The following is a 56441-nucleotide window of genomic DNA, read 5'->3' as shown; positions in this document are numbered from 1 at the left end:
GGCGCAGTCCCTCGTCGCGCAGCTCGAGCAGGGCCAGCGCGCGAATCGCCTCGGGGTCGCGGCGCCGCCACGCTCCGGCAGGGTCGGGGCTGATCCGGGCCAGGGCCGTCATCGGCTGGTGCGCCAGTGCCCGGAGGGCGAACAGGTCCAGGTCATCACTGGAGTCGATGTACCGCTGAGCTGTCGTGGCGCGGCGCACGAAGCGCACCCGCAGCCACAGCCACAGGGCGCCCACCGTGAGGATCGGCAGCACCGCGGTGATGACACCGAGCCAGTTGGCGACGTTCTCGACCGTCGCGGCCATCTCGGCCCCAGCGTTGCGCAGCGTGGTCCCCGAGCCGGCGGCCCGGTCGAGCCAGGTCTCGAGGTCGCCGCCCACCAGGGGCAGGCGTCCGGCCTGGTCGCCCGCCCCGGTCAGGGCCCCGTGCACCGACTCCCCGGCCGTCGTCAGGGAGTCCGCGGGGGCGCGCAGCTGCAGGATCGTGTCGTGGACCTGTCGACCGGCCCAGACCCAGCCGGCGACCCAGACGAGGACGAGTACGTCCGCGACCAGCTGTCCGGTGCGTCGCCCGGTGGTGTCTGCGTAGAGCTTCATCGGGTACCTCCTGCGAAGGTGCCGACAGCGGGTCCGCGCTCGGTCGCCCGAGCGAGCCCAGCGGCATACGGCATGGGGTGGGTCAGGCGCCCGGCTCGGAGAGCGCCGCGACCAGGACGACGTAGGCAACCACGACCACGATCAGCGTCGCGAACCACGCCACGAGAAACCCTGCGGCGTAAGGCCGCAGCCGCGGCCGGCTGAAGGCGACCGCCCCGCCGATGATGCTCGGGAGGCCGACGTAGAGGAGCGCCGGGAACCCCCCGTGCCCGAGCGCCGCCCCGACGAGGAATGACACGACGACCATCGCGCCCGCGACGAGGGCGCCGATGGTGGTGGGACGCCAGTGCTGGGCTGACGACGGGGCTGGCGGGTTCATGGCTGCACCTTGGCACATTCGGTCAGTACCCGGGAGGGACAGGTCCTGCACCGACCCGACTTCGGCGTGGCTACAGTGGGATCGCGCCGGCGTGACCCGCCGGCCGGCACGCGGCAAGGAGGCCGCGGCCACCCCGTGATCGGAAGGATCAGACCGCCCATGAAGGTTGGCATTCCACGCGAGGTGAAGAACCACGAGTACCGCGTGGCCATCACCCCCTCCGGCGTGCACGAGCTCGTCCGCAACGGCCACGACGTCTTCGTCGAGCGCGACGCCGGACGCGGCTCCTCGATCCTCAACGAGGACTACGAGGCTGCCGGTGCGACGATCCTCGAGACCGCCGACGACGTCTGGGGCACCGCGGACCTCATCCTCAAGGTGAAGGAGCCCGTCGCCGAGGAGTACCCCCGGATGCGGGAGGGCCAGGCCCTCTTCACCTACCTGCACCTCGCCGCGGACAAGGCGCTCACCGAAGAGCTCGTCGCCCGCAAGGTGACCGGGATCGCGTACGAGACGGTCGAGCTGCCGGACCGCAGCCTGCCCCTGCTCGCCCCCATGTCCGAGGTCGCCGGCCGGCTCGCCCCGCAGGTGGGCGCCCACGCGCTGATGCGGGCCCAGGGCGGGCGCGGCATCCTCATGGGCGGCGTCTCCGGCGTCTACGCGGCCAAGGTCGTCGTCATCGGCGCCGGCGTCTCCGGCATGAACGCCGCAGCCATCGCCCTCGGCATGCAGGCCGAGGTGCTCCTGCTCGACCGCGACATCACCAAGCTGCGGCACGCAGACTTCGTCTACCAGGGCCACTGCCAGACGGTCGCCTCCAACGCCTACGAGATCGAGCGGGCCATCGCCGACGCCGACATGGTCATCGGCGCCGTCCTCGTGCCCGGGGCCCGCGCGCCGCGCCTCGTCAGCAACGAGCAGGTGTCCCGGATGAAGCCGGGGTCGGTCCTCGTCGACATCGCCATCGACCAGGGCGGGTGCTTCGAGGACTCGCGGCCGACGACGCACGCCGACCCGACCTACATGGTCCACGACTCGGTGTTCTACTGCGTCGCCAACATGCCCGGCGCGGTGCCCCACACGAGCACGTACGCCCTGACCAACGTGACCCTGCCCTATGCGGTCGAGCTGGCCAACCGCGGCTGGCGCGACGCCCTCCGCGCCGACCACGCCCTTGGCCTGGGGCTCAACACCCACGGGGGAGCGGTCACCTACGCCCCGGTCGCCGAGGCCCACGGCATGACGTCGATCACCCTCGACGAGGCGTTGTCCTGACCTCGACCGGCGCGACAGCGACCCCGGCGGGGACCCTGCCGTCCCAGCCGCGGACCACCCAGCTCGACCGGGAGGTCCGCGGCTGGCTCGACCACGTCCGGATCGAGAAGGGTGCCTCCGAGAACACCCTCAAGTCCTATGAACGGGACCTGCGCAAGTACCGCGAGTACCTCCACAGCCGCGGTATCCAGGCTGCAGGAGCGGTGTCGGAGGCAGATGTCACCGACTTCCTCGCCTCGCTGCGGGAGCGGGGCCTGGCCGCTTCCTCGGCGGCGCGGACCCTCGTCGCCGTCCGGGGCTTCCACCGCTTCCTGGCGCTCGAGGGGGAGGTCGCCGCGGACCCGGCCGGCAACGTCCCCCCACCCACCCCGCCGAGTCGGCTGCCCAAGGCGATCCCGGTCGAGGCGGTCGAGCGTCTGCTTGCGGCTGCCTCGGTCGGCGACACGCCCGAGTCGCTCCGGGACCGCGCACTCCTCGAGGTGCTCTACGGCGTCGGCGCCCGCATCAGCGAGGCCGTCGGCCTCGACGTGGACGACATCGAGACCGGAGGGCCGGACGAGGTGGGGGTCGTGCGCCTCCTCGGCAAGGGCACCAAGGAGCGGATCGTGCCCGTGGGCCGCTTCGCCGTGGACGCAGTCGACGCCTACCTGGTGCGGGGGCGTCCGGCGCTGGCGCAGCGCGGTGTCGGCGGGCCGGCGCTGTTTCTCAACCAACGGGGGCGGCGGCTGTCCCGGCAGAGTGCCTGGTCGGTGGTCCAGCGCGCCGCCGACCGCGCCGGGCTCACCGAGCGCGTGTCGCCGCACACCCTGCGCCACTCCTTCGCCACCCACCTGCTCGACGGCGGGGCGGACGTGCGAGTCGTGCAGGAGCTGCTCGGCCACGCGAGCGTGACGGCCACCCAGATCTACACCCTTGTTTCGCCACGCCGACTGCGAGAGGTCTATGCCGGGGCTCACCCGCGTGCACGCTGATAAGGTCGCAAGTGATCAGCGAGATGCTGACCGAGCGCGCGGCCGAGGGCACAACCGAGCGGAGTGGAACACCCGGTGAACGACGAGTCACACGAGACCATGCAGGACGAGCGGGTCGACCGTGCGGGGTCGGCGGGTGGCGCAGTGGGCTCGCTCAACGGCGAGACCGGCTCCGCCAATCATCTGCCCGGCGTGTCCGCCCACGCAGGTGAGGACATCGGGCCGACGGGTCGGCCGCTGCCCGACTACCCCGAGCCGCCTGCCCTGACGAGCCACGGTCCGGCCCGCATCATCGCGATGTGCAACCAGAAGGGCGGCGTGGGCAAGACCACGACGACGATCAACCTCGGCGCAGCCCTCGCCGAGCTGGGGCGTCGGGTCCTCGCCGTCGACTTCGACCCGCAGGGGGCCCTGTCCGTCGGGCTCGGGATCAACGCCCAGGAGCTCGACGTCACGATCTACAACCTGCTCGTCGAGCACGGACACGACGTCCGAGACGTCATCCGCCCGACCCAGACGCCCAACCTCGATCTCGTGCCGGCCAACATCGACCTGTCCGCGGCCGAGGTCCAGCTCGTCGGCGAGGTGGCGCGCGAGCAGGTCCTGGCCCGGGTGCTGCGTCCGGTGCTCGACGACTACGACGTCGTCCTCATCGACTGCCAGCCGTCGCTCGGCCTGCTCACGGTCAACGCCCTGACGGCTTCCCACGGCGTCATCATCCCGCTCGAGTGCGAGTACTTCGCGATGCGTGGCGTCGCGCTGCTCATCGACACGATCGACAAGATCACCGACCGGCTCAACCCGCGGCTGCAGGTCGACGGGATTCTGGCGACGATGTACGACGCCCGCACCCTGCACAGCCGCGAGGTCGTCTCGTCCGTGGTCAACCACTTCGGCGAGCAGGTCTTCCACACCGTGATCAGCCGCACCGTGAAGTTCCCCGACGCCACGCTGGCGGCCGAGCCGATCACCTCGTACTCCTCTGACCACTCCGGGGCAGCCGCCTACCGGCAGCTCGCCCGGGAGCTCATCGCCCGGGGCGGCGCTGCCTGAGCCGGCAGGGACGATGTCCGATCCCGACCCGCTCGACCGCCACCCGGTCGAGGAACCAGCCGTTCCCGGAGGCGTCATCACGCGACGCTCCGTGGCACCCTTCGAGGTGCATCTCGACGTCTTCTCCGGACCTTTCGAGCTGCTCCTCGGCCTGATCAGCAAGCACAAGCTCGACATCACCGAGGTCTCGCTCGCCAGCGTGACCGACGAGTTCGTCGCGCACATCAAGGCGGCCCAGGCCGTGGACAACGACTGGGACCTCAGTCAGGCATCGGAGTTCCTGCTCATCGCGGCGACCCTGCTCGACCTCAAGGCCGCCCGCCTGCTGCCGCAGTCCGGTCCGCAGGACGACGAGGACCTGGCCCTCATCGAGGCCCGCGACCTGCTCTTCGCGCGCCTGCTTCAGTACCGCGCCTACAAGCAGATCGCCCAGACCGTCCGCGAACGGATGGCGACGGCGGGCCGCATCACGGCGCGGCAGGCCGGCCTCGAGCCGCACTTCGCCAGCCTGCTTCCCGAGCTCGTCATCACGATCACCCCGGACCAGCTGGCGATGATCGCCGCGCGGGCGATGATCCCGAAGCAGCCACCGACCGTGGGGCTCGACCACCTCCACGCGCCGCAGGTCAGCGTGCGCGAGCAGGCCGCGCTCATCGTGTCGCGGTTGCGGACGCGGGGTCAGGTCTCCTTCCGCAGCCTCGTGGCGGACGCGGACAGCACCCTCGTCATCGTGGCGCGGTTCCTCGCTCTCCTCGAGCTGTTCAAGGAGGCGGCCATCGCCTTCGAGCAGGCCGAGGCACTTGGCGAGCTCGACATCCGTTGGACCGGCAGCGAGGAAGGCGACGTGGCGATCGACGACGAGTTCGACGAGGACGCCGACAACCCCGAGGCCGGCGAGCCAGGCGGGGACGACCAGCACGTGCACGAGAGCGGACGCGATGGAGCAGACGATGAGTGAGCAGGACCCGGCTGCCCAGCCGGCAGAGGTGGACGACCCGTCGCCCAACGCGGACGAGCAGATCGCCTTCGACATCAACGACTTCCCGGGCGGGGCCCGGTCCGCCCTCGAGGCCGTCCTCATGGTCGTCGAGGAGCCCGTCACCGAGGTGGCCCTCGCGTCGGCGCTCGAGCTCCCGGTCGAGGACGTCCGCGAGCACCTCGTGGCCCTCGAGGAGGACTACGCCGCGGCCCAGCGCGGGTTCACGCTGCGCAACGTCGCCGGCGGCTGGCGGATGTACAGCCGGGCCGACTACGCCCCGGTCGTGGAGAAGTTCGTCCTCGACGGCCAGCAGGCCAAGCTCACCCAGGCCTCCCTGGAGACACTCGCCGTGATCGCCTACCGCCAACCGGTGTCGAGGTCGCGGGTCAGCGCCGTCCGCGGCGTCAACGTGGACGGCGTCGTGCGGACCCTGCTCTCCCGCGGCCTCATCGAGGAGGTCGAGGACGTGGGGGAGAGCGGCGCGATCCTGTATCGCACGACCCCCTACTTCCTCCAGCGGATGGGGCTGTCGTCGCTGGACGAGCTCCCGCCCCTGGCCCCTTACCTACCTGATGCCGATGTCATCGACGAGCTGATCGAGGAGGGTCACTCATGAGCGAGCACAGCAGGTCGCCACGCCAGCCCCGCAAACGAGGTGCGGCACCGAGCGGCGGCGCCAAGGGCCCGCGCGGGAGTGGCTCGAAGCCCGCCCGCGCCGGTGGTTCCGGTGGCTCCGGTGGCTCCCGCAAAGGGGCGGGCGGCAGCGGCAAGCGCACGGCCGGGCCCCGCTTCGCCGGGGCGACGAAGCCGAGCCAACCGACGCGGCTGCCGAGTCGCCCGACCACGCCGCAGGTGGACGTCCACGACCCCGACGGCGTGCGCCTCCAGAAGCTCATGGCGGCCGCCGGTGTCGGCTCCCGCCGCGTCTGCGAGAACCTCATCGAGCAGGGGCGGGTCGAGGTCGACGGGCAGGTGGTCACCGAGCTCGGGGTCCGGATCAACCCGCAGACCCAAGCGGTCCACGTCGACGGCGTGCGCGTCAATCTCGACGAGGACCGGGTCTACCTTGCGTTCAACAAGCCCAAGGGCGTCGTGACCACGATGAACGACGAGCTGGGGCGCATCAGCCTGGCCGACTACGTCGGCAACCGGGAGCAGCGGCTCTTCCACGTCGGTCGCCTCGACGCCGACACCGAGGGGCTCCTGCTCCTCACGAATGACGGCGACCTGGCCCACCGGCTCCAGCACCCGGCCTACGGTGTGCTCAAGACCTACCTGGCCACGGTGCGCGGGCCGATCGGCAAGGACGTGGGCAAGCAGCTGCGGCAGGGTGTCGAGCTCGAGGACGGGCCGGTGACGGTCGACTCCTTCAAGGTGGTGGACTCGCAGCCGGGCAAGGCCCTCATCGAGGTGGTGCTCCACGAGGGGCGCAAGCACGTCGTGCGACGGATGCTCGAAGCAGTGGGGCACCCGGTCCTCGAGCTGGTCCGCACCGAGGTGGGGCCGATCCGCCTCGGCGACCTCCGTTCCGGCCGGATGCGCAGACTCAACAAGGCCGAGGTGGGGGCGCTCTACCAAGCCGCGGGCCTGTGACGCCGTGAGCACGCACGTCCGCATCGTCGGCACCGGGCTCATCGGCACGAGCCTGGGCCTGGCGCTGAGTGCTGCCGGCTTCCGGGTCTCGCTCGACGACCCCTCGCCGACGGCCCGCCGTCTGGCGCGCGACCTCGGCGCGGGCCGGCTGGCGGGCGACCTGGAGCCCGACGACGTGCCGGACGTCGTGGTCGTGGCCGCGCCACCTGACGTGGCAGCGGCAGCGGTCGTCGACTCACTGCGCCGGTGGCCGGGGGCCGTGGTCACCGATGTCGCCTCGGTCAAGCAGGTCGTGCTCGACGCGGTGCTCGCCTCTGGGCTGGACGCCTCCCGCTACGTGGGGTCGCACCCCATGGCGGGCCGGGAGAGGTCAGGAGCAGCGGCGGCGCGCCGCGACCTCTTCGACGGTCGTGCCTGGGTCGTCGTGCCCCATGAACGGTCCAGCGACGAGGCGGTCGCCGCGGTCCGCCAGCTGGCCACGGTCGTGGGGTCGGCGGTCAGCGTGATGCCCGCGCGCGAGCACGACGAGGCGGTCGCCGCCGTGTCGCACGTGCCCCAGGTCGCAGCGAGCGTCGTCGCGGCGTGCCTGCGTGACCTCCCGGAGCCCGCGGTCGGCCTCGCCGGGCAGGGGCTGCGCGACGTCACGCGGATCGCTGCCAGCGACCCCAGGTTGTGGACGCAGATCCTCGCGGGCAACGCCGAAGCCGTCCGCGAGGTGCTCGTCCTCGTCCAGACCCAGCTCGGCGAGGTCGTCGCAGCCCTCGACTCGCTCACCAGCGGCGAGGGGGAAGGTGCCCTGGCCACGCTGAGCCGGATGCTCGAGGCGGGCAACCTCGGCCACGCCCGGATCCCGGGCAAGCACGGTGCCGCACCCACGGCCTACGCCATCGTCTCCGTCCTCGTCCCCGACCAGCCGGGATCCCTCGCCCGGCTCCTCACCGACATGGGGGACGCGGGCATCAACCTCGAGGACATGCACCTCGAGCACGGGCTGGGCCAGCCCTTCGGTGTCGCCTACATCTCCGTCGTGCCGGCCGCCGCCGAGCCACTCGCCGAGGCCCTCACCGCCCGCGGCTGGCAGCTGCACGACTGACCACGTCACGTCACCCGACCACAGCGCAACCCGGCCGTATGCCGCTGGGCCGGCTCAGCGGCATACGGCCGGGTTGCGCGCGTGGCGGGCTGCGGAGACCCCCGCGCGGGGCCACTAGGCTGCCGCCCATGCCGCAAACCCCGGTCAGCTCCGACGTGTCCCAGCCCACCGAACCGCCGCTGAGCGGCTTCGTCGTCGCCATCGACGGTCCCTCCGGGTCCGGGAAGTCGAGCGTGTCCAAGCAGGTGGCCCGGACGCTCCGCTATGCCTACCTCGACACGGGGGCGATGTACCGCGCGCTGACCTGGTGGTGCCTCGAGCAGCACGTCGACCTCGACGACGCAGCCGCCGTGACCGCGGCGGCCGGTGACTTCCCCCTCGAGATCGGCACCGACCCGGACGCGGCCCACGTCCTCGTCGGCGGCGTCGACGTCGGCGAGGCGATCCGGGAGACGCGCATCTCCACCACCGTCTCCAAGGTCGCCACGGTGATCCCCGTGCGCGAGCTCCTGCGGCGCCTCCAGCGTGAGCTGATCTCCGCGGCTGCCGCCGAACACGGGGGAGTCGTCGTCGAGGGCCGGGACATCACCACCGTCGTCGCGCCCGACGCATCCGTGCGCATCCTGCTCACCGCCTCCGAGCAGGCCCGGCTCGCGCGACGGTCCCGGGAACTGCACGGAGACGCCGAGGCCACCTCGGTCAGCGCCACCCGGTCGCAGATCGTCGACCGGGACCGGCTCGACTCGACCGTCTCCGAGTTCACCGTGGCGGCCGACGGCGTCACGACCGTCGACACCTCGGACCTCGACTTCGACGGATCGGTCGCCGCCGTCCTGCAGGTCGTCGCCGCCGCTCGGACATGACCCCCAGCGCCGCTCCCACCGCACCGCACCGTCGGCGGGCCGCGTCCGGCCGGCACGTCGGACGGGCGATCTTCCGCACCCTCTACCGCGGACGCGCCGTGCACCCCGAGCGGGTGCCGGCGGACGGGCCCGTCGTCCTCGTCGCGAACCACGCTGCCTTCCTCGACGGACCCTTCGTCTTCTCGCTCGCGCCGCGGCCAGTGACCTTCCTGGTCAAGCAGGAGGCCTTCTCCGGCGCCTTCGGGCTCGTGGTGCGCGGCGCAGGGCAGATCCCCATCGACCGCTCGACTGGCGACCGGGTCGCCCTCTCGACCGCGCTCGCCGTGCTCGAGCGTGGCGATGCCGTCGGCATCTTCCCCGAAGGCACACGGCGCGACGGTGACGTGGACGAGGTCAACCAGGGAGCGGCCTGGATCGCGCTCCGGTCGGGCGCGCCCGTGGTCCCGGTGGCCGTCCTCGGGACCCGGGTCCCCGGTGGGTCTCCCGACGCGTGGCCGGCGCCGCGGGCGGTCCTCACCGTCGACTTCGGCGAGCCCTTCTCCCTCCGACCGGACCCGACCGCGCCTGGTCGTGAGCGGCTGCGCCTCGCCAGCCTGACCCTGCAGGAAGCGCTCGCGTCGCACGTTCGCCGCGCGCGGGTGGACAATGGTCCTTCGGCCTGAGCGCGTCGAGCCCTCCCTGGCCGCGCTCTGAGCCTGTGCCACCGCCTTCCGCACCACTGATTCGAGGACACCGTGACTGACGAGACCGCCCGCCCCGCTGACGAGGGCGCCCCGATCTCGGAGGACGACGACCGGTCGGTCGAGCGCGCCCTGCGCGCCGGCTTGGCCGACTTCGAGCTGAGCATCGAGGACCAGGCCCTCCTCGACACCCAGGACGAACTGCTCGCCGGCGCTGCCGAGCGGGGGCCACTGCCCGTCGTCGCAGTCGTCGGGCGGCCCAACGTCGGCAAGTCCAGCCTCGTCAACCGCATCCTGCGCCGCCGCGAGGCCGTCGTCGAGGACGTGCCCGGCGTGACGCGGGACCGCGTGTCCTACGAAGGCGAGTGGGGCGGTCGCCGCTTCACCATCGTCGACACCGGCGGCTGGGAGGCCTCCGCCACGGGCATCCATCTCCGGGTTGCCGAGCAGGCCGAGATCGCCATCGACCTCGCCGACGTGGTCATGTTCGTCGTCGACGCCACCGTGGGAGCCACCGATGACGACGAGTCCGTGGTCCGGCTGCTGCGCCGCTCGGGCAAGCCCGTCGTCCTCATCGCCAACAAGGTGGACGACCAGCGCGGAGAGGCGGACGCTGCGGCACTCTGGAACCTCGGCCTGGGCCAGCCCTGGCCGGTGTCGGCCCTGCACGGCCGGGGGAGCGGCGACGCGCTCGACGCAGTCCTGGAGGTCCTGCCCGAGGTCTCGGCGCACGGCGCCTATGCCCAGGGTGGCCCCCGCCGCGTGGCCCTCATCGGCCGGCCCAACGTCGGCAAGTCCAGCCTGCTCAACAAGCTCGCCGGCTCCGAACGGGTCGTCGTGGACGAGCTTGCCGGGACCACCCGTGACCCCGTCGACGAGCTGATCGAGCTGGCGGGCACGACGTGGCGCTTCGTCGACACGGCCGGAATCCGGCGCAGGGTCCACCAGACGCGCGGCGCCGACTTCTACGCCTCCTTGCGCACCCAGACGGCGCTGGAGAAGGCCGAGGTCGCCGTCGTGCTGATCGACGCCGAGCAGTCCATCGCCGAGCAGGACATCCGCGTCGTGCAGCAGGTCATCGACGCCGGGCGAGCCCTGGTGATCGCCTACAACAAGTGGGACACCCTGGACGAGGAGCGGCGCTACTACCTCGAGCGCGAGATCGAGAAGGAGCTCGTGCAGGTGCCGTGGGCGCCACGGGTCAACATCTCCGCCCGGACGGGCCGTCACCTCGACCGCCTCGTTCCCGCCCTCGAGCAGGCGCTGGAGTCGTGGGACACGCGGGTCCCGACCTCGCGCCTGAACGCCTTCCTCGGCGAAGTGGTGGCGGCTCACCCGCACCCGGTGCGTGGAGGCAAGCAACCCAGGATCCTCTTCGCCACGCAGGCCTCCACGCGGCCCCCGCGGTTCGTGATCTTCGCGTCGGGCTTCATCGAGGCGGGCTACCGCCGGTTCCTCGAGCGCCGGTTGCGTGAGCAGTTCGGCTTCGAGGGCACGCCCATCGAGGTGTCGGTCCGCGTCCGGGAGAAGCGTCGCCGCTGACGGGCGAGCGTCGGGCACACCGCCCTTCGCCTGCAAGGGGCCGCTCTGCGGGGCACCCCGATTCGGACAGGTGGAGGGTCGTGCGCTAAGGTTTCGTTCGCCCCACGGGGCCACGGGCTGTGGCGCAGCTTGGTAGCGCACTTGACTGGGGGTCAAGGGGTCGCAGGTTCAAATCCTGTCAGCCCGACCGTGAAATGTCTCCGGACGCTGAAAAGGGCCGGACCCACTGAATGTGGGTCCGGCCCTTTTCTGTGCCAGGCTCCCGCGGACGCGTCGGCAGCCTAACGGCGATGGCCCAGCCCACCAGGGGTGAGCAATGGAGCCATCGTCAGGCCGAGGTGGAGGAGCAGTCGGTCCGAGCCGGAGTCCAGGTCCAGCCCGGTCACCTGTTCGATGCGCTGCAGCCGGTAGTAGACGGTCTGCCGGTGCACGCCGAGGTCAGCCGCAGACTGTTGGACGTTGCCGGCACGCCGGAGGTAGACGTTGGCCGTCTCGACGAGCTCGGGATCGCCGTGCTCGAGGAGCCTGGTCACCGCAGGATCCAGCACCGCGGAGGTGAGCGCGCTCTCGGGCCCGCACGAGAGCAGCCGATAGACGCCGAGCTCGGACCAGGCGACGACGCGGGGCAGCGACGACACCGACTGCGCGACGCGCGCAGCCAGCCGAGCCTCCTGCCAGCTGGCGCGCGCCTCCGCCAGATCGGCTCGTGCCGTGCCGATGCCGACGACGAGGTGCTGTGCGAGCGTCGGGTCGAGACGCTCGGCATAGAGAGCCCGAGCGCGTCTGGCGACGTCTCGCGCCACATCGAGGTCGTGCCCTGGCACCGGAATGAGCAGGGTCGTGTGGTCCTGATCCGTCGCGGCGAGCACGGACCGGGGCAGGCTCCACAGGTTGATCGGCGCCGTCGGCGCCGAGGAGTCGGTGGCCAGCGACAGCTCGGCGACGCAGACGGGGACACCGCGGCGGATGATGCCCTGCTGGGCGATCTCGGCCGCTGCCTCCTCGACTGCGTCCTGGTCGGCCGAGATCAGGTCGCGCAGGGTGAACTCCAGGGTGTCGCGGGCGCGGGACTGCTGGGCCATGAGGGCGCCGGCCCGCTCGACGAGAGCGGCGGCTGCCGGGACGCGCGACTCGTCGATCTGCCGATGCTCGTCGATGAGCCAGACGTAGCCGTAGGTGACCCCCTTCCACCGGGCCGGCAGGCACAGCCGTGGGAGGATCCGGCCGTCGGGAGAAGCGGGGGTCCGCACCGGCTGGTCCGCTGTCGCGATGCCGAACTGCTCGAACCACTGGCGAACCGTGTCAGGGGAGCGGCGCAGCAGGATCGAGTCCTGGCGGATGGCGTCGATGTCCTCGCTGTGGGAGCAGAAGGCGACCAGATTGAAGTGCCGGTCCTCCAGCGTCACCGGCCGGCCCAGCAGCCGTGACACCTCGTCGACGATGTCCTGCAGCTCAGGTCTCATCACACCCACCTCGATCGCGGTCGAGGCAGCATCGCATGGGTCTGAGCAGTCGTCCAAGCGGAGCCTCTGGACGGCAGACATTCGTCAGGTGACAGAGCCCCTGCCGATGAGGCCGAGAGCAGGGCTGGGCATGAGAGGACCGGGGGGCTGACCCCGATGCGCACGCCGACCGATGGGCCTCCCCTTGACCGCCGTATGCCGCTGGGCCCGCCCCGCTGCCCCCTTCCGATGGGCGCGTGGCGGGCTCAGTCGGTCACGCAACGACAGTCAGCGGCTGGACCTCGAACGTAGCTCGGCTCGTGAGCTCGGTGGGCGTTGGCTGCGCGAAGCGCGCTGTTGGAGCTCGCTGGCACTGGGTCCGGGACGCCGGGTGTCGACGCGCCCGTCGACCGGTCTGTTGATGCCCGTGGTGGGAGCCGGCCCCATTGTTCCGTGGCTCGGTCCGGCACCCGGAGAGTCCCCGTCTGGCGACAGGAACTCCGTCGGCAGGATCTCCGGCTCGCGGGCGCCCCCGACGGTCAGCGCGGCGATGGCAGTGGTCGCGGGGACGGCGAGGACGAGCCCGATGGCGCTGGCCAGGGTCCGGACGATCTCCTCCGACATGGACTCGGACTGCAGCAGGTCGAGGACCGGGCGCTCGTAGAGGAACAGCAGCAGGAGCACGGGGAGCGCGGCGCCTGCATAGGCGAACACGATGGTGTAGATGGTCGAGGCGATGTGGTCCCGCCCGATGCGCATCCCGGAGCTGAAGAGGGCACGTCGCGACAGGTGGGGCGCGGCAGCCCGGAGCTCCCAGACTGCCGACGACTGCGTGATCGTCACATCGTTGAGCACTCCGAGCCCTGCCACGATGATGGCCGCGGTCAACAGGTCACGCGGGCGCATGGTGTCGTTGAACGCGGCCAGCGCCGCGCCCTCGTCGTCCGCGACACCGCTCAGTCTCGCCAGATGCACGGCGAGCACGCCCAGGACAGCAGTGATGGCCAGGCCGAAGAAGGTGCCCGCCAAGGCCGTGCTGGTCCGGGTCGAGAGACCATGAGCCAGGTAGAGAACGACGAACATGATCGCGGTCGAGGCGATGAGGGCTACCCGCATCCCGGGCTGTCCCTCGAGCAGCGCGGGCAGCATGAACTTGATGACGACCAGGCCGCCGAACAAGAGTCCGAGGAGGGCGAGCACCCCACGCAGCCGTGCCACGACCACGACGACGAAGATGAAGAGCGCGAGGAGGAGCGCCAACGGGGAGCCTCGCTGGACCTGCAGGAACGAGTACGCGGCGGGCTCTGCCCCTTGAGCCGGGATCTTGAGGAGCTGGACCTTGTCGCCCCCCTGCAGACCCGAGGTGGAGACAGGTCCGGGGACGGAGATCGTGACGGTCAACTTGTCGTTCCAGTCGCCCGTCTCGGGCTCGAGTACCACGCGGATCGCTCCGCACGTCGCCGAGTCCGGAGCAACGTCCCCCCGCTGGTTCTCCATCGGGGCGGCCCCGACCTGGCTCTCCGCCCCGGCGCACGGAGGCAGGACCTCGGAGACGGTGGCGATGGGGAACGTGACCCCAGGGGCCGCGAACTCCGAGGACCCCACACGGTCGCTCGACGCGCTGTCCGAGGGCCAGTACCGGGCGAGCCCGAAGATCGTGGCTGCTGCGGTGAGGACGAGGAAGGCCATCAGCGCGACCTTCGCGACCGACCCGACCTCGACCGGGGGGACACTTCCATGACCATGACCATGACCATGACCATGAGAGTGGGAATGGCCGCGATGTTGGCCTTGGGAGTGGAGGTGTCCGCCGGGCATGGCTGAGAGTGTGCCACGGCTGGCCGCGAGGTTAGGCGTTCGCAGAGGGCGGCGTGGCCCACGCGGTGCGAGGACGACTCGGGCCAACGCACCGGGTTGGCCTCGTCTCGGTCACGACTCTGCCCGGGCGCAGCCGCCACCGACAGGGACGGTTAGGCTCTGACACGTGGATGGGGAGACCGTGTCGGAGCAGCGTCCGGCCACCGTGTCAGGTCGCCTGCTCACCCTCCCCAACATCCTGTCCATCCTCCGGCTGATCGGCGTGCCGGTCTTCATGTGGGCGATCCTGGCCAAGGAGGACTCCTGGGCGTTGCTGGTCCTGATGCTCAGCGGCATCACCGACTACGCCGACGGCAAGATCGCTCGCAAGTTCCACATGGAGTCCAGGTTCGGCCAGCTGCTCGACCCGATCGCTGACCGGCTCTACATCCTGACCACGCTCATCGGTCTCGCCTGGCGCGACATCATCCCGGTGTGGCTCGTGGCCGTCCTCATCCTCCGTGAGCTGGCGATGAGCGTGATGCTGCTCCACCTGAGGCGCCGTGGCCAAGTCGGGCTGCCGGTGCACTTCGTGGGCAAGGCGGCGACGTTCAACCTCCTCTACGCCTTCCCGCTCCTGCTCCTGGCGAACCGCACTGACTGGATCGGCGATCTCGCGAGACCCGTCGGGTGGGGCTTCGCGTGGTGGGGGATCGTCCTCTACTGGCTGGCTGCAGTCCTGTACGCACTGCAGGCCCGTTTCGTCCTCGCCCGTTCTCCGGTGGAGTCGACATGATCCCGGAGCCGAAGCCGCGCAGGCCGGATGCCTCCATGACGCTCATCACCTCCATGTTGGAGCGCCCTCTGGACCCCGGTTACCAGCAGGCTGCCGACCGCCGAGCGGCCGCTGGCCTCCCGCCGGCGACCTCGACGCGCACCGCGGTGGTCATCGCGATGATGGTCGTCACGGGCTTCCTGTTCGCCACGGGCGCCCAGGCGCTCAGGGCCGCTCCCACGGCCGCCGCGTCCGTCAAGAGCGAGCTCGTCGGGCGGATCGAGACCCTCCAGGCGCAGGGCCAGGGGCAGGAGGCAACGATCGCTGAGCTCCGCAAGCAGGTCAGCGAGCTGGAAGCGCTGGCGCTCCAGCAGGCGGGCGCCGCTGATCTGACCGACACCATCACGCAGCTCGAGATGTTTGCCGGCTATACCGCCATGCGTGGCTCGGGGCTCACCCTCACCGTGGGTGACGCACCATCCGCCGACGCCGACTCAGACACAGGAAGTCGACCCAGCAGCGGATTCGACTCGGGACGGGTCACCTCGAGCGACCTCCAGATCATCGTCAACGGGCTCTGGGGGGTGGGCGCCGAGGCGATCGCCATCAACGGACACCGGCTCACGTCCACTGCGGCGATTCGCTTCGCCGGGCAGGCGATCATCGTCGACTTCCGGCCGCTGACGCCGCCCTACGTCATCACGGCGCTGGGTGACGCGGCCCGGATGCAGCAGCTGTTCGAGCCGTCGTTCGCCGGCGTCTACCTGGCGCAGCTCGGCGAGCAGTTCGGCATCACCAGTGAGCTCACTGCCGGCGACGGGCTCACCGTCCCCGCGGACTCCCTGACCCGCCTGACCTCTGCCAAGCCACTCGACGGGGGAGTCACCACCAGAAGCGCCACCACCGGGCCCGTGACCAGCGGGACCGATGGCAGTAGCCTCGGCCCGGACCCGGGCGAGCAGCAAGGGACCGAGGAAACCACCCGATGACCGCACCGTACGACTGTCATAGGAGCGATTCGTGATTCCAGCCCTGGGGCTACTGGTTGGGCTGACGATCGGGCTGTTGCTGGACCCGGCGGTGCCCGTGTGGATGCAGCCGTACCTGCCCATTGCCGTCATCGCGGCCCTCGATGCGGTGTTCGGGGCCGTGCGAGCCGTCCTCGACGGCATCTTCAACGACAAGGTCTTTGTCGTGTCGTTCCTCTCGAACGTCATCGTTGCTGCGTTCATCGTCTTCCTCGGGGACCAGCTGGGTGTCGGTTCCCAGCTCTCCACCGGCGTCGTGGTGGTCCTCGGCGTCCGGATCTTCTCCAACGTCGCCTCGATCCGCCGGCACCTCTTCAAGGCCTGACGATGGCGCGACGCAAGAAGGGCAACCCGCCGGCCGCCGGCACGGCCGCGGCTGCCACGACGGTGCCCGCGGTCGAGGAGGTGGCGACGCCGACGACCGAGGCCGGCGAACTCCAAGCCCTCAGAGATCCCGAAAGCGCGGGGCAGTCCGAGGTGGCTGACGTACTCGACCCGGATCCCTCGACGCCTGAGCCCAGTGCATCCGAGCCGACCAGCACCGAGCCGACCAGCACCGAGCCGACCAGCACCGAGCCGACCAGCACCGAGCCGACCAGCACCGAGCCGACCAGCACCGAGCCGACCAGCACCGAGCCGACCAGCGAGACGGATTCCGAGGACGATGCGGCCGGGGGGACCGCGGCAGGCGACGCACCGGTCGAGGACCACCACGCGCCGGAGACCGAGGACGGCGGCGGCGCCCCTGAGCCGGACGCGGACCCTGACGCCCCCGGGTCGGTGTCGGTGCCGCAGGACGAACCTGTCGAGCCCACCACGGCGAGTGCCGGCCCCCAGCGGGTGCCGCCCGGACACGTCGAGGGCAGGGCAGCGTGGCGTCGGCTCCTGCTGATGAGCAAGCCACGAACCACCAAGGCCAACGTTCTTGGAGCCATCCTCGCCATCGCCCTCGGCGTCGCCATCGCGACGCAGGTGCAGCTGACCAACAACAGGGGCCTGGCCGAGCTCAGCCAGTCCGATCTCATCCGCCTCCTCGACGACATCTCGTCCCGGTCCAGCCGGCTCGACCAGCAGATCCACGAGCTCGAGACGACCCGCGACCGGCTGCTGAGCGGCACCGGCAACGCCGGGGAGGCCCTCGAGCAGGCTCAGCGGCGCGCCGACACCCTCGGCATCCTGGCGGGGACGATCGGGGCGCAGGGCCCCGGCATCACCGTGTCCATCACCGACCCTGACCGGGGGGTCAGCGGTCCGGTGATCCTCGACCTGATCCAGGAGCTGCGGGACGCCGGAGCCGAGTCGATCGAGGTCGGGGGCGTGCGCGTCGTCGCCTCCTCCTACGTCGGAGACTCGGGTGGCGACCTGTCGGTCGACGGTCAGCCCCTGCGCCGACCGATCCTCGTCAAGGCGATCGGCGATCCCAACACCCTGGCCTCGGCCATGACGATCCCCGGAGGGATCGTCGAGACGATCCGGCTCAAGGGCGCCAACGCGTCAGTGAGCGAGGTCAAGTCGGTCACCATCACCTCGATCCACACGCCGGTCGAGCCGGTCCACGCAGAGCCGGTCCAGTGACTGCCGGCCGGCCGTCGCGATCCCACGCCTCCTATCCCCGCGAGGCCTGCGCCGCCGGTAGATTCGTCCCGTCCGTTCGCGGTAACGGCCAGGTCCGCACCCAGGCCCTGTTGTCGTGTACCGCTCCGCAGATCTCGCCCAACCGATCCAACCCGTTCTGACAGGAGCGACCATGAGTGACCTCGACTACCCCTCCGACCTGCGTTACACGACTGACCACGAGTGGGTCCGTGAGGGCGACGACGACGGCGTCGTCCGGGTGGGCATCACGTCCTTCGCCCAGGATGCTCTGGGCGACGTCGTCTACGTCTCCCTGCCGGCTGTCGGCGACACCGTTGCGGCGGGCGATGCCTGCGGCGAGGTCGAGTCCACGAAGTCCGTGAGCGACATCTACGCACCGCTGGGCGGTGAGGTGACAGCCGTCAACGAGGCGCTCGACGGCACCCCCGAGCTGGTCAACTCCGACCCCTACGGCGAGGGCTGGATGTTCGAGCTGCGCCTGTCCAACAGCTCCGACCTCGACGGGCTGCTCGACTCCGGCGGCTACGTCGCCAGCCTCGGCTGATCCGCTGCGGGCCCTGTCGACGGTCGTGGGGTGCACCCGCGCTCGCCGACAGGGCCTCGGAGTGAACTAGAGTGGAGAACCCCGAGAGACACCGCTACGAGGAGGACCGCATGTCGAGCGATCAGCCCGGCCAGGACGACTTCACGGTCGACCCCCACACCATGCGGTTCCAGGGTGTGCCGACGCCGGGACACGACCACGTCGAGGCACCGGAGATCCGCGGTCTCAGCGCGGAGGACCAAGCGACAATCGAGGCGCTGCGCCCCGGCACGGCCCTGCTGATCGTGTTGCGTGGACCCAACACCGGAGCACGCTTCCTGTTGGACGACCTGGAGGTCTCGGCAGGACGGCACCCCGACTCCGACATCTTCCTGGACGACGTGACTGTCTCTCGCAAGCACGCCAACTTCATTGCGAGCGAGGACGGCTACCTCGTTCGGGATGCCGGCTCGCTCAACGGCACCTACGTCAACCGGGAGCGCATCGACGAGGCCCGGCTGCACACCGGCGACGAGGTCCAGATCGGCAAGTTCCGGCTTGTCTACTACGCGGCCTGACTCGATCGGTCGGACCAGACCCTCGATGAGCTCGGGTCACCGCGAGGAGCCCGGCACCCAGAGCACCCTCACGATCGGGCAGGTGCTCGAGCGGCTCCGGGACGACTTTCCTGACGTCACCTCCTCGAAGGTGCGTTTCCTCGAGGCCCAGGGCCTCGTGACACCGGAGCGCACGCCCGCCGGTTACCGCCTTTTCAGTGCAGCGGACGTCGAACGACTGCGCTACATCCTCACGGCGCAGCGCGATCGCTTCTGGCCCCTCAAGGTCATTCGCGAGGCGCTCGACGCTTTGGACCGCGGGCTGTCCGACCCGGGCGGTGAGACGGGCCGTCCGGAGCCACCCGCCCTCAGCCCCGACCCGGCGGTGCCGGCACCCGAGGCCCTGCGGCCGAGGTCGCAGGTCCGGCTCACCGGACCGGAGCTCCGTCAGGCGAGCGGGATCGACAAGCCGTTGTTCGCGGCTCTGGAGAGCTTCGGGCTGCTCCGGGCCGACCGGGCGGGCCACTTCTCGGCCGAGTCGGTCGCCGTCGCCGTGGCCGCCAGGAGACTCGCCGAGCACGGCCTCGAGCCTCGGCACCTGCGGCCTTTCCGCACCGCGGCCGACCGGGAGATCGGGCTCGTCGACCAGGTCTTGGCCACCCGCCGAGGCAACGGTTCCCGGGAGGAGCGGACCGCCGAGATCCTCTCGGCCTGTGTGGCCCTGCACGTCGCCCTCGTGCGCTCCGGCCTCGATCACTGACACCGCGAGTGCGGGAGGCTTTCGCATCCTTCGCGTGAACGGCGAGACCCGGCCCGGCGCCCGGACGCCGCGCCCGACGAGAGGTACGGTGGAGTGGTGAGAGAGGTCGACGTCCTGGGTGTCCGGGTGGAGATGCCGACGAACCAGCCGATCGTGCTGTTGCGAGAGCGGGACGGCGGCCGCTACCTGCCGATCTGGATCGGTGCGCCGGAGGCAGCGGCGATTACGTACGCCCAGCAGGGGGTGGTCCCACCGAGGCCCCTGACGCACGACCTCATGCGGGACATCCTGGCCGTGCTCGGCCATGAGCTGACCGAGGTGCGGATCGTCGCCCTCAAGGACTCCGTCTTCCACGCAGCCCTGATCATCGACGGGACGACCGAGGTCAGCTCGCGCGCCTCCGACGCCATCGCCCTGGCCCTGCGCACGGGGTCGAAGGTGCTGGTCGAGCCGAGCATCCTCGACGAAGCGGCCATCGTCGTCTCCTCCGAGGAGGACGACGAGGTGGAGCGCTTCAAGGAGTTCCTCGACCACGTCTCGGCCGAGGACTTCGAGCACCCCGGAGAGCCGGGACCCACCCAGGAGCCCTGATCCACGCGCCGGCCGCGCGACACGACGCTCGGCCGGGACGGTGGTGATTGACGGTGGGGGACCCTGGTTCTACCGTCGAAGTGAACAACGTGACTGTAGTTACCTGGATGTCGTCTGCGCGACGCCCGGTTCCGAAAGAGAGGGACTCGCATGGCTGCCATCGAGGATGCCGCCCCGGCGGGCGGGCGCGCTCCGGTTGCCTCGCAGGGGATGCTCTTCACCGACGACCTCCCGGACCTCACCGAGGACGTCGGCTACCGCGGGCCCACGGCCTGCCGCGCCGCCGGGATCACCTACCGCCAGCTCGACTACTGGGCCCGGACGGGCCTCGTTGAGCCGTCCGTCCGGGGCGCCACCGGATCGGGCACCCAGCGCCTCTACGGCTTCCGCGACATCCTCGTCCTGAAGGTGGTCAAGCGACTGCTGGACACGGGTGTGTCGCTGCACCAGATCCGGGTCGCGATCGAGCACCTGCGCGAGCGTGGCGTGGAGGATCTCGCCCAGATCACGTTGATGAGCGACGGCGCCTCCGTCTACGAGTGCACGTCCGCCGATGAGGTCATCGACCTCGTCCAGGGTGGTCAAGGCGTGTTCGGCATCGCGGTCGGCCGGGTCTGGCGTGAGGTGGAGGGCGAGCTGGCCCAGCTGCCGAGCGAGCGTGCCGAAGTCGGCCCCGCCGTGGATCACCCGGACGACGAGCTCACTGCTCGCCGGCAAGCTCGCCGCATGGCGTGACCGTCCCCGATCCGGGCACCGACTGGTAGGTTTGAGCCCAGCCGTCCAAACCACATGGGAGAGTCCTCGTCGGCGTCAGGTGTCCGTCGCCTGAGTTCAACGAGGCGCCGAAGGGGCAACATCCCCGGAACCTCTCAGGCACCCGGACCATGTGGCGAGGCACTCTGAAGGACGCGGGCACCGCTGCCGGCTCCGACAGACGGGGAGCGTGTGTTGTCCGCTCGTCCCGTCAGGAGCCCCGATGTCAACCCAGTCACCAGCCATGCTGGAAACCACCTTCGCCGACTTCGTGGGCCGGCACGTCGGTCCGCGCACCGGCGACATCGACGAGATGCTGCGCGTCGTCGGCCAGCCCAGTCTCGACGTCATGTGCGATCGCGCCATCCCCGGCGCGATCCGGTCGACCGAGGCGCTGCGCCTCGACGCAGCCGACAGCGAGTCGGCCGTCATCGACGAGCTGCGCGGGTTCGCCTCGCGCAACAAGGTCCTCACCTCCCTGATCGGTCTCGGCTACTACGGGACCGTCACCCCTCCCGTGGTGCGCCGCAACGTGCTCGAGAACCCGGCCTGGTACACCGCCTACACGCCCTACCAGCCGGAGATCTCGCAGGGGCGCCTCGAGGCACTGCTCAACTTCCAGACGGTCGTCAGCGACCTGACCGGCCTCGACATCGCCGGCTCCTCCCTGCTCGACGAGGCGACCGCGGCCGCCGAGGCGATGTCCCTGATGCATCGCGCGACCCGGGCCACCGACGGTGTCGTGGTCGTCGACGAGCGGGTCTTCCCTCAGACCATCGCCGTGATGCAGACCCGTGCGTCCGCCATCGGGCTGCCCCTTGTCGTCGCGGACCTGCGCGACGTCCGCTCGGCCGACGACCTGGCCGCCGCCGCTGATGGCGGCACCGTCGTGGGCGTCGTCGTCCAGTACCCCGACGCCGGCGGCGCCGTGCTCGACTGGCGCGGCCTGGCCGAGGCCGCCCACTCGGCCGGAGCCCTCGTCACCGCGTGCGCCGACCTGCTCGCCCTCACCCTGCTCGTCCCGCCGGGGGAGTGGGGCGCCGACATCGCGGTCGGGAGCGCCCAGCGCCTGGGTGTCCCGATGGGCTTCGGTGGTCCCCACGCCGGCTACATGTCCGTCCACCAGGGCCTCGAGCGGCAGATGCCCGGTCGCCTGGTTGGCGTGTCCGTCGACTCCCACGGCAAGTCGGCCTACCGTCTGGCCCTGCAGACCCGCGAGCAGCACATCCGCCGCGAGAAGGCCACCTCCAACATCTGCACCGCCCAGGTGCTCCTCGCCGTGATGGCCTCGATGTACGCCGTGTGGCACGGCCCCGAGGGCCTGACCCGGATCGCCCGACGGATCCACGGGCACACGGCCCAGCTGCGCGCAGCCCTGCTGGCCGGCGGGGTGGACGTCGTCACCGAGGCTCACTTCGACACCCTCACCGTTGCAGCCCCGGGGCGAGCCGACGCCATCGTGGGCGACTTCCTGGACCGCGGCATCAACGTGCGGCGGGTCGACGGCGACCACGTCTCCCTCAGCCTCGACGAGACGACGACGAAGGCCACTCTGGACGCGATCCTCGCGGGCTTCGGCCTCGAGGCCCGGCCGGAGCAGGCGGAGGGTGACTCGGGGAGCGAGCTCAGCGGCATACCCGCTGCTCTGGTCCGCACGTCGGAGTTCCTGACCCACCCCGTGTTCCACGCGCACCGTTCGGAGACGGCGATGCTGCGCTACCTGCGCCGCCTCTCCGACCGCGACTTCGCTCTCGACCGCGGGATGATCCCGCTCGGATCGTGCACGATGAAGCTCAACGCCACGACCGAGATGGAGTCGATCACCTGGCCCGAGTTCGCCAACCTGCACCCGTTCGCGCCGGCCGACCAGTCGGAGGGGATCCGGGACCTGATCGGGCAGCTGGCCGACTGGCTGTGCGAGGTCACAGGCTACGACGCGGTGTCGCTCCAGCCGAACGCCGGCTCGCAGGGCGAGTTCGCCGGGCTCCTCGCGATCCACGCCTACCACGAGGCCCGCGGGGAGGGGCACCGCCGGATCTGCCTCATCCCGGCCAGCGCCCACGGCACCAATGCGGCCTCCGCGGTCATGGCGGGGCTCAAGGTCGTCGTCGTCAAGACCGCGCCGGACGGCACGGTCGACATGGACGACCTGCGGGCCAAGATCGAGCAGCACCGGGAGAACCTCGGTGCGATCATGGTCACCTACCCGTCGACCCACGGCGTCTACGAGGACACGATCACGGAGCTGTGCGAGCTCGTCCACGACGCGGGCGGCCAGGTCTATGTTGACGGCGCCAACCTCAACGCGCTCGTCGGTCTGGCCCAGCCGGGCAAGTTCGGGGCCGACGTCTCGCACCTCAACCTCCACAAGACGTTCTGCATCCCGCACGGCGGCGGTGGCCCCGGCGTCGGTCCGGTGGCGGTCCGTTCCCACCTGGCTCCGCACCTGCCCAACCACCCGCTCGCCCCCGAGGCCGGGCCCGAGACCGGCGTCGGACCGGTCAGCGCAGCGCCCTATGGCTCGGCGAGCATCCTGCCGATCTCCTGGGCCTACGTCCGGCTGATGGGCGGCGACGGGCTGCGCCACGCCACCCAGATGGCGGTGCTCAACGCCAACTACGTCGCAGCCCGGCTGCGCGAGCACTACCCGGTGCTCTACTCCGGCCAGGACGGGCTCGTCGCCCACGAGTGCATCCTCGACGTCCGCAAGATCACGGCGGACACCGGGGTCACGGTCGACGACATCGCCAAGCGACTGATCGACTACGGCTTCCACGCACCGACGATGAGCTTCCCCGTCGCGGGCACGCTCATGGTCGAGCCCACCGAGTCCGAGAACAAGTACGAGCTCGACCGCTTCTGCGATGCCATGATCGCGATCCGCGACGAGATCGAGGCCATCCACAAGGGCGACGTCTCGCTCGCCGGCAGCATGCTGCGCAGCGCCCCCCACACGGCCCACGCCATCGCCGGCGGCGAATGGGACAAGGAGTACGAGCGGGCGGCCGCGGCCTTCCCGGTCGGTGTCGACGCCGCCGACAAGTACTGGCCGCCCGTCGGCCGCATCGACGGCGCCTATGGCGACCGTCACCTCGTGTGCTCGTGCCCGCCCCCGGAGGCGTTCGAGAGCTGACACGCCCGTCGGAATCCCTCGCGCCGAGGCACCATCTGTGGTTGTCTCGGCTCGTGGGAGCCGACGTCGAACAGGCCAGGTACACCCGGGAGCAGCGGCAGCAGTACCGCGAGAAGGTGCGCCGCGACCTTGACGTGTTCGAGCGGATGCTGGGGCACAGCCAGTTCGAGTTCGACCGTCCGATGACGGGGCTCGAGATCGAGCTCAACCTGGTCAACGGCGACCTCGGCCCGAAGCTCGACAACCAGACGGTGCTCGAGCAGATCGCGGACCCGAACTACCAGACCGAGCTGGCCCGCTACAACATCGAGCTCAACGTCCACCCGCGGCCGCTGCCGGGTGACGCCGCGCTCGAGCTCGAGGAGCACCTTCGCGAGTCGCTCAACCATGCCTCGGCGCGGGCTGCGGAGCTGGACACCGGCATCGTCGCCATCGGCATCCTGCCGACGGTCATGCCGGAGCACTTCGAGGGTGACTGGATCAGCGAGAACATCCGCTACGCGGCGCTCAACAACGCGGTGCTCGACGCGCGGGGCGAGGACGTGTGGCTCGAGCTGGAGGGCCCGACCGGCGAGCGGATCGCCCGGTACTCCGACTCGCTGGCCCCCGAGTCGGCATGCACGTCCATGCAGCTGCATCTGCAGGTGCAGCCGGAGCGATTCGCGGACCACTGGAACGCCGCCCAGGTCCTCGCCGGGCCCCAGCTGGCCGTGGGGGCCAACTCGCCGTTCTTCCTCGGCCAGCGTCTCTGGGCGGAGACGCGCATCCCGCTCTTCACCCAGGCGACCGACACGCGCTCGGTGGAGCTGAAGAACCAGGGCGTCCGGCCGCGGGTGTGGTTCGGCGAGCGCTGGATCACCTCGATCTTCGACCTGTTCGAGGAGAACGTCCGCTACTTCCCGGCCCTGTTGCCGGAGATCTCGGAAGAGGAGCCCGAGGAGGTCTTCGAGAGCGGTGCGGTCCCGGAGCTCAAGGAGCTGCGGCTGCACAACGGCACGGTGTATCGCTGGAACCGCCCGATCTACGACATCGTCCAGGGCCGTCCGCACCTGCGGGTCGAGAACCGCGTGCTGCCCGCCGGGCCGAGCATCGCCGACGTCCTGGCCAATGCCGCCTTCTACTACGGCGTCATCCGGGTCCTCGCGGAGGAGGACCGCCCGGTGTGGACGCGGATGAGCTTCTCGGCGGCCGAGGCCAACTTCGAGGAGGGGGCGCGCCTCGGGATCGATGCCCGGACGTACTGGCCGGGGCTCGGTGAGGTGCCGGCGACGGAGCTCGTCCTGCGCCGGCTGCTGCCGATGGCCCATCAGGGGCTCGAGCGCTGGGGGGTGTCCCAGAAGGTCCGGGATCGCTTCCTCACCATCATCGAGCAACGGTGCCTCAAGGCCACCAACGGCGCCTGTTGGCAGGCCGAGTGCGTGGCTCGGCTCGAGGCGCGGGGCCTGCCTCGCGACCGGGCGCTGCGCGAGATGCTCGCCGCCTACATCGAGGGGATGAGCGCCAACGAGCCGGTCCACGAGTGGGAGCTGCCGTCTGACCGCTGACCCCCGCGGGGGGCTGATCAGGATGCGGTCGTATGCCGCTGGGCTCGCTCCCGCGGCCCCGGCTCCGTCCCTAGGTGGTTGAGTCGGGGGTCGAGTCGGGGGTCGAGTCCTTGAGCAGGCGCCACGGGGAGAGGTTGTAGGTGCCGATGCAACGGGTCGACCGGTGGTGGGTGAGCACACTCATCGAGCCCGCATCGAGGATGAGGTGCTGTCCGAAGCGGGGGTTCTCGCCGAGCCAGACGGCGGTGAGGACCCGGAGGGCGTGACCGTGCCCGAAGAGGGCGACATTGCCGCGCTCGAGGTTCGGCCAGACCTTGTCGATGACCTGCTGGGCGCGGGCGGCGACCTCCTCGACGGTCTCGCCGGGAGTCTCCCCGGGCGCGACCCCGTCGGTGAAGACCTCCCAGGGGCGGCCGAGCCGCTCCGAGATCTCGACGGTGGTGATCCCCTCGTAGGCGCCGTAGTCCCACTCGCGCAGGAGCGGCTCGACCTCGAAGTCGCCGAGCCCGGCCAGCTCGGCCGTGTGACGGGCGCGCTGCAGGGGTGAGACGAGGACCCGCTCGAAGCGCCGGTGGCGCAGGATGTCGGCGAGCTCCCGGGCGGCGGCCTCTCCCTCGGGGAGCAGCGGCAGGTCCGTGGTGCCGGTGTGCTGGCCGCTCAGCGACCACTCGGTCTCGCCATGACGGAAGAGGTAGATGCTGCCGGGGACGACGCCATCGGGCTTGGCCATGGCCGAAATCTAGCGGCACCGCGGCAGACTGGGGCCATGACGCTCAGGTTCCGACTGCTCAACGTCTTCTCCGTCGACGGAGATCCCTTCTCGGGCAACCCGCTCTGTGTGTTCGAGGAGGCCGGCTCTCTCGACGATGCGCAGCTGCAGGCCTGGGCCCGGCAGTTCAACCTCAGCGAGACGACCTTCATCACGGCGGCCGACCTCACGGCGGCGGAGGCCGACGTGCGGATCTTCACGGCGTCCTACGAGATGCCCTTCGCTGGGCACCCCACCCTCGGCACGGCCCACGTCGTCGCGGACCTTGCAGCGGCAGGCGGAGCTCGGCCCGCAGCGGTCACCTTGTCGATGCCCGCCGGCCGCATCCCGGTCGAGCGGATCGAGGGTGGCTGGCGGCTGCGGGCCAGCGCCGCCGTCTCCCGACCTCTGGAGCGGTCGCCCGCTGAGGTCGCAGCGGTGCTGGGCATCGACGATGCCTCGGTGGTCGTCGGAGGCGCGCACTGGGTCGACGCCGGGGTGGAACAGCTCATCATCGAGCTCACCGATGCCGGCGCGGTCGCGGCGTGCACACCGGATGTTCGCGGGCTGCACGGTCAGCTGTCCGTGCCCGGCCGTGAGCCGCAGGTCTACGTCTGGGCCTGGACGGGGGAGTCGACGGTCACCTCTCGGCTCTTCGCCGCGAGTGGCAGCGCCCTCGAGGAGGACCCGGCGACCGGCTCCGCGGCGGCCAACCTCGGCAGCCACCTGGCGCTGTCCGGACGCAGGGGCCAGCAGGTCACCATCTCGCAGGGCGCTCAGGTGGGGCGGCCGTCGCGCCTCGACCTCGCCATCGACGAGGAGGGCACCGTCTTCGTCGGGGGGAGGGTCACCGAGGTCGGCAGCGGGACCGTCGCCGCCGGCACCTGACCGGCACCTGACTGGCTCCGGGCTCAGGCCCGGGCGCGGCGGACCAGCTCGAAGCACACGACCGCTGCCGCGGCCGCGACGTTGAGCGACTCGACGCCGCCCGTCATCGGGATCGAGACCCAGCTGTCGACGAGGCGGGCGACCTCCGGCCCGTGCCCGGCCGTCTCGCTGCCGAGGACGAAGGCGACCCGGTCGCGCAGGTGGGCGGTGAAGAGGTCGTCGTCGCCGTCGGCGTCCAGGCCGACGATGTGGAAGCCGTTGTCCTTGAGCGCCCCGACAGCCTCCTCGGCGGTGAAGGCCTTGAGGATCGGCGCCTTGAAGGCGACCCCGGCGGAGGCCTTGACGACGAGCGGGTCGATGGAGGCCACGCCACGACGCGGGACCACGATCCCGTCGATCCCAGCGGCGGTGGCTGACCTGATGATCATCCCGACGTTGGCCGGCGTCGTGATGCCGTCGAGCACGAGGACCGTGCGCAGGTCGGCGTGCGCGAGGGCGACCTCGAGCGGCAGCATCCGCGGCGCGACGACGTCGGCGAAGACACCCTGGTCCTGGCGTCCGTTGCCGGCGAGCTTCTTGACGCGTTCGGCCGGCGCCGTCTGGACCGTGATCCCGCGTCGACCGGCGGCCCGGCGGATCTCCGTCAGGCCCGAGCCCCGAGCCGTGTCGGCGATGACGACCTTGTCGACGTGGAGGTCGGGATCGAGCAGCACCTCGTGCACCGGGTTGCGTCCGTAGACCGTGATGAAGCGGTCCTTGGGGGAGATCTCTGGGGTCACGCGGTCAGGATCCCACGAGCGCCGGCCTGCTCGGAGACGCCACCGGAGCAAGAGGGCAGGGGATCGGTGAACCGAGCCCAGCGGCATACGACATGACTGTGCCTGGCCGGGAATGGCCGGGGGACCCGATTAGTTGGTATGATTGAATCATCAACTAATAGGAGCTGGGACACATGCAGTTCGGGATCTTCACCGTCGGCGACGTGACGACCGACCCCACGACGGGTCGCACGCCCACCGAGCAGGAGCGCATCAAGGCCACCGTCGCCATTGCCAAGAAGGCCGAGGAGGTGGGCCTCGACGTCTTCGCGACCGGAGAGCACCACAACCCGCCCTTCGTCGCGCCGGCGAACCCCACCGTGCTGCTGGCCCACCTCGCGGCCGTCACGGAGCGGATCGTCCTCACGACCTCCACCACCCTGATCACCACCAACGACCCGGTGCGCCTCGCCGAGGACTACGCCTACCTTCAGCACCTCGCTGACGGGCGGATCGACCTGATGATGGGTCGCGGCAACACCGGCCCCGTCTACCCGTGGTTCGGCAAGGACATCCGCGACGGCATCCCGCTCGCCATCGAGAACTACGCCCTGCTGCACAAGCTGTGGCGCGAGGACGTCGTCAACTGGCAGGGCAAGTACCGCACGCCGCTTCAGGGCTTCACCTCGACGCCCCGTCCGCTGGACGGCGTGCCGCCGTTCGTGTGGCACGGCTCGATCCGCAGCCCCGAGATCGCCGAGCAGGCCGCCTACTACGGTGACGGCTTCTTCTCCAACCACATCTTCTGGCCCGCATCCCACGCCAAGCAGATGGTCCAGCTCTACCGGCGCCGCTTCGAGCACTACGGCCACGGTTCCGCGGACCAGGCGATCGTCGGCCTCGGCGGCCAGGTCTTCATCCGACCCAACAGCCAGGACGCGATCCGCGAGTTCCGCCCCTACTTCGACAACGCCCCGGTCTACGGTCACGGCCCCTCGCTCGAGGACATGATGGCCCAGACGCCGCTGCTCGCCGGCAGCCCGCAGCAGGTCATCGAGGCCACGCTCGGCTACCGCGACTACGTCGGCGACTACCAGCGCCAGCTGTGGCTGATGGACCACGCCGGCCTGCCGCTCAAGACGGTCCTCGAGCAGCTCGACATCCTCGGCGAGCAGGTCGTGCCGGTCCTGCGCAAGGAGTTCGCAGCGCTCAAGCCCGCCCACGTCCCGGACGCCCCGACCCACGCCTCGCTCGTCGCGAATGCCGGCGGCGGCCACGATGCGACGGTCTACGCCGCAGCCGACGACGTGACCGGCGGCTCGCCCGACGAGTCCCGGACCCCCGCCGCCACGAACGGAGACCGCCGATGACCACCCGAATCGCCGTCATCACGGCCGGCATCACCGACCCGTCCTCCACGCGGCTGCTCGCCGACCGGCTCACCGAGTCGGTCGTCCGGGCCCTGGGTGGTCACGACGTCGCGGTGGACCTCATCGAGGTCCGCGAGGTCGCCCACGACGTGACCAACAACGTCCTCACCGGCTTCGCGTCACCGGAGCTGCAGGAGCGCCTCGATGCGATCGTGGCGGCCGACGCCCTCATCGTGTCCACGCCGATCTACAGCGCTTCCTACAGCGGCCTCTTCAAGATGCTCATCGACGTGCTGCCCAAGGACGCCCTGCGTGGCAAGCCGGTGCTGCTCGGCGCGACCGGCGGGACGGCCCGCCACTCCTTGGCCATCGACCACGCCCTGCGGCCGCTCTTCGCCTACCTCGGTGCCCTGGTCGCACCCGTCGCGGTCTTCGCGGCCTCCGAGGACTGGGGGAGCATCGAGGCCGGCCGCCTGGGGTCCCGGATCGACCGGGCCGGCGCCGACTTCGTCCGGATCGTCGCCGGCGCACCGGCGCCTCGTGCGACCGACCCGTTCGAGGACATCACCCCCTTCGAGGCCCTGCTCGCCGACGCCTCGCGCGCCTGACCCGGCCCGCCTCTCGGGGTGACAGACTGCGGCCGTGTCGTCGCAGACCTCGCTCGCCAGACGCCTCTCGACCACCGACGCCGTCCACATCGGTGTCGGGTCCATGGTCGGGGCCGGTCTCTTCACCGCCTTCGCCCCTGCGGCCGCCGCCGCAGGGGCGTTGCTGCTCCTCGCCCTGCTCGTCGCCGCCGTCGTGGCCTTCTGCAACGCGACCTCCTCCGCACAGCTCGCCGCCCAGTACCCCACATCGGGCGGCACCTACGTCTACGGACGCGAGCGCCTCGGCCACTGGTGGGGCTTCATCGCGGGGTGGGGCTTCGTCATCGGCAAGACGGCCAGCTGTGCCGCCATGGCGATGACCTTCGCCGCCTATGTCGTCCCGGGGGCCTGGCAGCGGCCGGTGGCCATCGCGGCCGTCATCGGGCTCGCCGCCGTGAACTACCACGGCGTGACGCGCACTGCCCGCCTCGCCCGGGTGCTCGTGGCGGTGATCCTCGCCCTGCTCGCCCTCACGCTCGTGGCTGTGGTCGCGGGGACGGCCCCAGTCCACGTGGGGGAGTCGGGTCCGGTGGGCTGGACCGGAGTGACGCAGGCGGCCGCCCTGCTGTTCTTCGCCTTCGCCGGGTACGCGCGGATCGCGACCATGGGGGAGGAGGTCACCGATCCGCGCCGCACCATCCCGCGGGCGATCGTCATCTCCTTCGCCGTCGTCGTGCCGCTCTACGGCATCACCGGCTGGGTCCTGCTCGACCGGCTCGGCGCGCCCGCGCTCGCCGCCACTGAGGCGCCCTTGCGTTCAGCCGCCGAGACGACGCCGTATGCCGCCTGGCTCGGTCCCGTGGTCATCGTGGCCGCCGCGGTGGCGGCGCTCGGGGCGCTCCTGTCGCTGATCGCCGGCGTCGGCCGGACGGCTCTCGCCATGGCGCGCGAGAGGGACCTGCCCACACCGCTCGCCCGCGTCCACCCGAAGTACGCCGTGCCGCACGTCGCCGAAGTGGCGCTCGCGGCGATCGTGTCCCTGCTCGTGCTCGTCGTCGACCTGCGCGAGGTCATCGGCTTCTCGTCCTTTGGGGTGCTGACCTACTACGCCGTGGCCAACGCCGCTGCCTTGACCCAGTCCGGCCGGGACCGGCTGTATCCGCGCCCGCTGCAGGTCGTGGGGCTCGTCGGTTGCATCGTGCTGGCCTCGACCGTGCCGACCGAGTCGCTCATCCCCGGAGTCGCCGTGCTCGTCGCGGGGATGGCCGGCCGTGCCGTTGTCCGGCGCGCCAGAGGCTGAGGCGTCCGGAGAAGTCGTCCACAACCCTCCGGCCGGGACGGGCTCGTCCACACCCGGGAGCGACGAAGACACGCAGTGCGCCTGGGTGACGCAGGGTGGTCCGTAAAGGAGGGCCATGTCCAACGTGATCCACATCTTCACCGGCCGCGCGATCGACCCCGCGACCGGAGTCCTGCCCCTTCCGGGCGAGTGCCTGGGGTGCTTCGTGCACCGGATGGTGGAGGAGGGCGGCTGCAGCGACGGTTTCGGCTGGGTCGAGCACTACCGACTCGTGCGCGCCCGGCGAGCCGTCACCCTGACGCAGCGCCTCACCAACCAGGGCTGCGGCTGCGACTGCGAGGTCGTCAGCGAGGTCTGGGAGCCGAGCCCGGAGCTCTGGTCCGTCGACCAGCACTCGGGGGCGCTGGTGGCCCCGGACGGCCTGCCGCCGTGCACGAAGGTGCGCCCCGGCTCGACCCAGCCCTGCACGCTGTGGGTTCCGGCGGCGAGGCTGGCCCTGTGACCGCGTGAGCCGAGCCTCTCCGCTCCGGTGCGATCCAGCGTGGTCGGGCGTGGGAGGCTGGGCACCATGGCCAAGTACTTCGACGTGCACCCGGTCGATCCGCAGCCGCGACGCATCGCGCAGGCCGTCCAGATTCTGCTGGACGGGGGCCTCATCGCCTATCCCACCGACTCCGGGTTCGCTCTCGGGTGCTCGCTCGACAATCCGGACGGCAGGAGCCGAATCCTGCGCATCCGAGGACTCGATGACCGGCACCACTTCACCCTCGTCTGCGCCGACTTCGCGCAGCTCGGCCAGTTCGCGCAGCTCGACAACGCCGTCTTCCGCGCCGTCAAGTCCCACACGCCCGGCCCTTACACCTTCATCGTTCCTGCGACCAAGGACGTCCCCCGCCGACTGGTGCACCCCAAGAAGCGGACGGTGGGGGTCCGGATCCCGGACCACCCGGTCGTGCGCTCGCTGCTCCAGGCACTCGGCGAGCCGATCCTGTCCAGCACCCTGTTGATGCCCGGGGACGAGGAGCCGATGACTGATGGGTGGGCTGTGAAGGAGCGCCTGGACCACGTCGTCGACGCCGTCATCGACTCGGGTGAGTGCGGCACGGAGCCGACCACGGTCGTGGACTTCTCCGAGGGCTACGCCGAGGTGGTCCGCGTCGGCGCTGGAGATCCGACCGACTTTGAGTCTTAGTTAAGGATCGTGATCCTTCCTTAATCAAGATAGGCTGCAAGGTATGCACTGGCCCGCGATCGGCGCCGTCAACCTCCCTTGGACGCCCCAGCCTGACGGGCTGGCCGCGACATCGCGTCGCGCTCGCAGAAGCATGCCGGAGTCGTACCGCGCGGCCCTCGTGCCGTCCATCAGCGCCGTGGAGCTGCGGCTGCCCGGCGACCTCGCGGCTGACCTGGACGAGGCGACCCGCCTCCTCACGGCGTTCGACGCGGGGGGAGTGGGGGAGGTCGCCCCGTTCGCGGCCATCCTGCTCCGTTCGGAGAGCGCCGCCAGCTCCCACATCGAGAACCTCACGTCGTCGGCGCGGGCCCTGGCCGAGGCTGCCATCGGGGCCGGCGACCGGACCAACGCCGTCACCATCCTGGGCAACGTGCGGACCATGCAGGCCGCCATGGAGCTCGCCGGAGACCTCGACGAGGCCTCGATCCTGGAGATGCACCGGGCGCTGCTGACCGGCCAGAGTCGCGTCCGGCCCGGTCAGTGGCGGGAGGAGCAGGTGTGGGTCGGGGGGAACGGGCTCCACCCCGGCGACGCGGACTTCGTCCCGCCCCTCGCTGATGCGGTCCCGGCGCTGATGGCCGACCTCGTCGCCTTCCTGCGACGAGACGACGTACCCCCGCTGGCCCAGGCGGCCCTCGGCCACGCGCAGTTCGAGACGATCCACCCGTTCGCCGACGGCAACGGCAGGACCGGCCGGGCCCTGCTCCACGCGTCGTTGGTGAACACCGGAGTGATCCACCGCGTCACCGTCCCGATCTCGGCCGGCCTCCTTGCCGCCAAGCCGCGCTACTTCGCGGCGCTGACGGCCTACCGCGGTGGTGACGCCGCCCCGATCCTCCGGTGCGTCGCCGATGCCGCTCGCGCCGGCGTCGCGGTGGGGGAGTCGCTCGTCGGCCGGCTCCGCGAGGTCAGGGGAGGCTGGGACCGACGGATTGAGGCGCGAGCTGACTCCGTCGTGTGGCGCATCGCCGACCTGCTGCTGCATCAACCGGTCGTGACGGCCAGGCTCGTCACCACGGCCCTGGACGTCTCCGCGCCGACGGCGCAGGCAGCCCTGACGCGGCTCGGCGAGGCGGGTGTGCTCGTCGAGTCGACCGGTTGGAAACGCAATCGCGTCTACCGGTCACCCGAAGTGCTCGACGCTCTGGACAACTATGCCGAAGGACTCGGGCGCCGCAGCAGGTGACGGCGCGGTCGCGTGACGAGGCAGCCGACCTGCGCTTGAATGCGTCCATGTCGACCCCAAGCGCGGCTCGTGCTGGAGCAGGCCCGGACACCCGGAGGGTGCTCGACGGCCTCGACCCGACGGAGCGCAGGACCCTGGAACTGCGTCTCGAGCGGTGGGCTCCCGATCTGGAGTCCGCACTGCGGCAGCTGTATCCGTCCGCCGACATCGACGCTCTCGCCGACCGACTCACCGCCGTGGCCGTCCAGGGTCATCGCGACCGCGACGAGGACCTGCGGGTGCTCGACGAGCGGCGGCTGCTGCGTCCCGACTGGCTTCAGCAGCCCGGCATGTTCGGCTACGCCTGCTACACCGACCGGTTCGCGGGACGACTCACCGACCTTCCGGAGCGGCTCGACTACCTGGGGGAGCTCGGCGTCACCTACCTGCACCTCATGCCGCTCCTGCAGCCGCGGCCCGGCGACAACGACGGCGGCTATGCGGTCGCCGACTACCGGACCGTCCGCGCCGACCTGGGGACCAACGACGACCTGCGGGCCGTGACGAAGTCCCTGCGCTCGCGCGGCATCTCGCTGGTCTGCGACCTGGTGCTGAACCACGTCGCCAGGGAGCATGAGTGGGCGCAGCGGGCCCGAGCCGGCGAGGAGCGCTACCGCCAGTACTTCCACGTCTTCCCCGATCGTGCGGAGCCGGACGCCTTCGAGCGCTCGCTCCCCGAGGTCTTCCCGGATTTCGCTCCCGGCAACTTCACCTGGGACGACGAGCTGGGCGGCTGGGTGTGGACCACCTTCAACGAGTGGCAGTGGGACGTCAACTGGTCCAACCCGGACGTGCTGTGCGAGTACGCCGAGATCGTCGTGCACCTCGCGAACCTCGGCGTCGAGGTCCTGCGGCTCGATGCCATCGCCTTCACCTGGAAGCGTCTGGGCACGTCGTGCCAGAACGAACCGGAGGTGCACGCGCTCACGCAGGCGCTGCGCTCCGTCGCACGCATCGCCTGCCCCGCACTCGCGTTCAAGGCCGAGGCCATCGTCGGTCCGAGGGACCTGGTCCAGTACCTCGGGACAGGGACCCACGCCGGCAAGGTCAGTGACCTCGCCTACCACAACAGCCTCATGGTGCAGGTGTGGTCCATGCTGGCTGCGGGGAACGTCGTCCTCGCCCGGCAGGCTCTCGCCGGCCTCCCGCCGACGCCGCCGACGAGCACCTGGATCTGCTACGTGCGGTGCCACGACGACATCGGCTGGGCCATCGACGACGGCGACGCCCGCGCCGTAGGACTGGACGGGCCGTCCCACCGACGGTTCCTCTCGGAGTGGTACGCCGGCGACCATCCGGGATCGTGGGCCGATGGACTCGTCTTCCAGTACAACCCGGCCACGGGAGACAAGCGCATCAGCGGGACGGCAGCAGCTCTCGTGGGACTCAGCACCGCGCCGACTGCCGAGGCAGTGAACCGATCCCTCGCGCGACTCTTTCTCGCGCACGCCATCATCGCGGGCTGGGGCGGCATCCCCGTGATCTGGAGCGGGGACGAGCTCGGCCAACCGAACGATCCCCGATGGCGGGACGAGTCCGGCCACGAGGCCGACAACCGCTGGGCGCACCGCCCTCGCCTGGACTGGAGGCTGGCCGAGCACCGGACCGAGCTCTCCAGCACGGTGGGCAAGGTCTTCCAGGGCATCGCCCACCTGGCCCGGACCAGGGCCTCGCTCCCGCAGCTCCATGCTGCAGCTGTCACGCAGGTGGTTCAGGACACGGACGACGGCGTGCTCGTTGTCGAACGCAGTCACCCCAGCGGCGCGATGGTCTGCGTCTACAACGTCACCGACACGTGGCGCCCCGTGTCGATGGAGGTGTTCCGGACGGCCGGCATCGTTGATCCGGTCAATGCCCTCAGCGGGCACCGGGTCGTCGGGGGAGAGGGTGGCACCGCCATGCTCAGCCCCTACGCCGCCTGGTGGGTCGTTGGTCGCACCGGATAGGCTTGCATGAATTCCATTGTCTCCCAATGGGATTCGCCGGTAATCGACATTATGATGTTCAGCCGGAAGGCATCTCGTCGAGGTCGATCCACTCGCCGTGCGGGTGGCAGGTGCCGAGCGCAAGACCTTCCTGCTCCACGCCGTCGCGCCATTGACGCAGCCCGAGCACAGTCCCACCGGCGTCCTCGCGCACCCCGCGAGGCACTGGAATGCCGGGGATGGCCCCCGGTGGCTCTGCGGTCAGCCAGGACAGGGCCGGCACCTCACGGGCGAGCGCGTCGAGTCGGTCGGCCAGCTCGGACCTGCGAGCCCGGTCCGCATACGTCAGGGCCCACGAGCTGAAGACGACGAGGTGAGAAGTCGACGCCGCCGGGCCCAGAGCAGCCGCCACCGCCTTCTCGAGCCCATCGACAAAGTCACCCTGCACGACCGGGGGAGGCTCCCGTCGCATCAGCTCGACGGCGGCGCGGAACCGCTCAACCCGTCCCGGCACGTCCGGCCAGAGACAGGCCGTCAGCCAGCGGAGGCCAGCGTCGTCATCGAGGCGGATGGGGTTGCGGTCCACACCCGCCCGGCCGGCGATCCGTGGCAGCTCGTCGAGACGCACGGCCACGAGCGACCGGTCGGTGCCCTCGCAGCGCACCGGGGAGAGCGGGTCGCCGGCAACCGCCTGCACGCCTTGGCGATCGACTGCGATGGCGTAGCGGTCCACGCCGAGGAGCAGGCCGGCGCTGGCCCCGAGCTCCACGAGGGTGATCGCGTTGTCCGTGCCGGGGTGCTGATCATGGGTTGCCGCGACCAAGCCGGCGGCCAGGTAGACGCTGCGGTTGACCTCGTTGGTCTGGGTCAGACGGGTGGCGATGAGCCCGGCCAGCTCCTCCCGGTGGGCCAGCGCGGTGGCGCGGACGTCAGGCCAGGGATCGCCCACCGGCACGCTGTCCCGCTCGACCACGCTGGCATACCACCGCGCGGCCGGCAGGTCGGGTCGCCGCAGCACGAGGTCGTGCACGGCGGCGAACCAGAGGACCGGCCGGTCCTGACCCGGCTGGGCCTCGAGGAGGAGTGCGGCCGCCTCGCGGTCCTGGGCCAGTCGGCGTGCCAACGCACCGTAGAGCGGCAGGTGCGCGAACTCCTCGGCGAAGTCCCTGAACCGCCGCAGGATGGTCGCGAGTCGGTCGTCCACGTGCACCACTCAGCCGGCCGTGCGTTCCAGCAGGACGGCGACCTCGTGGTGGCTCGTCTGGGGGAACATGTCGAACAGTCGGGCCTCGCGCGCGGTGAAGGACGGCAGGGCTGCGAGGTCACGGGCCAGGCTGTCGACGTTGCAGCTCGAGTAGATGAGGTGGCTCACCTGCGAGCCCTCGAGGCGGCGCGCCAGGTCAGGTCCGATTCCGCGCCGGGGCGGGTTGACGACGACGAGGCCGCGCGTCGTGGCGCCGAGGCTCCCGGAGATGGCCGCGCCGGTCGCGTCGCCGGCCACGAAGCTGATCGGGCCCAGATCTGGCTGACGTTCGCGGAGCTCCGCAGCACTGCGCCGGGCGCTCTCCACCGCGTCCGCAGAGACCTCGACACCCAGGACCCGACGGCTCCCGGGGTGCCCGGACCGCGCAGCGTGCAGCGCGAATCCGCCCACGCCGCAATAGAGGTCCAGCACCTCGGCTGGCTCCGTACGACTGATCCACTCCTCGGCCTGACGGTAGAGGGCGGCCGCCACCTCGGTGTTGGTCTGGAAGAAGCTGTTGGGCCGCAGGTGCAGCGTGATGTCGTTCACCGGCACGGACAGGGCGTCAGACCGTGACAGGACGATCTCGGTCGGACCCTCGACGATCGCCTGGTGAACTGGTTGAAGGTTCACCGACACGACGGTCACCTCAGGCAGGCGGTCCTGGATGTGTCGCAGGCGGGACCGGAGCAGAGCCACGTGGCGCTGCGACCGCAGCACGAACCGGAGCATGACCTCGCCAGTGGGGGAGCGGGTCAGCAGCACGTGCTTGAGCTCACCGCGCCGGGCCGGGACGTCATAGGGCTCGAGGCCCAGCTCGTCGACGAGGTCAGCGACCCGCGGGATCAACGCCTGCAGGCCCGGCTCGTAGAGGCCACAGCCGCGCAGGTCCACGCCGCGGCTGTCGCCGTCGAGGATCCCGAGGGTGACGGAGCCGGGCCGACCTGCCGCGACGAGCTTGGCCTTGTTGCGGAACGCCGACTCAGGGCCGGCAAAGGGCTCGAGCCACGAGACAGCCGTCGCGGACCCAGCCAACGCGGCTCGGCACCGCTCCTGCTTGGCAGCCAGCTGAGCGGCATACGGCATCCCCATCAACGTGCACGAGCGGCACCGGGACTCGTCAAAGTAGTGGCACTCCATCGAGGGCAAGGCTACGGGCTGGGGGGAGCGCTCCTGAACGTAAAATGACATAATGTCGATTATCGGCGTTCTACGATGCTCCGAAGACGTCGGTGCGGTGCGCCGACCAGCGGTCCATGACCTTCTCCTCCTCGAGACGCAAGAAGCGATAGAACTCCTGCGTCTCGCGCATCCGTCGGGCGCCCGCGGAATCCCGCGGCAGGATCTGCGCACCCTCCGCTGCGGCGTGCTCGTAACGCTCGAGCAATGGCACGCGTTGGCGAAAGATCGTTCCCCAGACGTCTTCGTCGAAGATTCGGTAGACATCGCACCGCGCGCCCGGCTCGCGTTCCCTGGCCAGCAGGCCGACCCGGGTCAGGTACTTCACGGCGCCCGAGATGGCCGCCGGGCTGACCCCGACGCCGTCGGACAGCTCCGCCGCGGTGTATCGGTCTGCGTCGTCCGCCAGGACAAAGGCGAACACCCGCGCGGGCATCCTGGGCAACCCGGACTCCGTCAGGACGAGCGCGAACCGCTCCACGAAGCGCAGCAGCTCAAGGCGGTCCTCGTCCTGCGGCCCCTCTGCTTCGCCGACCACGATGCCTCCCAGTAAATTGCCTTCACGGTTTTGTGAAGGGAGTGTAGCGTCAACAGTATGGCTTCGATCCTGGTTTCTGGTGTCCACAAGTCCTTCGGTTCCACCATCGCCCTCGACGGCCTCGACCTCGAGGTCGCCACGGGCGAGGTCCATGGGTACCTCGGGCCCAACGGTGCCGGCAAGACGACGACGATCCGCACCCTCCTCGGCCTGCTCCGCGCGGACCGGGGAACCGTTCGCCTCCTCGACGGTGACCCGTGGCGCGACGCCGTCGCCCTGCACCGCCGACTCGCCTACGTCCCCGGCGACGTCAACCTCTGGCCCAACCTGACTGGTGGCGAGGCAATCGACGTCTTCGGGTCCCTGCGCGGCGGCCTCGACCGGACCCGCCGGGACGAGCTCATCGAGCGGTTCGACCTCGACCCGACGAAGAAGGGCCGCACGTACTCCAAGGGCAACCGCCAGAAGGTCGCCCTCATCGCGGCCCTCGCCTCCGACGTGGAGCTCTACCTCCTCGACGAGCCCACCGCAGGCCTCGACCCGCTCATGGAGGTCGTCTTCCAGGACGTCATCAGGCAGCTGCGCGACGACGGCAAGACGGTCCTGCTCTCCAGCCACATCCTCAGCCAGGTCGAGAAGCTGTGCGACCGCGTCAGCATCATCCGCCTCGGCAAGGTCGTCGAGACCGCCACGCTGCTCGACCTCAGGCACCTGACGAGGACGACGATCGAGGCGGACACCCGGGAGGTGCCGCTCGGGCTCGACCGCCTGACCGGCGTCCACGACGTGACCATCTCCGGCCACCGCGTCCGCTTCTCGGTCGACAGTGACCACCTCGACGAGGCGGTCCGGCATCTCAGCACCCTCGGCCTCGGCAGCCTGGTCAGCCAGCCGCCCACCCTCGAGGAGCTCATGCTGCGCCACTACGGGGACGAGCTCGCCGGCAACGGTCGCGAGAAGGTCGGGCAGGACCGATGACCACGACAACCACCCGCCCCACTCCCCCGGTCCGGCCCGCGCAGCGTGCCGGCGGGCCGCTCACTGGCTTCGGGGCCCTCCTGCGGCTCATCGCGCGCCGCGAACGGATCCGGGTGCCCGTCTGGATCCTGGCCATAGCCGGCCTGCAGTCGGCAGGGGCCGCGGCCTATCCCGGCCTCTATCCCGACGAGGCCGACCGGCAGGCCCAGGCTCTGATCATCGGCTCGAACCCGGCGATGAAGGCGATGACCGGCCCGGGACACGGCCTGGACGACTACACCTTCGGCGCCATGATGACGAACGAGTACCTCGGCATCGCGGTGATCTTTGCCGCGCTGATGAGCGTGTTCCTGGTCGTGCGGCACACCCGCGCCGAGGAGGAGGAAGGCCGGGCCGAGCTCGTTCGCGCCAACGTCACGGGCAGCGAGGCGGCTCTCAGCGCGGCCCTGGTCGCGGCAGTGATCGCCAACGTGGCGCTGGGGGCTGCGGTGGCCATCGGCATGGCAGCTCTCGGCATCGAGACGATCGACTGGCCGGGCTCGATCCTCTTCGGAGCAGCGTTCAGCGCGGTCGGCATCGTCTTTGCCGCGATCGCGGCGGTGACCTCTCAGGTCACGCAGTTCTCCCGCGCCGCCTCCGGCATGGCCGGCGCCCTCATCGGGGTGGCCTATCTGCTTCGAGCCATCGGCGACGTCATGGAGAACGGGCTGTCGTGGCTCTCCCCCATCGGCTGGGCCCAGGCGACCGCGGCCTATGTCGACAACAACTGGTGGCCGATCCTGTTGTCACTGGTCGTGGCGGCGGCTCTCGCTGCCCTCGCGTTTCGGCTGGCCGCACGCCGTGACGTCGGAGCCGGCCTCCGAGCGGAGCGACGCGGTGTCGCGGAGGGGTCAGCCCTGCTCGGCACCCCGGTCGGTCTCGCCTGGCGGCTCCAGCGCGCGACGGTCATGTGGTGGGCCATCGGCATGTTCGTCTTCGGCGCGTCGTATGGCTCGGCCATCGACGTCATCGAGGACTACGCCGGCAACGAGGTCGTCGCTGACCTCATCGAGAACCTCGGCGGGGCGACCCTCACCGAGTCGTACCTCGCCATGATCATGGGAATCCTCGCCATCGCCGTCTCGATCTTCGCCGTGACGTCTGCACTTCGTCCGCGCCGCGAGGAGACCTCAGGCCGCGCGGAGGCGGTGCTGGCGACCGGCATCTCACGCACGGAGTGGTATGCCTCGCACCTGGTCATCTCGATCGTGGGCAGCGCCGCGATCCTGCTGGCGACCGGCCTCGGCCTGGGTCTGGCGGCCACGGGCACGTCGGCGGGAAGCTCGATCCTCGGCCAGGTGATCCCGGCGATGCTCAGCTATGCGCCTGCCGTGTGGGTCGTCGTCGGCGTCGCCCTGGTGCTCGTCGGGTGGGCGCCCCGCGCGACGCTCGTCGCCTGGATCGTCGTGGTCCACGCGTTCCTGATGCGCTACCTGGGGGCCCTGCTCGACCTCCCCGAGTGGATGATGAGCCTCTCCCCGTTCCGGCACATCGCCTCGCTGCCTGCGGAGGACTTCCGTGCCCTGCCGGTGCTCCTCCTCACCGTGCTGGCAGTCGCGCTCATCGCGATCGGCCTCGCCGGCTTCAACCGACGGGACGTCGAGGCCACCTGATCGGGTCACCGGGCCACTGCGACTCGGTGACCGAGCTCTGGCACGGCCATCTAGGCTCACCCCGTGAGCAGGACACGGGGCCCCGGTTGGGTGCCCAACCAACACGGTGCATGGGCCATGCTCGCCTCTCCCCTGGCAGTCGGCGTCCTGGCGAGCGGCCCCGCCTGGGTCCATCTCCCCCTCACCGCCTTCTGGTTCGTCGGCTACTTCGCGTTCTTCGCGACGAGCCTGTGGCTCAAGGCCCGGCGCCGTCCGCGCTACTGGCCGCCCGTCCGGGCCTACGGGATCGTCGCGGTCGTGTCGGGCCTCGCCACGCTCGCCCTCGAGCCGCGCCTGATCATCTGGGCACCGCTCTTCCTCCTGCCCCTGGGCGTGGGGCTGGCGGCCGCGGCGGCCCGCCACGAGCGGGACCTGCTCTCAGGGCTGACGACCGTCGTCGGGTCGGGCCTGATGACCGTCGTCGCCTACGACGCTGGTCCGGGCACCGACCTCTCACGCGCCTGGCTCCTCGCACTGACCCAGTTCCTCTACTTCGCCGGCACCGTCTTCTACGTCAAGTCGGCGATCCGCGAGCGAGGCAACCGCAGGTTCCTCTGGCTGAGCGTCGGCGCCCATGCCGTCGCCACGGTCGTCGTCCTGCTGATCTCCCCCTGGCTCGCCCTCGTCTTCCTGTTGCTCACCGCCCGCGCCGCAGTCGTGCCCGGGCTGGGAGCCACCCCCAAGCAGCTCGGCATCGGTGAGATCGTGGCCACGGTCATCGTCGCGCTCGTCGCCCTCGTCACGGTGTAGAACGAGGGTCGGGCCCTGAGCACCGGTCCGGCTCCTGCCCGGCGCGCGCGGGCGCGTCTCGAAGGTCCCGCACTGGCCGCCCCTCGAGGACGCCGGCAGGACACGAGACGAGCACGAATTGCCGAACATGACGTGTTGCCGCACCCGGGCGGGCGTGCGTGTGGGAAAGTGCGGCCCATGACCGACGTCGCCGTCCACCGGGCCCGCCCGGAGACGAGGGAACAGCGCTCCTGGTACTGGTACGACTGGGCGAACTCCGCCTACGTCACGACGACGGCGACGGTGCTCATGAGCCCGTACCTCACGTCGGTCGCCAAGGCGGCAGCGTGCCCCGACCTCGCCGACGGCGCTGCCTGCACGACCAACTTGGACTTCTTCGGCGTCCCCATCTCCCCCGGGTCCGTCTATCCCTACACGGTGACGATCTCGACGATCGTCTCCGCGATCCTGCTGATCTTCGTCGGGGCCATCGCCGACCGGAGCACCCGGCCGACCCGGCTCTTCGCCGGGTTCGCGTGGGCGGGCGCGGCAGCGGCGTGCCTCATGTTCTTCGTGTCCGGCACCAACTGGCAGCTCGGTGTCCTCCTGGTCATGGCGGCGAGCTTCTGTCTCGGGGCGTCGCTCGTCATCTACGACTCGCTGCTGTGCCGCATCGCCAACGAGAACGAACGCGACCGCGTGTCCTCCAAGGGCTGGTCCTTCGGCTACCTCGGCGGCGGCCTCCTGCTCGCCCTGAACTTCGGCCTGGACCTCTTCCACGAGGACCTCGGGCTGGACCGGGCCATGTCGACGCGGATCAGCCTGCTGAGTGCCGGACTGTGGTGGGCGGCGTTCACCCTCATCCCCTACCTCGGCCTGCGCCACATCACGGGGACGGTCGCTGCCCCCGTCGACCGCAAGGCCGGCGTTGTCGGGGGCAGCCTGACGCAGCTGCGCACGACGTTCCGCGAGCTGCGGCTCTACCCCCAGACACTGCTCTTCCTCGTGGCGTACCTCTTCTTCAACGACGGGATCCAGACCGTCATCGGCAGCTCGAGTCTCTACGGCATCGAGGAGCTGAAGTTCGACGAGACGTTCGTGCTCGGGGTCTTCCTCTTCGTCCAGTTCGTCGCCTTCTTCGGCGCGCGGCTGTTCGGTCGGGTCGCGAGCAGGGTCGGGGCCTGGCGCACGGTCCTCATGGGGATCGGCCTGTGGACCGTGGTCGTCGTCGTGGCGTTCGTGACGCCGCAGCGGGCGATGACGATCTTCCTGGCCCTCGGGTTCCTCATCGGCATCGTCCTCGGCGGCACCCAGGCGCTCTCACGCTCGCTGTACAGCCAGCTGATCCCGAAGGGACGCGAGGCGGAGTTCTTCAGCCTCTACCAGGCGATGGAGCGCGGCACGAGCTGGCTCGGCACCCTCGCATTCGGCCTGACGTTCCAGTTCACCGGCTCCTACCGGTGGGCGATCATCGTGCTCATCCTCTTCTTCGTCGTCGGTGGCCTCCTGCTCGCCAAGGTCGACATGCGGCGCGGGATCGAGGAGGCCGGCAACCCGATGCCGGTCGTCGTGTGACCCTTCCGGGACCCGTCGGGAACAAGCCAACCGTCTGGCTCGTTCAAGCGTCTGTGAGGGTAGGTGCCCAAGTGGGTACAGGCCAGTAACAGACTTTTGTGGGAGGGGTCCCGAATGGCAGACCGAGCACTACGAGGATCGAACCTCGGCGCACGCAGCTTCGAGAGCGACGAGAACGTCGTCCCGAGTGAGCGCATGCTCACCGCGTACGTCTGTCCCAACGGCCACCGCACCGAGCTGCCCTTCTCCGTCGAGGCCGATGTGCCGCCAACGTGGGAGTGCCGGTGCGGGCTGGAGGCCCGGCTGCAGGACGGCCCGGAGCCGGAGGCCAAGCCGGTCAAGCACCAGCGCACGCACTGGGACATGCTGCTCGAGCGGCGGTCCATCCCCGAGCTCGAGGAGCTCCTCGAGGAGCGGCTGACGCTCCTTCGCGAGTCCCGCGGTGAGAAGCCGCGGCGCAAGAAGTCGGCCTGACTCTTCGACCCCTGGCCTGAGAGGGCCCGCCCCGTTCGTGGGGGCGGGCTCTTTCGCATGCCGGCCGTATGCCGCTGGGCGGGCTCCCGCTCAGCGGCTCACTCGTCGACGATCTCGCCTTCGACGACATCCCCTCCGGGGTCCCTGGGAGGACGCCGGCCAGCGATGCCGCCACCCAGGTAGGGCGACTGCGCGATGAGGCGCTTGGTGATCACCGTCTCGAGCAGTCGCCGGGCGACCGGACGTGTCATCGGCAGGACGAGGGCGAAGCCGACGAGGTCGGTGAGGAAGCCGGGAGTCAGCAGCAGCGTGCCGCCGATGAGGACGAGCATGCCGTCCGCGAGCTCGCGGGCCGGCATGCGACCGCTGCGCAGGGCCTGCACCAGGGCGGCCCAGGCCCGGCTGCCCTCCAGCCGGATCAGCCACGCACCGAGGATCGAGATCGCGACCAGCAGGAAGAAGGTCGGCCAGCCGCCGATGAGCTGTCCGACGCCGACGAGGGCCATCACCTCGAGGATGGGCACGACGAGGAGCAGCACCGCGACCACGCGGGTCGGTCGCAGGGAGTAGCGGCGCGGGGGCACGGTCATGGCTGGCTGCGCCCGCTCACGCCGCCCTGGTCCCCGGGAGCTGCGGCGGTCGCCCTGCCGCGGCGCAGGACCGAGCGGACCTGACCCATCCGGTGCTCGATCCCCCACCGGGTGACGCTGGTCAGCGCCTCGCGCACGATGTCCTTGCCCATCTTGGAGACGCCGACCTCGCGCTCGACGAAGGTGATCGGCACCTCGACGACCTTGAGCCCGGCCCGGATGGCGCGCAGCGTGAGGTCGATCTGGAAGCAGTAGCCCTGGGACTCGACGCCGGCCATGTCCATGGCCCGCAGAGCGCTGGCGCGGTAGACCCGGTAGCCGGCTGTGGCGTCGTTGACGCTCATCCCGAGGAGCACCTTCGTGTAGAGGTTGGCCCCCACGGAGAGGATCTTGCGGTGGGCTGGCCAGTTGCGGACCTCGCCGCCACGGACCCAGCGCGCGCCGATGACCACGTCCGCGTCCCGGAGGGCCGCGAGCATGGTCGGCAGCTGCTCGGGCTGGTGCGAGCCGTCGGCGTCGATCTCGACGGCGGCGTCGTAACCCTCGGCCAGCGCCAGGGCGAAACCGGCGAGGTAGGCGCGCCCGAGGCCTTCCTTGCCGGCCCGGTGCACGACGCGGATCCGCTCGTCCGCCGCCGCCAGCGCGTCCGCCACGGCGCCGGTGCCGTCCGGTGAGTTGTCGTCGAGGACGATGAGATCGGCGTCCGGCACGCTGGCTCGCAGCCGCTTGAGGATGAGGGGGAGATTCTCCCGCTCGTTGTAGGTCGGGACGAGCACGGCAACTCGGGTCACGGGTTCGCGCTGCGTCGTCATCCTGGGCTCATTCCGTCCTTCGTCGTGGGATTCGTGGGGTTCGTGGGACCAACAGCACGAGCAGTGCCAGTGCCGCCACCAGCTCGGGAATGCCGCCGAGCCGGACTGCCAGGGTCCTGGAGTCACGCAATGGTAGGGCACCCTCCACCACCGCCTGTGTGAACAACGACGTCACTTGGTGCGCGGTTCCGTCAGGGGTGATCAGGGCGCTCTGACCCACGGTCGACACGTGGACGACGGAGCGGCCGAACTCGATGGCCCGCAGGCGGCTGATGGCCAGCTGCTGCGGCGACTCGGCCGTGTAGCCGAAGGTCGCGTTGTTGGTCTGCACGACGAGCACGTTGGCGCCGGCATCGACCACATCGCGCATCAGGTCGTCGTAGGCCACCTCGAAGCAGATCGTCAGGCCCGCCCGGATCTCGAGCCCGGAGGTGGTCGGGACCGTGAAGAGGCCCACCTCCGAGCCCGGGTAGAAGTCGCGCCGGACGAGGTCGACCTTGTCGCTGAAGAGGCGCCAGAACTCGCGGTTGGGGATGTACTCGCCGAAGGGCACGGGGTGGCGCTTCACGTAGCGGTCGGTGTCCCCCTCCCCCGGCTCGAAGAGCAGCGAGGTGTTGGAGAGGTAGCCCTCCGGCTCCTCCAGCAGGCCACCGACGATCAGGGGCACGCCCGTCTGCGACACGGTGGCCCGGATCAGCTGGTTCGCGTCCTCATTGCGCAGGGGGTCGATGTCCGAGGCGTTCTCCGGCCAGACGTACAGGTCCGGGGCAGGTCTCCCCGACGCGCGGCGAGCCGCCGCGGTCGCCAGGGTCGTGTTGACGTGGTTGTCGAGGACGGCACGGCGCTCGGCGTTGAAGTCGAGGCCAGCGCGCGGCACGTTGCCCTGGATGCCGACGAACTGGGCAGTGGGCCCGTCCGTCGGCAACGGCACGAGCAGTCCTGCCCCGCCGAGCCCCAGCGCAAGGAGGCCGGGCAGCGCCACCCGGCCCAGCGGCATACGGCCGATGGCGCGAGCCACGACGAGGGCGAGCAGGCTCCCGGTGAGGGCCACGACGAAACCGACGAACGGCGCGCCCCCGACCGACGCGAGCCGACCGAAGGCGCTGTCGGCCTGGGAGAAGGCGATCTTCACCCAGGGAAACCCGCCGTAGGGCGTCCGGGACCGCAAGCTCTCGGTGACGACCCAGACCAGCGCGAACGCCAGGGGACGCACGGTGCCGCGCCTGCTCAGCCACGCATAGAGCGCTCCGGCGAGCGCCACGAAGAGGGCTTCCAGGGTGGACAGCGCGAACCAGGGCAGGTTGCCGACGTAGATCCCGGACCAGTGCAGCGTCGGCACGAAGAAGGCGAGGCCGGAGAGGAGGCCGAGGCCGAAGCCGGCCCGCGTCCTGACCCCGGTCAGCACGAACGCGAGGAGGCCGAGCGCCACGGGGGCGGCGACCCAGATGTCGAAGGTGGGGAACGCCAGGCACAGCAGTCCCCCGCTGGCGAGGGCACCGAGGACGCGAGGCAGCACGGGCCTAACCGTATGCCGAGCGGCGGGAAGCGGTGGTGCGGGGGTGCCGCTCAGGGGACGACGACGACGCCCCTGGCCGTCGTCGCGACGACCGGGGGGTCCAGCACGTCGGCCGAGGAGGCACCCCGCTCAGGGTTGCCCCGACCGACGACCCGCACCTCGAACGCCATCTCGCGGCTGCGCCGTCCGACCCGCACGATCTCCGCGGAGATCTCGATGACGTCGCCGGCCCGCACCGGCGCGACGAACTGCACGTCGCTGTAGGACGCGAAGAGGCCTTCGTCGCCGTCGGTGATGATGCACATCTCGGTCGCGACGTCCCCGAAGGCCGCGAGCGAGTAGGCACCGTCGACGAGGTTGCCGGCGTAGTGGGCGTGGCTGTAGGGCACGTAGCGCCGGTGCACGACGCGGGTGCCGACCGCTGCCGTGGTCTGACGGGGTGCGGTGTCGCTCATGACCTGCCCTTTCGCGTGGCGATCTCGTGGACGAGGTAGCTGGCGACCTCGCCGGGGGTGGTGCCGCGGCCGAAGATGCGGTCGACGCCGAGGGTGGCGGCGGAGCCCTCCTCGAAGCGGGGCCCGCCCACGACGAGGATGGGCACCTGGCCCGCGGGGTAGGCCTCGCGGAAGGCGGCGGACATCTGGGTCGTGTTGTGGATGTGGGCGTCCTTCTGGGTGACCACCTGGCTCACGAGGACGGCGTCGGCCTTCTCGGCGCGGGCCCGGGCGACGAGGTCAGGGACGAGGACCTGGGCGCCGAGGTTGACCACCTTGATCTCACGGTAGTACTCGAGGCCCTTCTCGCCGGCGAAGCCCTTGATGTTGAGGATCGCGTCGATGCCGACCGTGTGGGCGTCGGTGCCGATGCACGCGCCGACGACGACGAGCTTGCGCCGCAGCAGCTTCCTGATCGCCGTGTTGGCGTCCTTGGCCGACAGCAGCGGGTACTCCCGCTCGATGACCTGGACCTCGTCGAGATCGACCAGGTGGGTGACGCTGCCGTAGACGACGAAGAAGGTGAAGTCGGGGCCCATCGCCTTGGCGTGGACGAGCAGGGCCGGCTCGAGGCCCATCTTGCGCGCGAGCTGGAGGGCGGCACCCTCGGCGCGCTTGTCGTGGGGCACCGGGAGCGTGAACGACAGCTGCACCATGCCGTCGCCGGTGGTGTCACCGTAGGGACGCACGATCGACCCGGTCATCGTCGCGCTCCCTTCGCCGCTGCTGCCGTATGCCGCTGGGCTCGGTCGGGTGCCCAGGCGTCGAGCTCCGCGATGGCGGGGTTGTGGTAGCCGGGGGCCCGCTCGACGACGCCGTCGAGGCCCTTGCCGGCGGTGGCGGGGCGCTTCATCAGGCCGAAGGTGCCGTCGGCGATGGCGGCGAGCAGGGGTGGGTCCCCGGCCGGGTCGGAGTCGTGGACGATGCGCTCGAGCAAGTCCACCGCCTCGCCGAGGACCTGTCGGGCCCGGGTCTGGATGAACCCGTCGCGGGGCGGGTGGAAGTCCTCGGTCAGGCCGCTCGCGGCGTTCATGACGTAGCGGACGTTCTGCAGCGCCAGATCGCGGTCGGACAGGAACGGCGTGACGACCGCCTCGGTCATCATCCCGACGAGGAGGATGCCCTGCCCGGTCATCGCCCCGACGAGGTTGAAGAACCCGTCGAGGAGGTAGCCGCGGAAGACGTCGCCGGTCATGTGCTTCGTGGGCGGCATCCACTTCAGGGGGGCCTTGGGGAACAGCTGGCGGGCCAGCATCGCGTGCGCCAGCTCGAGCCGGAAGCTGTCGGGCACGTCCGGGTTGATCTCGAAGGCGTGGCCGAGGCCGAGCTGCCAGTCCTCGAGGCCGGCCTCCTTGGCGAAGCGCTCGTTGAGCAGCTGGCTGACCGTCACCGTGTGCGCTGCCTCGACCGCGTCGGCCGTGGTGAGGTAGTTGTCCTCCCCGGTGTTGATGATGATCCCGGCGCGGGCATGGATCTGCCGCGAGAAGCGCTGGTCCACGAAGGTGCGGATCGGGTTGATGTCGCGGAAGAGGATGCCGTACATCGAGTCGTTGAGCATCATGTCGAGGCGCTCCATGCCGGCGAGCGTCGCGATCTCGGGCATGCAGAGCCCGGACGCGTAGTTCGTCAGCCGGACGTAGCGGCCCAGCTCCTTGCTGACGTCGTCGAGCGCCGCCCGCATGAGGCGGAAGTTCTCCTGCGTCGCGTAGGTGCCGGCGAACCCCTCGCGGGTGGCCCCCTCCGGGACGTAGTCGAGCAGAGACTGTCCCGTGGAGCGGATGACGGCGATGACGTCCGCACCCTCCCGCGCGGCGGCCTGAGCCTGCGGGATGTCCTCGTAGATGTCGCCCGTGGCGACGATGAGGTAGATCCACGGTTTCTGCCTGGGGTCCCCGAGCCGGTTGACGAGCCGCTCCCGGGTGCGGCGGGCGGCGTCGATGCGCTTGAGACCGAGCGACACCCCTCGAGTGGCGGCCCGCTGGGCCGCCTTCTCCTCACGCCCGGTGGGAAGGCGGAAGGAGACGTTGCCGCTCGACGCCATCTGGGCGAGCGTGGCGAGGTCGGCCGCCTCGCCCCGGAGCAGCGCGTCGTAGACCGGGGTCGTGACGCCGTGCTCCAGGCCGACCTGCTCCCGGACGGCGGTGACGAGGTGGTTGACCCAGGGAACCCGCTCGTGGTCGGCGCCGGACAGGCCCGCCAGGCGCAGGGTGGCGCGCTCGACGGAGACGGTCGTGTGCCGCTTGGCGATCGAGACGACGGGTGCCGCCGCTCTGCGGGCCAAGGCGCGGGCCTTGCGGACAACCTCTGGGTCAAGCTCGAGACGGGCCGGAGAAGTCACGGCAACAGCCTAGCGAATGCCGGAGATCTTGCGGCACATCCGGCCTTCCACCGCAAGATCACGATGTCGAGGGGCGTGGGCGCCGGACGATCGTGGGGCTACTCGGCCAGGAGTCGCTGCTCGAAGAGTCCTCGGACAGCTGGGTTGGTCCGGATCAGCCCCAGTGCCAGGTCGGCGTGGCCGGGGACGTAGCCGTTGCCGACAAGCATCCGGACGTCGGAGGCCAGCCCCTCGGCGCCGAGCGCCGCTGCGGCGAAGTTGGTCGCCATGCTGAAGAAGATGATCGTGCCGCCCTGTGCCGTGGCGAGGATGGCCGGCTGCTCGCACCCCGGCACGTCGACGCAGACGACGGTGATGTCCGCCGGCCCGCCGGCGTCCTCGACGGCGCGACTCAGGCCGAGGGGTGAGCGCGCATCCGCGATGACGACCACATCCGCCAGACCGGTCGGCTCGAGGAGCCCGCGCTCCCGTTCGTTCGGCACGACGGCGATGAGTCGGCCGGCGCCTGCCTGCCGCGCGGCCGCCAGCGACAGCGAGCCGGACTTGCCCGCCCCGCCGAGGACGGCCACGGTCGGCGCCCCGCCGGACCCCGTGGGACGGTCGACGTACTCCCCCACCAGGCGCTGCACGAGTGCGGGCGCGCCGCACACGTCCATCACCATCAGGGCGAGGCGCGGGTCCAGGTCGTCCGGGATCCGGGCCGCGATGGTGCGGCCGAAGAGGATGGCGTGACCACGAGCCGGCACCTGCTCCGATCGCCCGTCCCAGCGCGCCAGCCCGTCCGTGATGGCGAGCGGGGTCAGGGACAGCGAGACGAGAGTGGCGACCCGGTCGCCGACGTGCAGGTCGGTGCGGCTCTCGGGCCCGACCTCGGCCACCGTCCCGATCAGCATGCCACCGGAGCCGGTCACGGGGTTCTGCATCTTGCCCCGCTCCGCGACGATGCCGAGCACCTCCGCCCGCACCGCGTCGCCGTCGACCGCCCCGTCGGTGGTGTGCTTCTCCGCGAGCTGACGGAACGACGCGGCATCGAGGTTGAGGGTCTCCACGTCGATCCGCACCTCGTCCGGCCAGAGGTCGGGGCGAGCGTCGAGCCGCCGCGCCGCCTGCGGCAGTGTGATGGCGTCGCCCGCCGGGTCGAGAACGCGGTGGAGGCCCACCGGGGAAGAGGCTGATCGTGTAGTCACGTAGAGATCCTTCGGTGTGAAGCGGGCTAGACGCAAGATCCTCCCGCAGCATACGAGATTGCCCGCCGATACTTCGGCTATCGTGAGACACATGACGAAGGTTGAGCAGCCCTACGTGTATCAGCGCCGAGAGCTCGTCGAGCCCGACTGGACCCGCTTCCCAGGCTGGCGCGGGGTGACTCAGTCCGACTGGGACAGCGCTCAGTGGCAGCGCGTCAACTGCGTCCGCAACGTCAAGCAGCTCCGGGCCCTGATGGGCGACCTGCTGGACGACCGCTTCTACGCCGACCTCGAGCGGGACCAGGCCGAGCGCGCGACGATGTCGATGCTCGTGCCGCCGCAGATGCTCAACACGATGGTTCCCGCGACCAGCACCCCGATGCCGGCCGCCGGAGCGGAGTTCACCGAGGCGTTCTACGCCGACCCCATTCGCCGCTACATGCTTCCGGTCTTCTCGGACCGGCGCACGGACTGGCCGTCGCATCCCTTCGCCTCGCGTGACTCCCTGCACGAGCACGACATGTGGGTCGCCGAGGGGCTGACGCACCGCTACCCGACCAAGGTCCTCGCCGAGCTGCTGCCCACGTGCCCGCAGTACTGCGGACACTGCACGCGCATGGACCTCGTGGGCAACAACACCCCGCAGGTCAACAAGCTGAAGTTCGAGCTCAAGCCGGTCGACCGCTACGACGCCATGCTCGACTACCTGCGCCGCACGCCGACGGTCCGCGACGTCGTGGTGTCCGGCGGCGACGTCGCCAACATGCCGTGGAAGAACCTCGAGGCCTTCATCGACCGGCTGCTCGAGATCGACAACATCCGCGACATCCGGCTGGCCACGAAGGCGCTGATGGGCCTGCCGCAGCACTGGTTCGCCGACGACGTCGTCGAGGGCGTGGCCCGTGTCGCCGCCACCGCCCGCGCCCGCGGTGTCTCCCTCGCGATCCACACCCACGTCAACAACGCCCAGTCGGTCACCCCAGCCGTCGCCCGTGCCTCCCGCGCCATGCTCGAGGCAGGGGTCCGGGACGTCCGCAACCAGGGCGTCCTGATGCGCGGCATCAACGACTCACCGGAGCAGCTGCTCGACCTGTGCTTCGCGCTCGCTGACGGTGCCTCCATCACGCCGTACTACTTCTACATGTGCGACATGATCCCGTTCGCCGAGCACTGGCGCCTGTCGCTCGCCGAGGCCCAGCGGCTCCAGCACTCGATCATGGGCTACCTCCCCGGGTTCTCCACGCCGCGCATCGTCTGTGACGTGCCGTTCGTCGGCAAGCGTTGGGTGCACCAGCAGGACGAGTACGACACCGAGCGGGGAATCTCGTACTGGCGCAAGAACTACCGCACCTCGATCGAGGGAGAGGACACCGAGGCACTTTCTCGGGAGTACGTCTACTACGACCCGATCTACACCCTGCCCGAGACCGGTCAGCAGTGGTGGCGCGACTCGGTCGACCACGACGAGCTGCTCGTCGCGGCGGAGCAACGGGCGGCCGCGAGCCGCGCCGCCGCCGAGTCCCAGCTCGTCGACAGCCACTGAGCCGCCTCGCGCGACGCCGCGCGGAGGCTCCAGGCTGCTGGTCCCAGCCCCTGGCAACCTCCGCGGGCGCCGACCACCGTCGCCATAGACTGCCGTCGTGACCGCCAAGCCGCCGACCCGTGTCCGCATGCCCCGAGCCGAGCGCGAGGCGCAGATGCTCGAGGTCGCCGAGCGAGTGTTCGGGCTCCACGGCTTCCACGCGACGACGATGGACGAGATCGCCGAGGAGGTCGGCGTCACCAAGCCCCTCATCTACGACTACTTCGGGTCCAAGGAGGGGCTCCTGGCCGCGACCATCGAGCGGGCGCGGCGGCAGCTGCTCGAGGCGCTGATCAACGCCTGGGTGGCCGACTCGGAGCAGGCTGCTCGTGATCGGGTGCGGGGCGTGATCACCGCGTTCTTCACGTTCGTCGACGAGCGGGAGCAGGCCTTCGCCATCCTGCGCACCGAGGGGTCGCTGATCGGCGAGGCTGCGGCCGTCGTCGAGCGGATCCGCCAGCAGACCGCCAAGGCCCTCGCCGAGGGCATCAGCATGCTCCCGGAGTTCGCCGAGCTCGCTCCCGGCCGCGTGGTGTTCCTGGCCGAGGTCATGATCGGTGGCATCGAGCGGCTGGCCGTCTACCGCAGCGAACACCCGGGCATGACATCTCAGGAGGCCGCCGAGCTCGTGATGACGCTCTACTGGGACGGCCTCGGCTCACTGGCCAGGGACTGACGGCCTTGCCCCGACAGCACGGCGGGGACCGCACGAGGTCGGCCGGTCCCGCCACCCCGGCGACCGCTGCCCTCGACCGGCTGGGCATCGACCATCGTGCGCACACCTACGCCCACGACCCGGCAGAGACCGGCTACGGTGCCGAGGCGGCCAGAGAGCTCGGTGTCACGCCTGAGCGCATCTTCAAGACGCTCCTGGTCGACACCGGCCCGGCGCTCGCCGTCGCGGTCGTGCCGGTTGCGGGACAGCTCGACCTGAAGGCCATGGCCGCCGCACTGGGTGTGAAGACCGTGCACCTGGCAGACGCAGCCGACGCCGAGCGCAGCACCGGCTACGTGATCGGCGGGATCTCGCCGCTCGGGCAGCGTCGGCGCCTGGCCACGATCATCGACTCGTCCGCGCTCGAGCACGACACCGTCTACGTCTCCGGAGGCCGACGCGGATTCCAGGTCGAGCTCTCCCCCACTGAGCTGATCCGGGCCACCGCCGGCTCCTCCCGTCCCATCGCACGGGCCTGAGCGTCGTGCCGCGCTCCAGCGACCGCCTGACCCGGGCCACCCTCGTCCTCGTGCTGGCCGCCCTGACCATGGTCGGGCCGTTCAGCATCGACGCGATCCTGCCCGCCTTCGACGTCCTCTCCACCGACCTGCGCGTCGACGACGCGACCGTGCAGCAGACCCTCAGCGTCTACCTCACGAGCTTCGCCGTCGCGAGCCTCTTCCACGGCTCCGTCTCGGACGCCCTGGGACGCAAGCCCGTCATCCTCGCCGGGGGCGCCCTCTATGCCGTCGCCTCGGTGTGGTGCGCCCTCGCTCCATCGATGCCCGTGCTGCTCGCGGGTCGCGCGGCCCAGGGCCTCGTGGCAGGAGCCGGGATGATCGTGGGTCGCACGGTCGTTCGTGACCTCTACGACGGGCCCTCGGCGCAGCGGTTCATGAGCCACATCTCGATGATCTTCGCCATCGCCCCGGCCCTGGCCCCGATCGTCGGCGGCTGGATCCTCGGCTGGGGGTCCTGGCGCACGATCTTCTGGGTGCTCGCCGCCTACGGCCTGTTGATCGTGGTCGTGGCGGGTCTGCTGCTGCCAGAGACGCACCCGCCCGCCGCGCGGATCCCGTTCCGCCCGCGGCCCCTCCTGCGGTCGCTCGGCAGTGCCGCACTGGACCCGTCGGTGCTGCGCCTCAGCAGTGCGATCGCGCTCAACTTCTCCGCCCTCTTCCTCTACATCGCCTCGGCTCCGGCCATCATCGTCGACCACCTCGGTCTCGGAGCGCGCGATTTCGGCGTCCTCTTCGTGCCCCTCGTCCTGGCGATGATGGTGGGCTCGTTCCTCACCGGCCGCCTCGTGGGGCGCGTCCGTCAGGGCGTCTTCGTGCTGACGGGCTTTGCCGTCGCGATCGCCGGCTCCGTCTTCGCCGTCGCCTACCAGGCGTCGGTTCCCGAGCCGGAGACCGCCTGGAGTGTCGTGCCCGCCGCCACGGGGGCGCTCGGCGTGTCCCTCGTCTTCCCGATCCTCACGATCAGCCTGCTCGACCTGCGTCCTCGGGAACGAGGCGCCGTCTCCTCGTTCCAGGCCTTCCTCAGCACCCTGCTCAACGCGGTGGTCGCCGGGGCGGTGGCTCCCCTCGTCAACGGCTCGCTCGTCACCGTCGCGCTCGTGTCCGGCGCCTTCACGTCGGCGGCCCTGCTCCTGTGGTTGTGGCATCGCCGCTCCCACCAGCCGCCCCCGACGCCGGTCGCCACCCCCATCGAGGAGCCGACCGACCAGCTCTGAGCGAGAACGAGCCTCAGGCCCGGTGCGGCTGCTCGGCTGCGCTGCTGCGGCCCTCCCAGGGCGTCGAGAGGACGACGGTGGTGCGGGTGGAGACGTTGGCGGCCGTGCGGATGCGGGCCAGCAGGTCCTCGAGGGCGCCGGGCGTCGAGGTGCGGACCTTGAGGAGGTAGTTCTCCACGCCGGCGACGGAGTAGCAGTCCTCGATCTCCGGGATGTGCCGCAGCCGGTCCGGCACGTCGTCCGGGGCGCTCGGGTCGAACGGCGTGACGGAGATGAGGGCGGTCAGCGGCAGCGCCAGCGCCTCGGGCGAGACGATCGCCGAGTAGCCGGTGATCACGCCGCGCTCCTCGAGCCGGCGGACCCGCTGGTGCACCGCGGACGTGGACAGACCCGTGGCGCGGCCGAGGTCGGTGAAGCTCATCCGGCCGTCTGCCAGGAGCAGCCCGACGAGCCGGCGATCGAGGTCTTCCATGCTCGAACCCTAACCGAGGGGATCAGTGCAGCGTCGGTCGTTCCACGACGAGGACCAGATGGCACGATGGCCGACATGACCGGACGCCTCCTGCTGCTCGACACTGCCTCGCTCTACTTCCGGGCCTTCTACGGTGTCCCCGAGGTCGTCGGGCCGAGCGGTGTGCCGACCAACGCCGTCCGTGGCCTGCTGGACATGATCGCCTCGCTCGCGGAGCGCGCCCGGCCGTCGCACCTCGCGGCCTGCTGGGACAACGACTGGCGTCCTGCCTTCCGGGTCGAGGCGATCCCGACCTACAAGACCCACCGGGTGGCAGGCGCCGCCGCGGGCTCGCTCGACACCACGGTGCTCGAGGAGGAGGTGCCCGACGGTCTCGCCGTTCAGGTGCCGATCATCGTGGACGCCCTCGCCGCCCTCGGGCTCGCGCGGGTCGGGGTCGACGGTCACGAGGCCGACGACGTCATCGGCACCCTCGTCACCCTGCACCGCGGACAGCTCCCCATCGACATCATCACCGGCGACCGCGACCTGTTCCAGCTCGTCGACGACGCCAACGAGGTCCGGGTCGTCTACACGGCCCGCGGAGGGGTGCGTAACCCCGACCTCGTCGACGAGGCCTTCCTGCTCGAGAAGTACGGCATCCCCAACGGTCCTGCCTACGCCGACATGGCGGCCCTGCGCGGCGACACCAGCGACGGCCTTCCGGGGGTGGCGGGAATCGGCGAGAAGACCGCCGCCAAGCTGATCACGACCTACGGCTCGCTCCAGGCTCTCCGCGCCGCGATCGACTCGGGCGACCCCGCCCTCAAGGGTGCCCAGCGGGCCCGTCTCGAGGCCGGCGCCGACTACCTCGACGTCGCGCCCAAGGTGGTCGAGGTGGTCCGCGACGCACCGGTGGGCGACGTGGACCTGCGCGTCCCGACCGCGGTGGCCGACCCCGCGCTGATGTCGCGACTCGCCGTCGACCACGGCCTGACCAACTCCTTCGACCGGGTCGTCAGCGCGCTCCGGCTCAGCTAGCCACCCACCGACGGTG

General features: G+C 70.6%; 56 protein-coding genes, 1 tRNA gene and 1 riboswitch (1 of these 58 running past the window's edge). Of the genes, 40 read left to right on the top strand and 17 right to left on the bottom strand.

All coding sequences use genetic code 11. The annotated features are described in order from the left end of the window. Together OO014_RS00285 and OO014_RS00280 are read right to left on the bottom strand one after the other, a co-directional pair. Positions 1-595, bottom strand: partial view of a hypothetical protein gene (locus OO014_RS00285; RefSeq protein WP_272460224.1) — the 5' portion only. It extends 17 nt beyond the left edge of the window; only the first 595 of its 612 coding nucleotides appear in the window; it begins with the start codon at positions 593-595; the stop codon falls past the left edge of the window. An 82-nt stretch (positions 596-677) separates the two neighbouring features. Next, positions 678-974, bottom strand: a complete 297-nt coding sequence (locus tag OO014_RS00280) for a hypothetical protein (protein WP_272460223.1) — start codon at positions 972-974, stop codon at positions 678-680. A 159-nt stretch (positions 975-1133) separates the two neighbouring features. Between OO014_RS00280 and ald the strand changes: the two genes are divergently transcribed. The 11 genes from ald (at position 1134) to OO014_RS00225 (ending at position 11210) form a co-directional block, all read left to right on the top strand. Continuing rightward, a complete protein-coding gene (gene ald / locus OO014_RS00275; protein WP_272460222.1) occupies positions 1134-2249 on the top strand; it encodes an alanine dehydrogenase in 1116 nt (371 codons plus the stop codon). Positions 2250-2284: 35 nt separating this feature from the next. Beyond that, positions 2285-3220: a site-specific tyrosine recombinase XerD gene (gene xerD / locus OO014_RS00270; RefSeq protein WP_272460296.1), complete on the top strand. Its 936-nt coding sequence runs from the start codon at positions 2285-2287 to the stop codon at positions 3218-3220. Positions 3221-3295: 75 nt separating this feature from the next. Continuing rightward, positions 3296-4273 (top strand): ParA family protein, encoded by a 978-nt coding sequence (locus tag OO014_RS00265; protein WP_272460221.1) that lies wholly within the window; start codon positions 3296-3298, stop codon positions 4271-4273. Positions 4274-4286: 13 nt separating this feature from the next. Beyond that, positions 4287-5231: a segregation and condensation protein A gene (locus tag OO014_RS00260; RefSeq protein ID WP_272460220.1), complete on the top strand. Its 945-nt coding sequence runs from the start codon at positions 4287-4289 to the stop codon at positions 5229-5231. Next, complete coding sequence (scpB, locus tag OO014_RS00255; RefSeq protein ID WP_272460219.1) at positions 5224-5868, top strand: SMC-Scp complex subunit ScpB; 645 nt, start codon at positions 5224-5226, stop codon at positions 5866-5868. Before OO014_RS00260 ends, scpB begins: the two co-directional genes overlap by 8 nt. Beyond that, entirely contained in the window at positions 5865-6845 is a 981-nt protein-coding gene (locus OO014_RS00250) for a pseudouridine synthase (RefSeq protein WP_272460218.1), read from the top strand. The genes scpB and OO014_RS00250 overlap by 4 nt, the downstream gene beginning before the upstream one ends. Before the next feature lie 4 nt (positions 6846-6849). After that, positions 6850-7938 (top strand): prephenate dehydrogenase, encoded by a 1089-nt coding sequence (locus OO014_RS00245; protein WP_272460217.1) that lies wholly within the window; start codon positions 6850-6852, stop codon positions 7936-7938. 128 nt (positions 7939-8066) lie between these two features. Beyond that, complete coding sequence (gene cmk / locus OO014_RS00240; protein ID WP_272460216.1) at positions 8067-8801, top strand: (d)CMP kinase; 735 nt, start codon at positions 8067-8069, stop codon at positions 8799-8801. Then, positions 8798-9463 (top strand): lysophospholipid acyltransferase family protein, encoded by a 666-nt coding sequence (locus OO014_RS00235; RefSeq protein ID WP_272460215.1) that lies wholly within the window; start codon positions 8798-8800, stop codon positions 9461-9463. The genes cmk and OO014_RS00235 overlap by 4 nt, the downstream gene beginning before the upstream one ends. 72 nt (positions 9464-9535) lie before the next feature. After that, entirely contained in the window at positions 9536-11023 is a 1488-nt protein-coding gene (gene der / locus OO014_RS00230; RefSeq protein ID WP_272460214.1) for a ribosome biogenesis GTPase Der, read from the top strand. Positions 11024-11136: 113 nt separating this feature from the next. Continuing rightward, positions 11137-11210, top strand: a tRNA-Pro gene (locus tag OO014_RS00225). Positions 11211-11304: 94 nt separating this feature from the next. Here the strand turns inward: OO014_RS00225 and OO014_RS00220 are convergent. Beyond that, entirely contained in the window at positions 11305-12486 is a 1182-nt protein-coding gene (locus OO014_RS00220; protein WP_272460213.1) for a PucR family transcriptional regulator, read from the bottom strand. 267 nt (positions 12487-12753) lie between these two features. Further along, on the bottom strand, positions 12754-14154 hold the full coding sequence (locus tag OO014_RS00215; protein WP_272460212.1) for a YibE/F family protein: 1401 nt from the start codon (positions 14152-14154) through the stop codon (positions 12754-12756). Positions 14155-14449: 295 nt separating this feature from the next. Here OO014_RS00215 and OO014_RS00210 point away from each other — a divergent pair, with 295 nt between their 5' ends. The 11 genes from OO014_RS00210 (at position 14450) to OO014_RS00160 (ending at position 25522) form a co-directional block, all read left to right on the top strand. Next, positions 14450-15058, top strand: a complete 609-nt coding sequence (locus OO014_RS00210; protein WP_272460211.1) for a CDP-alcohol phosphatidyltransferase family protein — start codon at positions 14450-14452, stop codon at positions 15056-15058. Then, on the top strand, positions 15055-16026 hold the full coding sequence (locus OO014_RS00205) for a DUF881 domain-containing protein (RefSeq protein ID WP_272460210.1): 972 nt from the start codon (positions 15055-15057) through the stop codon (positions 16024-16026). The genes OO014_RS00210 and OO014_RS00205 overlap by 4 nt, the downstream gene beginning before the upstream one ends. 31 nt (positions 16027-16057) lie before the next feature. Beyond that, positions 16058-16390, top strand: a complete 333-nt coding sequence (locus tag OO014_RS00200; protein WP_272460209.1) for a small basic family protein — start codon at positions 16058-16060, stop codon at positions 16388-16390. A 2-nt stretch (positions 16391-16392) separates the two neighbouring features. After that, entirely contained in the window at positions 16393-17640 is a 1248-nt protein-coding gene (locus OO014_RS00195) for a DUF881 domain-containing protein (RefSeq protein WP_272460208.1), read from the top strand. Between the two features lie 172 nt (positions 17641-17812). Next, a complete protein-coding gene (gcvH, locus tag OO014_RS00190; RefSeq protein WP_272460207.1) occupies positions 17813-18205 on the top strand; it encodes a glycine cleavage system protein GcvH in 393 nt (130 codons plus the stop codon). A 110-nt stretch (positions 18206-18315) separates the two neighbouring features. Further along, positions 18316-18762, top strand: a complete 447-nt coding sequence (locus tag OO014_RS00185) for an FHA domain-containing protein (RefSeq protein ID WP_272460206.1) — start codon at positions 18316-18318, stop codon at positions 18760-18762. A gap of 25 nt (positions 18763-18787) precedes the next feature. Then, a complete protein-coding gene (locus OO014_RS00180) occupies positions 18788-19501 on the top strand; it encodes a MerR family transcriptional regulator (protein WP_272460205.1) in 714 nt (237 codons plus the stop codon). Positions 19502-19597: 96 nt separating this feature from the next. Next, entirely contained in the window at positions 19598-20092 is a 495-nt protein-coding gene (locus OO014_RS00175; RefSeq protein WP_272460204.1) for a bifunctional nuclease family protein, read from the top strand. Between the two features lie 150 nt (positions 20093-20242). Then, positions 20243-20827: a MerR family transcriptional regulator gene (locus OO014_RS00170; RefSeq protein WP_272460203.1), complete on the top strand. Its 585-nt coding sequence runs from the start codon at positions 20243-20245 to the stop codon at positions 20825-20827. A gap of 45 nt (positions 20828-20872) precedes the next feature. After that, a riboswitch (glycine riboswitch) is annotated at positions 20873-20987 on the top strand. 102 nt (positions 20988-21089) lie between these two features. Continuing rightward, on the top strand, positions 21090-23978 hold the full coding sequence (gene gcvP / locus OO014_RS00165) for an aminomethyl-transferring glycine dehydrogenase (protein WP_272460202.1): 2889 nt from the start codon (positions 21090-21092) through the stop codon (positions 23976-23978). A gap of 53 nt (positions 23979-24031) precedes the next feature. Continuing rightward, entirely contained in the window at positions 24032-25522 is a 1491-nt protein-coding gene (locus OO014_RS00160; RefSeq protein ID WP_420485463.1) for a glutamate--cysteine ligase, read from the top strand. A 70-nt stretch (positions 25523-25592) separates the two neighbouring features. On the opposite strand, the gene OO014_RS00155 is transcribed toward OO014_RS00160, so the two are convergent. Beyond that, the gene (locus tag OO014_RS00155) at positions 25593-26252 is read right to left on the bottom strand and encodes a histidine phosphatase family protein (protein ID WP_272460201.1); all 660 of its coding nucleotides are present in this window, start codon (positions 26250-26252) and stop codon (positions 25593-25595) included. A 36-nt stretch (positions 26253-26288) separates the two neighbouring features. On the opposite strand from OO014_RS00155, the gene OO014_RS00150 reads away from it, so the two are divergent. Further along, a complete protein-coding gene (locus OO014_RS00150) occupies positions 26289-27158 on the top strand; it encodes a PhzF family phenazine biosynthesis protein (RefSeq protein ID WP_272460200.1) in 870 nt (289 codons plus the stop codon). Positions 27159-27181: 23 nt separating this feature from the next. Here OO014_RS00150 and OO014_RS00145 read toward each other — a convergent pair whose 3' ends face one another. Continuing rightward, positions 27182-27937, bottom strand: coding sequence for a TrmH family RNA methyltransferase (locus tag OO014_RS00145; protein WP_272460199.1), 756 nt, complete (start codon positions 27935-27937; stop codon positions 27182-27184). 173 nt (positions 27938-28110) lie between these two features. Here OO014_RS00145 and OO014_RS00140 point away from each other — a divergent pair, with 173 nt between their 5' ends. The 7 genes from OO014_RS00140 (at position 28111) to OO014_RS00110 (ending at position 35578) form a co-directional block, all read left to right on the top strand. Further along, the gene (locus OO014_RS00140; RefSeq protein WP_272460198.1) at positions 28111-29286 is read left to right on the top strand and encodes an LLM class flavin-dependent oxidoreductase; all 1176 of its coding nucleotides are present in this window, start codon (positions 28111-28113) and stop codon (positions 29284-29286) included. Beyond that, complete coding sequence (locus OO014_RS00135) at positions 29283-29894, top strand: FMN reductase (protein ID WP_272460197.1); 612 nt, start codon at positions 29283-29285, stop codon at positions 29892-29894. The genes OO014_RS00140 and OO014_RS00135 overlap by 4 nt, the downstream gene beginning before the upstream one ends. A 34-nt stretch (positions 29895-29928) precedes the next feature. After that, positions 29929-31173 (top strand): APC family permease, encoded by a 1245-nt coding sequence (locus tag OO014_RS00130; RefSeq protein WP_272460196.1) that lies wholly within the window; start codon positions 29929-29931, stop codon positions 31171-31173. A gap of 115 nt (positions 31174-31288) precedes the next feature. Then, positions 31289-31675: a DUF2695 domain-containing protein gene (locus OO014_RS00125; protein WP_272460195.1), complete on the top strand. Its 387-nt coding sequence runs from the start codon at positions 31289-31291 to the stop codon at positions 31673-31675. Between the two features lie 66 nt (positions 31676-31741). After that, complete coding sequence (locus tag OO014_RS00120) at positions 31742-32365, top strand: L-threonylcarbamoyladenylate synthase (RefSeq protein WP_272460194.1); 624 nt, start codon at positions 31742-31744, stop codon at positions 32363-32365. 43 nt (positions 32366-32408) lie between these two features. After that, on the top strand, positions 32409-33593 hold the full coding sequence (locus tag OO014_RS00115) for a Fic family protein (protein ID WP_272460193.1): 1185 nt from the start codon (positions 32409-32411) through the stop codon (positions 33591-33593). 47 nt (positions 33594-33640) lie between these two features. Beyond that, entirely contained in the window at positions 33641-35578 is a 1938-nt protein-coding gene (locus tag OO014_RS00110; protein WP_272460192.1) for an alpha-amylase family protein, read from the top strand. A gap of 58 nt (positions 35579-35636) precedes the next feature. Here the strand turns inward: OO014_RS00110 and OO014_RS00105 are convergent, their stop codons facing one another. The 3 genes from OO014_RS00105 to OO014_RS00095 all read right to left on the bottom strand — a co-directional run bounded on the left by OO014_RS00105 (position 35637) and on the right by OO014_RS00095 (position 38517). Continuing rightward, positions 35637-36761 (bottom strand): DUF2332 domain-containing protein, encoded by a 1125-nt coding sequence (locus OO014_RS00105; RefSeq protein ID WP_272460191.1) that lies wholly within the window; start codon positions 36759-36761, stop codon positions 35637-35639. A 9-nt stretch (positions 36762-36770) separates the two neighbouring features. Continuing rightward, a complete protein-coding gene (locus tag OO014_RS00100) occupies positions 36771-37940 on the bottom strand; it encodes a methyltransferase domain-containing protein (protein WP_272460294.1) in 1170 nt (389 codons plus the stop codon). A 70-nt stretch (positions 37941-38010) separates the two neighbouring features. Next, positions 38011-38517 (bottom strand): GbsR/MarR family transcriptional regulator, encoded by a 507-nt coding sequence (locus tag OO014_RS00095; RefSeq protein ID WP_272460190.1) that lies wholly within the window; start codon positions 38515-38517, stop codon positions 38011-38013. Between the two features lie 57 nt (positions 38518-38574). On the opposite strand from OO014_RS00095, the gene OO014_RS00090 reads away from it, so the two are divergent. The 5 genes from OO014_RS00090 (at position 38575) to OO014_RS00070 (ending at position 43964) form a co-directional block, all read left to right on the top strand. Then, on the top strand, positions 38575-39495 hold the full coding sequence (locus OO014_RS00090) for an ABC transporter ATP-binding protein (RefSeq protein ID WP_272460189.1): 921 nt from the start codon (positions 38575-38577) through the stop codon (positions 39493-39495). Then, positions 39492-41147, top strand: a complete 1656-nt coding sequence (locus OO014_RS00085; RefSeq protein WP_272460188.1) for an ABC transporter permease — start codon at positions 39492-39494, stop codon at positions 41145-41147. The genes OO014_RS00090 and OO014_RS00085 overlap by 4 nt, the downstream gene beginning before the upstream one ends. Before the next feature lie 63 nt (positions 41148-41210). Continuing rightward, entirely contained in the window at positions 41211-41936 is a 726-nt protein-coding gene (locus tag OO014_RS00080) for a YwiC-like family protein (protein ID WP_272460187.1), read from the top strand. A 177-nt stretch (positions 41937-42113) separates the two neighbouring features. Continuing rightward, complete coding sequence (locus OO014_RS00075; RefSeq protein WP_272460186.1) at positions 42114-43490, top strand: MFS transporter; 1377 nt, start codon at positions 42114-42116, stop codon at positions 43488-43490. A 114-nt stretch (positions 43491-43604) separates the two neighbouring features. Continuing rightward, positions 43605-43964, top strand: coding sequence for an RNA polymerase-binding protein RbpA (locus OO014_RS00070; RefSeq protein WP_272460185.1), 360 nt, complete (start codon positions 43605-43607; stop codon positions 43962-43964). 98 nt (positions 43965-44062) lie between these two features. Here OO014_RS00070 and OO014_RS00065 read toward each other — a convergent pair whose 3' ends face one another. The 7 genes from OO014_RS00065 to OO014_RS00035 all read right to left on the bottom strand — a co-directional run bounded on the left by OO014_RS00065 (position 44063) and on the right by OO014_RS00035 (position 50901). After that, entirely contained in the window at positions 44063-44554 is a 492-nt protein-coding gene (locus OO014_RS00065; RefSeq protein ID WP_272460184.1) for an FxsA family protein, read from the bottom strand. Then, positions 44551-45366, bottom strand: coding sequence for a polyprenol monophosphomannose synthase (locus OO014_RS00060; RefSeq protein ID WP_272460183.1), 816 nt, complete (start codon positions 45364-45366; stop codon positions 44551-44553). The genes OO014_RS00065 and OO014_RS00060 overlap by 4 nt, the downstream gene beginning before the upstream one ends. Positions 45367-45373: 7 nt before the next feature. Continuing rightward, positions 45374-46882, bottom strand: coding sequence for an apolipoprotein N-acyltransferase (gene lnt, locus OO014_RS00055; protein ID WP_272460182.1), 1509 nt, complete (start codon positions 46880-46882; stop codon positions 45374-45376). A 50-nt stretch (positions 46883-46932) separates the two neighbouring features. Continuing rightward, positions 46933-47337: a hotdog domain-containing protein gene (locus OO014_RS00050; protein ID WP_272460181.1), complete on the bottom strand. Its 405-nt coding sequence runs from the start codon at positions 47335-47337 to the stop codon at positions 46933-46935. After that, on the bottom strand, positions 47334-48080 hold the full coding sequence (locus OO014_RS00045; RefSeq protein WP_272460180.1) for an OAM dimerization domain-containing protein: 747 nt from the start codon (positions 48078-48080) through the stop codon (positions 47334-47336). The genes OO014_RS00050 and OO014_RS00045 overlap by 4 nt, the downstream gene beginning before the upstream one ends. After that, positions 48077-49714 (bottom strand): lysine 5,6-aminomutase subunit alpha, encoded by a 1638-nt coding sequence (locus tag OO014_RS00040; protein ID WP_272460179.1) that lies wholly within the window; start codon positions 49712-49714, stop codon positions 48077-48079. Before OO014_RS00040 ends, OO014_RS00045 begins: the two co-directional genes overlap by 4 nt. Positions 49715-49812: 98 nt before the next feature. Further along, the gene (locus OO014_RS00035; protein ID WP_272460178.1) at positions 49813-50901 is read right to left on the bottom strand and encodes an L-erythro-3,5-diaminohexanoate dehydrogenase; all 1089 of its coding nucleotides are present in this window, start codon (positions 50899-50901) and stop codon (positions 49813-49815) included. Positions 50902-50992: 91 nt separating this feature from the next. Between OO014_RS00035 and OO014_RS00030 the strand changes: the two genes are divergently transcribed. From OO014_RS00030 to OO014_RS00015, 4 genes are all read left to right on the top strand, one after another. Beyond that, positions 50993-52444 carry a KamA family radical SAM protein gene (locus OO014_RS00030; RefSeq protein WP_272460177.1) on the top strand — a complete coding sequence of 484 codons (1452 nt, stop codon included), beginning with the start codon at positions 50993-50995 and terminating at the stop codon, positions 52442-52444. Between the two features lie 97 nt (positions 52445-52541). Beyond that, entirely contained in the window at positions 52542-53159 is a 618-nt protein-coding gene (locus OO014_RS00025; RefSeq protein WP_272460176.1) for a TetR/AcrR family transcriptional regulator, read from the top strand. A gap of 5 nt (positions 53160-53164) precedes the next feature. Beyond that, positions 53165-53677, top strand: coding sequence for a Cys-tRNA(Pro) deacylase (gene ybaK / locus OO014_RS00020; RefSeq protein ID WP_272460175.1), 513 nt, complete (start codon positions 53165-53167; stop codon positions 53675-53677). 5 nt (positions 53678-53682) lie between these two features. Beyond that, positions 53683-54933: a multidrug effflux MFS transporter gene (locus OO014_RS00015; protein ID WP_272460174.1), complete on the top strand. Its 1251-nt coding sequence runs from the start codon at positions 53683-53685 to the stop codon at positions 54931-54933. A 13-nt stretch (positions 54934-54946) separates the two neighbouring features. On the opposite strand, the gene OO014_RS00010 is transcribed toward OO014_RS00015, so the two are convergent. After that, positions 54947-55405: an Lrp/AsnC family transcriptional regulator gene (locus OO014_RS00010; RefSeq protein ID WP_272460173.1), complete on the bottom strand. Its 459-nt coding sequence runs from the start codon at positions 55403-55405 to the stop codon at positions 54947-54949. 66 nt (positions 55406-55471) lie between these two features. Between OO014_RS00010 and OO014_RS00005 the strand changes: the two genes are divergently transcribed. Beyond that, positions 55472-56425 carry a 5'-3' exonuclease gene (locus OO014_RS00005; protein WP_272460172.1) on the top strand — a complete coding sequence of 318 codons (954 nt, stop codon included), beginning with the start codon at positions 55472-55474 and terminating at the stop codon, positions 56423-56425. Positions 56426-56441: the final 16 nt, after the last annotated feature.

This window comes from Intrasporangium calvum, assembly GCF_028446585.1.
Taxonomy (GTDB): domain Bacteria; phylum Actinomycetota; class Actinomycetes; order Actinomycetales; family Dermatophilaceae; genus Intrasporangium; species Intrasporangium calvum_A.
Note: the sequence above shows the minus strand (reverse complement) of the source record. Positions and strands in the feature narration are given on the sequence as shown.

What these genes read in the sequence shown, in the direction of transcription:
- OO014_RS00010 (WP_272460173.1), bottom strand. Translation starts at nt 55,405, where the DNA reads ATGGAAGACCTCGATCGCCGGCTCGTCGGGCTGCTCCTGGCAGACGGC.
- OO014_RS00110 (WP_272460192.1), top strand. Translation starts at nt 33,641, where the DNA reads ATGTCGACCCCAAGCGCGGCTCGTGCTGGAGCAGGCCCGGACACCCGG.
- OO014_RS00085 (WP_272460188.1), top strand. Translation starts at nt 39,492, where the DNA reads ATGACCACGACAACCACCCGCCCCACTCCCCCGGTCCGGCCCGCGCAG.
- OO014_RS00280 (WP_272460223.1), bottom strand. Translation starts at nt 974, where the DNA reads ATGAACCCGCCAGCCCCGTCGTCAGCCCAGCACTGGCGTCCCACCACC.
- gcvH (WP_272460207.1), top strand. Translation starts at nt 17,813, where the DNA reads ATGAGTGACCTCGACTACCCCTCCGACCTGCGTTACACGACTGACCAC.
- OO014_RS00005 (WP_272460172.1), top strand. Translation starts at nt 55,472, where the DNA reads ATGGCCGACATGACCGGACGCCTCCTGCTGCTCGACACTGCCTCGCTC.
- OO014_RS00120 (WP_272460194.1), top strand. Translation starts at nt 31,742, where the DNA reads ATGGCCAAGTACTTCGACGTGCACCCGGTCGATCCGCAGCCGCGACGC.
- OO014_RS00150 (WP_272460200.1), top strand. Translation starts at nt 26,289, where the DNA reads ATGACGCTCAGGTTCCGACTGCTCAACGTCTTCTCCGTCGACGGAGAT.
- OO014_RS00125 (WP_272460195.1), top strand. Translation starts at nt 31,289, where the DNA reads ATGTCCAACGTGATCCACATCTTCACCGGCCGCGCGATCGACCCCGCG.
- OO014_RS00195 (WP_272460208.1), top strand. Translation starts at nt 16,393, where the DNA reads ATGGCGCGACGCAAGAAGGGCAACCCGCCGGCCGCCGGCACGGCCGCG.
- OO014_RS00170 (WP_272460203.1), top strand. Translation starts at nt 20,243, where the DNA reads ATGGCTGCCATCGAGGATGCCGCCCCGGCGGGCGGGCGCGCTCCGGTT.
- OO014_RS00205 (WP_272460210.1), top strand. Translation starts at nt 15,055, where the DNA reads ATGATCCCGGAGCCGAAGCCGCGCAGGCCGGATGCCTCCATGACGCTC.
- scpB (WP_272460219.1), top strand. Translation starts at nt 5,224, where the DNA reads ATGAGTGAGCAGGACCCGGCTGCCCAGCCGGCAGAGGTGGACGACCCG.
- OO014_RS00135 (WP_272460197.1), top strand. Translation starts at nt 29,283, where the DNA reads ATGACCACCCGAATCGCCGTCATCACGGCCGGCATCACCGACCCGTCC.
- OO014_RS00260 (WP_272460220.1), top strand. Translation starts at nt 4,287, where the DNA reads ATGTCCGATCCCGACCCGCTCGACCGCCACCCGGTCGAGGAACCAGCC.
- OO014_RS00100 (WP_272460294.1), bottom strand. Translation starts at nt 37,940, where the DNA reads ATGGAGTGCCACTACTTTGACGAGTCCCGGTGCCGCTCGTGCACGTTG.
- OO014_RS00065 (WP_272460184.1), bottom strand. Translation starts at nt 44,554, where the DNA reads ATGACCGTGCCCCCGCGCCGCTACTCCCTGCGACCGACCCGCGTGGTC.
- OO014_RS00140 (WP_272460198.1), top strand. Translation starts at nt 28,111, where the DNA reads ATGCAGTTCGGGATCTTCACCGTCGGCGACGTGACGACCGACCCCACG.
- OO014_RS00180 (WP_272460205.1), top strand. Translation starts at nt 18,788, where the DNA reads ATGAGCTCGGGTCACCGCGAGGAGCCCGGCACCCAGAGCACCCTCACG.
- OO014_RS00060 (WP_272460183.1), bottom strand. Translation starts at nt 45,366, where the DNA reads ATGACGACGCAGCGCGAACCCGTGACCCGAGTTGCCGTGCTCGTCCCG.
- OO014_RS00030 (WP_272460177.1), top strand. Translation starts at nt 50,993, where the DNA reads ATGACGAAGGTTGAGCAGCCCTACGTGTATCAGCGCCGAGAGCTCGTC.
- OO014_RS00050 (WP_272460181.1), bottom strand. Translation starts at nt 47,337, where the DNA reads ATGAGCGACACCGCACCCCGTCAGACCACGGCAGCGGTCGGCACCCGC.
- ald (WP_272460222.1), top strand. Translation starts at nt 1,134, where the DNA reads ATGAAGGTTGGCATTCCACGCGAGGTGAAGAACCACGAGTACCGCGTG.
- OO014_RS00215 (WP_272460212.1), bottom strand. Translation starts at nt 14,154, where the DNA reads ATGGCCTTCCTCGTCCTCACCGCAGCAGCCACGATCTTCGGGCTCGCC.
- OO014_RS00070 (WP_272460185.1), top strand. Translation starts at nt 43,605, where the DNA reads ATGGCAGACCGAGCACTACGAGGATCGAACCTCGGCGCACGCAGCTTC.
- OO014_RS00045 (WP_272460180.1), bottom strand. Translation starts at nt 48,080, where the DNA reads ATGACCGGGTCGATCGTGCGTCCCTACGGTGACACCACCGGCGACGGC.
- OO014_RS00075 (WP_272460186.1), top strand. Translation starts at nt 42,114, where the DNA reads ATGACCGACGTCGCCGTCCACCGGGCCCGCCCGGAGACGAGGGAACAG.
- OO014_RS00090 (WP_272460189.1), top strand. Translation starts at nt 38,575, where the DNA reads ATGGCTTCGATCCTGGTTTCTGGTGTCCACAAGTCCTTCGGTTCCACC.
- OO014_RS00250 (WP_272460218.1), top strand. Translation starts at nt 5,865, where the DNA reads ATGAGCGAGCACAGCAGGTCGCCACGCCAGCCCCGCAAACGAGGTGCG.
- OO014_RS00220 (WP_272460213.1), bottom strand. Translation starts at nt 12,486, where the DNA reads ATGAGACCTGAGCTGCAGGACATCGTCGACGAGGTGTCACGGCTGCTG.
- OO014_RS00235 (WP_272460215.1), top strand. Translation starts at nt 8,798, where the DNA reads ATGACCCCCAGCGCCGCTCCCACCGCACCGCACCGTCGGCGGGCCGCG.
- cmk (WP_272460216.1), top strand. Translation starts at nt 8,067, where the DNA reads ATGCCGCAAACCCCGGTCAGCTCCGACGTGTCCCAGCCCACCGAACCG.
- gcvP (WP_272460202.1), top strand. Translation starts at nt 21,090, where the DNA reads ATGCTGGAAACCACCTTCGCCGACTTCGTGGGCCGGCACGTCGGTCCG.
- OO014_RS00115 (WP_272460193.1), top strand. Translation starts at nt 32,409, where the DNA reads ATGCACTGGCCCGCGATCGGCGCCGTCAACCTCCCTTGGACGCCCCAG.
- OO014_RS00155 (WP_272460201.1), bottom strand. Translation starts at nt 26,252, where the DNA reads ATGGCCAAGCCCGATGGCGTCGTCCCCGGCAGCATCTACCTCTTCCGT.
- OO014_RS00185 (WP_272460206.1), top strand. Translation starts at nt 18,316, where the DNA reads ATGTCGAGCGATCAGCCCGGCCAGGACGACTTCACGGTCGACCCCCAC.